Source organism: uncultured Aquimarina sp. (genome assembly GCF_947495315.1).
GTDB lineage: Bacteria > Bacteroidota > Bacteroidia > Flavobacteriales > Flavobacteriaceae > Aquimarina.
Map to the genome: position 1 here is coordinate 1 of NZ_CANLYD010000020.1, position 57671 is coordinate 57671.

General features: G+C 32.7%; 46 protein-coding genes (1 of these 46 running past the window's edge). 28 read left to right on the forward strand and 18 right to left on the reverse strand.

The genetic code is table 11. From position 1 onward, the window contains the following. Nucleotides 1-506: 506 nt before the first annotated feature. Nucleotides 507-1211, reverse strand: a complete 705-nt coding sequence (locus Q0910_RS25170) for a DUF4294 domain-containing protein (protein ID WP_299222838.1) — start codon at nt 1209-1211, stop codon at nt 507-509. A 107-nt stretch (nt 1212-1318) separates the two neighbouring features. Here Q0910_RS25170 and Q0910_RS25175 point away from each other — a divergent pair, with 107 nt between their 5' ends. From Q0910_RS25175 to Q0910_RS25185, 3 genes are all read left to right on the forward strand, one after another. After that, nucleotides 1319-2467 carry a M42 family metallopeptidase gene (locus Q0910_RS25175; RefSeq protein WP_299222840.1) on the forward strand — a complete coding sequence of 383 codons (1149 nt, stop codon included), beginning with the start codon at nt 1319-1321 and terminating at the stop codon, nt 2465-2467. 208 nt (nt 2468-2675) lie between these two features. Next, the gene (locus tag Q0910_RS25180; RefSeq protein ID WP_299222842.1) at nt 2676-4598 is read left to right on the forward strand and encodes a transglutaminase domain-containing protein; all 1923 of its coding nucleotides are present in this window, start codon (nt 2676-2678) and stop codon (nt 4596-4598) included. Nucleotides 4599-4655: 57 nt separating this feature from the next. Continuing rightward, complete coding sequence (locus Q0910_RS25185; protein WP_299222844.1) at nt 4656-6845, forward strand: DUF3857 domain-containing protein; 2190 nt, start codon at nt 4656-4658, stop codon at nt 6843-6845. Between the two features lie 67 nt (nt 6846-6912). Here the strand turns inward: Q0910_RS25185 and acs are convergent, their stop codons facing one another. The 7 genes from acs to Q0910_RS25220 all read right to left on the reverse strand — a co-directional run bounded on the left by acs (nt 6913) and on the right by Q0910_RS25220 (nt 16322). Beyond that, complete coding sequence (gene acs / locus Q0910_RS25190) at nt 6913-8820, reverse strand: acetate--CoA ligase (RefSeq protein WP_299222846.1); 1908 nt, start codon at nt 8818-8820, stop codon at nt 6913-6915. A 143-nt stretch (nt 8821-8963) separates the two neighbouring features. Beyond that, the gene (locus Q0910_RS25195) at nt 8964-9329 is read right to left on the reverse strand and encodes a response regulator (protein ID WP_299222848.1); all 366 of its coding nucleotides are present in this window, start codon (nt 9327-9329) and stop codon (nt 8964-8966) included. Nucleotides 9330-9397: 68 nt separating this feature from the next. Further along, on the reverse strand, nt 9398-12103 hold the full coding sequence (locus Q0910_RS25200) for a sensor histidine kinase (protein ID WP_299222850.1): 2706 nt from the start codon (nt 12101-12103) through the stop codon (nt 9398-9400). 249 nt (nt 12104-12352) lie between these two features. Beyond that, a complete protein-coding gene (locus Q0910_RS25205; protein ID WP_299222851.1) occupies nt 12353-14143 on the reverse strand; it encodes a sodium:solute symporter family protein in 1791 nt (596 codons plus the stop codon). 140 nt (nt 14144-14283) lie between these two features. Continuing rightward, nucleotides 14284-14547, reverse strand: a complete 264-nt coding sequence (locus Q0910_RS25210) for a DUF4212 domain-containing protein (RefSeq protein ID WP_299222853.1) — start codon at nt 14545-14547, stop codon at nt 14284-14286. Nucleotides 14548-14559: 12 nt separating this feature from the next. Then, nucleotides 14560-15792, reverse strand: coding sequence for a hypothetical protein (locus Q0910_RS25215; RefSeq protein ID WP_299222855.1), 1233 nt, complete (start codon nt 15790-15792; stop codon nt 14560-14562). A 110-nt stretch (nt 15793-15902) separates the two neighbouring features. Beyond that, nucleotides 15903-16322 (reverse strand): helix-turn-helix domain-containing protein, encoded by a 420-nt coding sequence (locus Q0910_RS25220; RefSeq protein ID WP_299222857.1) that lies wholly within the window; start codon nt 16320-16322, stop codon nt 15903-15905. A gap of 161 nt (nt 16323-16483) precedes the next feature. On the opposite strand from Q0910_RS25220, the gene Q0910_RS25225 reads away from it, so the two are divergent. The 3 genes from Q0910_RS25225 to Q0910_RS25235 all read left to right on the forward strand — a co-directional run bounded on the left by Q0910_RS25225 (nt 16484) and on the right by Q0910_RS25235 (nt 18453). After that, complete coding sequence (locus Q0910_RS25225) at nt 16484-17038, forward strand: NUDIX domain-containing protein (RefSeq protein WP_299222859.1); 555 nt, start codon at nt 16484-16486, stop codon at nt 17036-17038. A 93-nt stretch (nt 17039-17131) separates the two neighbouring features. Continuing rightward, nucleotides 17132-17584: a DNA starvation/stationary phase protection protein gene (locus Q0910_RS25230; RefSeq protein WP_299222861.1), complete on the forward strand. Its 453-nt coding sequence runs from the start codon at nt 17132-17134 to the stop codon at nt 17582-17584. Nucleotides 17585-17595: 11 nt separating this feature from the next. Continuing rightward, entirely contained in the window at nt 17596-18453 is an 858-nt protein-coding gene (locus tag Q0910_RS25235; RefSeq protein ID WP_299222862.1) for a hypothetical protein, read from the forward strand. 9 nt (nt 18454-18462) lie between these two features. On the opposite strand, the gene Q0910_RS25240 is transcribed toward Q0910_RS25235, so the two are convergent. Then, on the reverse strand, nt 18463-19005 hold the full coding sequence (locus Q0910_RS25240) for a GNAT family N-acetyltransferase (protein ID WP_299222864.1): 543 nt from the start codon (nt 19003-19005) through the stop codon (nt 18463-18465). 323 nt (nt 19006-19328) lie between these two features. Between Q0910_RS25240 and Q0910_RS25245 the strand changes: the two genes are divergently transcribed. Continuing rightward, a complete protein-coding gene (locus tag Q0910_RS25245) occupies nt 19329-19616 on the forward strand; it encodes a hypothetical protein (protein ID WP_299222866.1) in 288 nt (95 codons plus the stop codon). Nucleotides 19617-19706: 90 nt separating this feature from the next. Here Q0910_RS25245 and Q0910_RS25250 read toward each other — a convergent pair whose 3' ends face one another. Beyond that, entirely contained in the window at nt 19707-23411 is a 3705-nt protein-coding gene (locus Q0910_RS25250; protein WP_299222868.1) for a metallophosphoesterase, read from the reverse strand. A 53-nt stretch (nt 23412-23464) separates the two neighbouring features. On the opposite strand from Q0910_RS25250, the gene Q0910_RS25255 reads away from it, so the two are divergent. Then, nucleotides 23465-24640, forward strand: coding sequence for a Pycsar system effector family protein (locus tag Q0910_RS25255; protein ID WP_299222870.1), 1176 nt, complete (start codon nt 23465-23467; stop codon nt 24638-24640). A 6-nt stretch (nt 24641-24646) separates the two neighbouring features. Here the strand turns inward: Q0910_RS25255 and Q0910_RS25260 are convergent, their stop codons facing one another. After that, nucleotides 24647-27013 carry a GAF domain-containing protein gene (locus tag Q0910_RS25260; protein ID WP_299222872.1) on the reverse strand — a complete coding sequence of 789 codons (2367 nt, stop codon included), beginning with the start codon at nt 27011-27013 and terminating at the stop codon, nt 24647-24649. A 381-nt stretch (nt 27014-27394) separates the two neighbouring features. Between Q0910_RS25260 and Q0910_RS25265 the strand changes: the two genes are divergently transcribed. Further along, nucleotides 27395-28516, forward strand: a complete 1122-nt coding sequence (locus Q0910_RS25265; protein ID WP_299222874.1) for a TlpA disulfide reductase family protein — start codon at nt 27395-27397, stop codon at nt 28514-28516. 56 nt (nt 28517-28572) lie between these two features. On the opposite strand, the gene Q0910_RS25270 is transcribed toward Q0910_RS25265, so the two are convergent. Continuing rightward, entirely contained in the window at nt 28573-29223 is a 651-nt protein-coding gene (locus Q0910_RS25270; RefSeq protein WP_299222876.1) for a rhomboid family intramembrane serine protease, read from the reverse strand. A 136-nt stretch (nt 29224-29359) separates the two neighbouring features. Here Q0910_RS25270 and Q0910_RS25275 point away from each other — a divergent pair, with 136 nt between their 5' ends. Together Q0910_RS25275 and Q0910_RS25280 are read left to right on the forward strand one after the other, a co-directional pair. Next, nucleotides 29360-30265, forward strand: a complete 906-nt coding sequence (locus tag Q0910_RS25275; RefSeq protein WP_299222878.1) for a lysophospholipid acyltransferase family protein — start codon at nt 29360-29362, stop codon at nt 30263-30265. A 77-nt stretch (nt 30266-30342) separates the two neighbouring features. Beyond that, the gene (locus Q0910_RS25280; RefSeq protein WP_299222880.1) at nt 30343-31242 is read left to right on the forward strand and encodes a lysophospholipid acyltransferase family protein; all 900 of its coding nucleotides are present in this window, start codon (nt 30343-30345) and stop codon (nt 31240-31242) included. A 48-nt stretch (nt 31243-31290) separates the two neighbouring features. Here Q0910_RS25280 and glmM read toward each other — a convergent pair whose 3' ends face one another. After that, nucleotides 31291-32679, reverse strand: coding sequence for a phosphoglucosamine mutase (gene glmM / locus Q0910_RS25285; RefSeq protein ID WP_299222882.1), 1389 nt, complete (start codon nt 32677-32679; stop codon nt 31291-31293). 121 nt (nt 32680-32800) lie between these two features. Between glmM and Q0910_RS25290 the strand changes: the two genes are divergently transcribed. The 4 genes from Q0910_RS25290 to Q0910_RS25305 all read left to right on the forward strand — a co-directional run bounded on the left by Q0910_RS25290 (nt 32801) and on the right by Q0910_RS25305 (nt 36837). After that, nucleotides 32801-33385, forward strand: a complete 585-nt coding sequence (locus Q0910_RS25290) for an acyl carrier protein phosphodiesterase (protein ID WP_299222884.1) — start codon at nt 32801-32803, stop codon at nt 33383-33385. Beyond that, nucleotides 33382-33774 (forward strand): hypothetical protein, encoded by a 393-nt coding sequence (locus Q0910_RS25295; protein WP_299222885.1) that lies wholly within the window; start codon nt 33382-33384, stop codon nt 33772-33774. Before Q0910_RS25290 ends, Q0910_RS25295 begins: the two co-directional genes overlap by 4 nt. Before the next feature lie 16 nt (nt 33775-33790). Next, nucleotides 33791-35494, forward strand: coding sequence for a gamma-glutamyltransferase (gene ggt / locus Q0910_RS25300; protein ID WP_299222887.1), 1704 nt, complete (start codon nt 33791-33793; stop codon nt 35492-35494). A gap of 284 nt (nt 35495-35778) precedes the next feature. Next, a complete protein-coding gene (locus tag Q0910_RS25305) occupies nt 35779-36837 on the forward strand; it encodes a T9SS type A sorting domain-containing protein (protein ID WP_299222889.1) in 1059 nt (352 codons plus the stop codon). A gap of 133 nt (nt 36838-36970) precedes the next feature. On the opposite strand, the gene Q0910_RS25310 is transcribed toward Q0910_RS25305, so the two are convergent. Continuing rightward, nucleotides 36971-38275, reverse strand: a complete 1305-nt coding sequence (locus Q0910_RS25310; RefSeq protein WP_299222890.1) for a CoF synthetase — start codon at nt 38273-38275, stop codon at nt 36971-36973. A 204-nt stretch (nt 38276-38479) separates the two neighbouring features. Further along, on the reverse strand, nt 38480-40387 hold the full coding sequence (gene dnaK / locus Q0910_RS25315; RefSeq protein WP_299222892.1) for a molecular chaperone DnaK: 1908 nt from the start codon (nt 40385-40387) through the stop codon (nt 38480-38482). A gap of 236 nt (nt 40388-40623) precedes the next feature. On the opposite strand from dnaK, the gene Q0910_RS25320 reads away from it, so the two are divergent. Together Q0910_RS25320 and Q0910_RS25325 are read left to right on the forward strand one after the other, a co-directional pair. Continuing rightward, nucleotides 40624-42048, forward strand: coding sequence for an L-serine ammonia-lyase (locus tag Q0910_RS25320; RefSeq protein WP_299222894.1), 1425 nt, complete (start codon nt 40624-40626; stop codon nt 42046-42048). Nucleotides 42049-42057: 9 nt separating this feature from the next. Continuing rightward, entirely contained in the window at nt 42058-42732 is a 675-nt protein-coding gene (locus Q0910_RS25325) for a CPBP family glutamic-type intramembrane protease (protein WP_299222896.1), read from the forward strand. Nucleotide 42733: 1 nt separating this feature from the next. On the opposite strand, the gene Q0910_RS25330 is transcribed toward Q0910_RS25325, so the two are convergent. After that, nucleotides 42734-43138 carry a nuclear transport factor 2 family protein gene (locus Q0910_RS25330; protein WP_299222898.1) on the reverse strand — a complete coding sequence of 135 codons (405 nt, stop codon included), beginning with the start codon at nt 43136-43138 and terminating at the stop codon, nt 42734-42736. 222 nt (nt 43139-43360) lie between these two features. On the opposite strand from Q0910_RS25330, the gene panB reads away from it, so the two are divergent. The 4 genes from panB to Q0910_RS25350 all read left to right on the forward strand — a co-directional run bounded on the left by panB (nt 43361) and on the right by Q0910_RS25350 (nt 46336). Continuing rightward, nucleotides 43361-44179, forward strand: coding sequence for a 3-methyl-2-oxobutanoate hydroxymethyltransferase (gene panB / locus Q0910_RS25335; RefSeq protein WP_299222900.1), 819 nt, complete (start codon nt 43361-43363; stop codon nt 44177-44179). Between the two features lie 76 nt (nt 44180-44255). Further along, a complete protein-coding gene (locus tag Q0910_RS25340) occupies nt 44256-44606 on the forward strand; it encodes a four helix bundle protein (protein WP_299222902.1) in 351 nt (116 codons plus the stop codon). A gap of 31 nt (nt 44607-44637) precedes the next feature. Next, nucleotides 44638-45336 (forward strand): RluA family pseudouridine synthase, encoded by a 699-nt coding sequence (locus Q0910_RS25345; RefSeq protein ID WP_299222905.1) that lies wholly within the window; start codon nt 44638-44640, stop codon nt 45334-45336. Nucleotides 45337-45475: 139 nt separating this feature from the next. Next, the gene (locus Q0910_RS25350; RefSeq protein WP_299222907.1) at nt 45476-46336 is read left to right on the forward strand and encodes a hypothetical protein; all 861 of its coding nucleotides are present in this window, start codon (nt 45476-45478) and stop codon (nt 46334-46336) included. A gap of 63 nt (nt 46337-46399) precedes the next feature. On the opposite strand, the gene Q0910_RS25355 is transcribed toward Q0910_RS25350, so the two are convergent. Then, complete coding sequence (locus Q0910_RS25355) at nt 46400-47260, reverse strand: EamA family transporter (RefSeq protein WP_299222909.1); 861 nt, start codon at nt 47258-47260, stop codon at nt 46400-46402. Nucleotides 47261-47272: 12 nt separating this feature from the next. Further along, on the reverse strand, nt 47273-48817 hold the full coding sequence (locus Q0910_RS25360; RefSeq protein ID WP_299222911.1) for a hypothetical protein: 1545 nt from the start codon (nt 48815-48817) through the stop codon (nt 47273-47275). A 207-nt stretch (nt 48818-49024) separates the two neighbouring features. On the opposite strand from Q0910_RS25360, the gene Q0910_RS25365 reads away from it, so the two are divergent. From Q0910_RS25365 to Q0910_RS25395, 7 genes are all read left to right on the forward strand, one after another. After that, on the forward strand, nt 49025-50197 hold the full coding sequence (locus tag Q0910_RS25365) for a 2-isopropylmalate synthase (protein WP_299222913.1): 1173 nt from the start codon (nt 49025-49027) through the stop codon (nt 50195-50197). Nucleotides 50198-50253: 56 nt separating this feature from the next. Continuing rightward, nucleotides 50254-51636 (forward strand): 3-isopropylmalate dehydratase large subunit, encoded by a 1383-nt coding sequence (leuC, locus tag Q0910_RS25370; RefSeq protein WP_299222914.1) that lies wholly within the window; start codon nt 50254-50256, stop codon nt 51634-51636. Nucleotides 51637-51642: 6 nt separating this feature from the next. Next, nucleotides 51643-52230 (forward strand): 3-isopropylmalate dehydratase small subunit, encoded by a 588-nt coding sequence (leuD, locus tag Q0910_RS25375; RefSeq protein WP_299222917.1) that lies wholly within the window; start codon nt 51643-51645, stop codon nt 52228-52230. A gap of 70 nt (nt 52231-52300) precedes the next feature. Next, nucleotides 52301-53416, forward strand: coding sequence for a 3-isopropylmalate dehydrogenase (leuB, locus tag Q0910_RS25380; RefSeq protein WP_299222919.1), 1116 nt, complete (start codon nt 52301-52303; stop codon nt 53414-53416). Between the two features lie 636 nt (nt 53417-54052). After that, nucleotides 54053-55228, forward strand: coding sequence for a hypothetical protein (locus tag Q0910_RS25385; RefSeq protein WP_299222921.1), 1176 nt, complete (start codon nt 54053-54055; stop codon nt 55226-55228). A 7-nt stretch (nt 55229-55235) separates the two neighbouring features. Beyond that, nucleotides 55236-56243 (forward strand): hypothetical protein, encoded by a 1008-nt coding sequence (locus tag Q0910_RS25390; RefSeq protein ID WP_299222923.1) that lies wholly within the window; start codon nt 55236-55238, stop codon nt 56241-56243. 14 nt (nt 56244-56257) lie between these two features. Further along, on the forward strand, nt 56258-57671 hold the 5' end (the start) of the coding sequence (locus Q0910_RS25395; protein ID WP_299222924.1) for a DUF6443 domain-containing protein. 2867 nt of this gene lie beyond the right edge of the window; the window shows 1414 of its 4281 coding nt (coding positions 1-1414); its start codon is at nt 56258-56260; the stop codon falls past the right edge of the window.

Genomic DNA, 57671 nt, shown 5'->3' on the forward strand with positions numbered 1-57671 from the left:
AAGCGGGTGCAAATATACAACCCCTTTTTAAACTACCAAAACTTTTTGAAAATAATTTAAAATAATTTTTCAAGCCTCGAACAATAACTAAACAGAATCCCTAAAAACTCTCTTAACTACCGTAAACAAACAAAATCCTAATCAATGAACTAAACAAAACAATATCCCGTTTTGCGGGTGCAAACATACAACCCTTTTTCATTACAACAACAAAAAATAATAAGTATTTTTAAAGAAAATTATAAACCTACTGATTTTTAAAAAGTTGGATAGCGAATATAATAAAATTAATCAAAATAAACGGTAATTTTTTTTAAGAAAATGTATCACAAACCTATAAAATCACTTCAAGTTATATTTTACAAATTGATTTTTGCAGTAGAGATAACAATCCATCGACAAACTTAGGACAAGCCTCATCCTTTTATCTCTTTTTAAAAATATAAACACGGTAAAAGATATAATAGATAGCCAACCCTTAATTTATGAAGATTAACACCTATATCTTAATTTTTTGTTGCTGTAGTCCTAATAGTGTCCGTCCACTTATTTCTTAGATTATAAAAACTAAAATCAAGAGCTGTTTTTTGTTCTTCTAGAATATTTGACTGAAAACTTCTTTGCAATATATCTTCGATCCAATAATCTTCTTCTATGTTAATAGGGTCATATTGTTCTTTCAAAGAAATACTAAAAAGTTTAGCGGTACTATTATACCAAAATGCTTTCCACCCACTCCTATACTCTTTTACTAAATCAAACATTGTTTGACCTGTTTGCCTGTGTATCAACTTTACTAAAATCTGACCTTCAGTGCGGGTCATCTTTTTTAATTCGGCTGTAAACTCCTCCTCCATATATTTTTGAAGTATTTTAATATATTTCTTACGAGCTTTTTTTGATTTGATGTTTTTTAATCTTTCGTTTAATTCTGTCAATCTATCCGATGCAAGTTTTGCATAGGGATATACTTTTCTTGTTTTACGTCTTAATATAAGATACTTCCTTCTTGCTAATCTATCTTTGAACTTAAGCTTACCTAATATTACAACTTCATCCAGATCTATAGCTTCATGTGGAATAGTATCTCCTTCTATAATATAATACTGTACGTATCCCGATGTATCTATTTTTGTCGAGTCAACTTCTTTCTGACAAATTCCAATACAAGGAAACAATAATATCAATATGTATAGCAAATGTTTCTGCATAGTAGGTAATGATCTTCTAAAATCGTTCCAAAATTAGTAATAAACACTTTGTAAACTGTAAAATCTTTGTGAATATTATTAACTTCGTACAAAACAAAAATATATAAATGGCTAAAAAAAGTATATTAAACAAAAAGTCTTTGACTTTTCTCGAGAAATATTTGAATAATGCTGCACCAACAGGTTACGAATGGGAAGGGCAAAAAATATGGATGGATTACCTAAAGCCATATGTAGATGAATTTATTACTGATACATACGGAACTGCCGTTGGCGTTATTAATCCTAAAGCTACATATAAGGTAGTTATAGAAGGTCACGCTGATGAAATTTCATGGTATGTAAACTATATTACGGACAATGGTCTTATATATGTAATTAGAAATGGAGGCAGTGATCATCAAATAGCGACTTCGAAACGTGTAAATATCCATACTAAAAAAGGAATTGTACAAGGCGTGTTTGGTTGGCCGGCAATACATACTCGTAAGGGCTCTAAAGAACAAGCTCCAACATTAGAAAATATTTGTATTGATGTAGGATGCAATACGAAAGATGAAGTTTTAAAACTTGGAGTCCACGTAGGATGTGTAATTACCTACCCTGATGAGTTTTTTATCCTTAACAAAGACAAGTTTGTTTGTCGTGCTTTGGATAATAGAATGGGTGGTTTTATGATCGCAGAAGTTGCTCGTTTATTAAAGGAAAACAAAGATAAGTTAGACTTTGGACTGTATATTACCAATTCTGTTCAGGAAGAAATAGGTCTTAGAGGTGCCGAAATGATTACGCACACTATCAAACCAGATGTGGCTATTGTTACTGATGTTTGTCACGATACGACGACACCTATGATAGAAAAGAAAACTCAAGGTGAAACAAAAATCGGTGACGGTCCTGTGATTTCTTATGCTCCTGCTGTTCAGAATAGATTAAGAGAATTGTTAATTGATACTGCAGAAAAGAAAAAAATACCATTCCAGCGAATGGCATCAAGTAGAATGACAGGTACAGATACTGATGCTTTTGCTTACAGTAATGGTGGGGTTGCCTCTGCTTTAATCTCTTTACCTCTTCGTTATATGCATACTACCGTAGAAATGGTTCACAGAGATGATGTAGAAAATGTGATCAATTTAATCTACGAAAGCTTACTTGCTATTAAATCCGGTGAAACTTTTAGTTATTTTGAAAAACCAAAACCAGCTACAAAGACGAAACCAAGACCAAAGAGTAAACCAAAACCTAAGAAATAAATAAAGTAACATCTATTTTTTGATAACTTAGACTGCATCTTATAAAAAAGATGCAGTTTTTTTATAAAAAAAGATACAAAAACTCTAATAAATTCATCTAAACAAAGATAGTAAAACTACCAAAGACAACTCTTTATCGATTTTTACATACTTTTTATCGGTCATTATTAATATATTTGCCTCTTTAATTTTGTACTAAAATATCCCTATGATATCAAAATACTATTTTTTATTACTTTTATTGTTTACCTCATTTATTGTTACTTCTCAAAAGAAATTTGAACCTACCGAAGAAGATATATCACTAGCTAAAGAACTAAGTAATTCATATCCTGATGAAGATATTGCTTTATTAAAACACTCCGAGATTATTGATTTTGATTATGACAAAAAAGCAGATAAGGTCATCGTTAAAAACAAGTTTGAACAAGAATTCATTAACTTAAAATCCAGAACAGAAATCCCTCTATTCATAGGATATGATGATCAATCCAAAATTCATGATGTTTACGTAAATCATAGAAATAGTCAATCTGCAGGTATACGATTTAAGGATGAATACTACAATCAGGAAGAATTATTCCATTCTGATGCCAGAATTAAATGGGCCGGTTTAAACTTTCCCTTATTAGGATATAAATACACTTTCGGATATAAAAAGAAATACAAGGATGTTAAATACTTTGTAAACACTTTTTTAGATAGTTATTTCCCAATCGTGCAAAAAACAATCACTGTAAATATTCCAAATTGGTTGGATGTAGAAATCAGAGAAATCAATATGGACAGTATTTCCGTAAAAAGAGAAAAAAAGCAAATTGAAAACAAAGGTATTACACAATATACCTATACTATAGAAAATGTAGAAGCCGTTATTAAGGAAGAAAACAGTATTGGGCCCACACATTACAGACCACACTTACTCTTTCTAGCTAAATCCCATACTAAAAATGATACTAAACAAGTACTACTTAACAATACCAAAGATCTTTACAAATGGTATCACTCCTTGGTGCTTCAATTAAACAATGATACTGAATCTCTAAAAGAAAAAACGCTATCCATCATTGAAAACCAGAGTACTGATGAAGAAAAAATAAAAGCGATATACTATTGGGTTCAGGATAATATAAGATATATAGCATTTGAGGATGGAATCGCAGGTTTTAAACCAGAAGAAGCTGCTAATGTCTATCGCAAAAAATATGGTGACTGTAAAGGAATGGCTAATCTTACCAAACAAATGATGAAAATAGCAGGGTTTGATGCTAGATTATCATGGATTGGTACAAGACGAATTGCTTATGATTACTCGCTACCTACAATTGCCGTGGACAATCATATGATTTGTACTGTGATTGTTAATGATGAAAAATATTTTTTAGACGCTACAGAGAAGTATAATCCTTTAGGAACTTATGCTGAAAGAATTCAGAAAAAACAGGTGTTGATAGAAAATGAGGAGAATTATATTTTGGATACAATTCCTTCAAATATATCTAAAAACAATATAGAGACAGTAGTATCTAGTTTAAAAATTGAAGAAGAAAAGCTTACAGGCACTATTAAAAGGAAATATGAAGGGGAAAGCAAAACAGATTTTTTATATAACATCAATAATTTAAAAAAAGATCGAAAAACTGAAGTATTAGAATACTATATTGGACGAGGAGATAAAAATTTGGTCTTGGATGACATTACTATTACCGATATAAGTAATCGAGACCAAGATCTACATTTATCTTATCATATTACTCAAAATAATGCAATCAGTAGTTTTGAAAATGAACTTTACATTGATATTGATTACTACAAAAGCTATCAACAATTAGATTTTGACAAAAGAAAAACTGCATTTGTTTTACCATATAAAACTTTAGAAAACACCTCTACTACTATCGAAATTCCTGAAGGTTATATTGTGAAAGAGTTGCCCGAAAATCTTTCAGTAGACAATAAAGATTTTGAAATATCATTTAACTATAAATCTGATAACAATAAAATTATTTATGAGAAGAATATAAACTTTAAGAATGCGATTATCAGCAAAACCGAGTTGAGTGCCTGGAAGGAGTTTCATAAAAAATTAAAAAAGCAATATCAACAACAAATAATTTTGACCAAAGAATAACAAGAAGATTATTAAATACATCTTTGCGTCATGTTCACTTACATTCAATTAACAACAATGAAAAAAACAAGTAATCTAATTACAATAATCATATTTATAATCTCTTTTATCCATAGCATAGCGGTATACGGTCAGCTTCCTAAAATCGATAGTTTGGAGGAATACATCTGGAGTGAAAATGATCAATATGCAGAACTGCCTACCATTCCAGATAAGTGGAAAGATGAATCTGCGATCATTATTTTAAGTGATTATGATTATTATTACTTTAAAGGCAATAAAGCTTTAAACACATTTCTAATAACCAGAAAAATTATCAAGTTAAATGATCAAGCTTCTGTAAATGCTTTTTCTGAATTTGATAAACTGGGCCAAAACAAAGAATTAATCGTTAAGATTATCAAGCCTGATGGATCAGTAAACGTAATTGATGTAGACAAGGAAAAAGTAGAATCTTCAGAATCAGACGGAACTATTCCTATTGCTGGTGGTTTTATTAGAAAGTTCGCAAAAAAAAGTAAGCTTGCAATCCCTGATTTGGAAATTGGAGATATTATTGATTTCTGTATTTATTATAAAGAGCGAGAACCTATTATTGGAGTATTAGAAGCCCCATCGATTAGAGATGTAATTAGTGGAGAATATCCTATCATGAATTATGAATTAGATATTCATTCTAAAAAAGATTTTTTTATCAGTATCAAAACAGAAAATGGAGCACCACAACCTATGGACATAAGTCCGGAAAAAGGTAAAAACAAACGGTATTCTTTTAAAATGAAGGATATTGAGAAAATAGATCCAATTATGTGGGAGTATACACTGTTAGATGCGCCATATGTAAAATTTCAAATCGCTTTAGAAAAAGATAAAAGAACAGAAGCATTTGTTGGTGAAGAAAAATTTAAGATCAAAGATAATGTCACTGATGAAGAAGTTTTAAATTATTATAAAGGTATCACTGTGTTTGATCATGGTTACAAAGGGTCAGACAAATATCTAAAAGATAAAGACTTTTCTAAAAAACAAAGAATTGAAGAAGCGTATTATTATATGAGACAATACTACCTTAATCAATTTATTGAAGCTGCCGTAGCTTACCAAAACGACTTGACCGTAGATAATCCGTTTCAATTTTACGCTTTCCCGAAATATATAACCAAAGAATTAAAATTTATAAATTATTATGCTTCCTTTTTGAGGGAGGAGAAAATCCCTTTCGAGATGATTGCAGCAATACCTCGAAGTCAAGGAAAAATAGATGATCTTCTATTTCCTGATGACATAACCTTGTTTTTAAAGATTAATCTAAACCCTGAAAAACCTCTTTATGTAAGTCAATTTGGGAATCATACAAACTTCAATTATATCCCATATTATCTAGAAGGGAATGAAGCTTACAGTTTAGAAACAGGAAAAGGACATCGATTAGAGACTATAAAAAAAGTAATGATACCGGTATCTGATTATAAACGTAATAATTCTAATCAACAATATGACATTACTTTCGTAGATGGTTTCGAGAAGATAAAAGTTTTCAGAAAGTCTGAGCTTAAAGGACACAATAAGGTAAGAGAAATTAATGATAGATTAAATTCTTTGAATTTCACAGAAGAAGATCATGCTAAATACAATACTAAAAGACTATATGATCGTTTAAAAAAGAAAAGAAACAAGAAGAAATACGAAAAAGAATTTCCTGCATTTAAGGAAAAAATAGTGTCAGTCCAAAAAGAATCATATCAGGAGAGTCTTGAAGAAGAATTAGATTTTAAAATTGAAGATTTTTCATTCGAAGTCCTTGAAACAGGTAGATATAATATAGGAGACGTACTTAGTTATAAAGAAGAATTCCTAGCTACAAATGATCTCTTAAAAAGAGCCGGCCCCAACTATCTTTTCGAAATAGGAAAATTTATTGGTGGGCAAATTGCCATTGAAGAAAAGGATAAAGGAAGAGAAGAAGATATTCGCATGACATATCCAAGATCTTTTAACAACACCATTAACTTAACTATTCCCGAGGGATACGAAATAGCGGGATTGGATAAGCTAGATGTTGAAATAAAAAATGAAACCGGAGGCTTCACTAGCAATCATACCTTAGAAGGAAACAAATTGACCATTAATACTTTTAAATACTATACGCATAATTATGAGCCAAATACAAACTGGTCCAAAATGCTAGAATTTTTAGAAGCAGCGTATCAATTTTCTCAACAAAAAATATTGATTAAAAAACAATAATTATTATTAGTGATTCGTACTAAACAAAAAGCCTCGCAATTGCGAGGCTTTTTGTTTAACTATATTTTCAGAAAGCATTGTCTATAATTTCCTGTACAACTTCAGGATTTAACAAAGTACTTGTGTCTCCTAAGTTAGAAGTATCCTTAGAAGCTATTTTTCTTAAAATACGTCTCATAATTTTACCGCTTCTTGTTTTTGGAAGCCCAGATACGAACTGAATTTTATCCAGTTTTGCAATCGGACCAATACGTTCTGTTATCTGTTGATTTACTTCACGACTTAAATTATCGCGATCTCTAGATTCTCCGACTTCTTTTAGAATAACGAATCCATACAGAGCATTTCCTTTTATATCATGAGGAAAACCAACAATGGCCGATTCTGCAACAGCAGGATGCTCGTTAATCGCATCTTCGATCGGAGCAGTTCCCAGATTATGACCCGAAACAATAATTACATCATCTACTCTACCCGTTATTCTGTAATATCCAACTTCATCTCTTAAAGCTCCGTCACCTGTAAAATATTTATTCTTAAAAGCTGAAAAATACGTATCTCTATATCTTTGGTGATTCCCCCAAATAGTTCGAGCCATGGAAGGCCACGGGAATTTAATACATAATCGTCCTTCTACCTGATTTCCTTCAATCTCATTACCATTCTCATCCATTAAAGCTGGTTGTACTCCAGGCATTGGCAAGGTAGCGTACGTTGGTTTAGTCGGTGTAGCAAAAGGAATTGGTGAAATCAAAATTCCTCCAGTTTCTGTTTGCCACCAGGTATCTACAATAGGACATTTCTTTTCTCCCACATGGTCATTGTACCAATGCCAGGCCTCTTCATTAATCGGTTCTCCTACAGTACCTAATACCTTAAGGCTTGATAAATCATATTCTGTTACATAATCAAGATTTTCTTTTGCCAATGCTCTGATTGCAGTTGGTGCCGTATAGAATTGTGTGATTTTATGTTTTTGCACTATATCCCAAAAACGACCAAAATCCGGATATGATGGCACTCCTTCGAACATTACCGTAGTTGCCCCATTGGCTAATGGACCATATACAATATAAGAATGACCGGTAATCCAACCAATATCTGCTGTACACCAATAGATATCATCTTCTCTATATTGAAAAACATTTTTAAAACTATATGCCGTATATACCATATACCCTGCTGTGGTATGCATCATACCTTTTGGTTTTCCTGTAGAACCAGAAGTATAGAGAATAAATAACGGATCTTCTGCATCCATAATTTCTGGTATACATTCTTTATCTGCATTATCTAATAAAGGTTGCAGCCATTCATCTCGTTTAGCCTTCATCTGTATGTCTGAATTAATTCGTTTTGCGACCAACACAGATTCAATCCCTGGACATTGCTCCAGCGCATCATCCACAATACCTTTTAGGTCTATCTCTTTAGATCCGCGATACGATCCATCAGAAGTAATCACCATTTTAGCTTCACAATCATTAATTCTTGTGGCTAATGCAGTAGCAGAGAATCCTGCAAAAATCACTGAATGTATTGCTCCAATTCTAGCGCAAGCTAATACCGAAATTGCCAGTTCTGGAATCATAGGGAGATAAATACATACTCGATCTCCTTTCTTTATTCCTTTGCTCTTAAGAACATTTGCAAATTTACATACTCTTTCGTGTAACTGCCTATAAGTAATATGTTCTGCAGGCTCTTCTGGATCGTTAGGCTCAAACAAAATTGCAGTTTTATCTCCTCGAACATACAAATGCCTATCTATACAATTTTCTGTAATATTCAATTTTGCCCCTTCAAACCATTTTACTTCTGGCTTCGAGAAATCCCAATCCAGAACCTTATCCCACTTCTTTCTCCATAAAAAATGTTCTTCGGCTATTTCGCTCCAGAAAAGTTCTGGATTCCTAATAGATTTTCTATAAACCTGAAAATACTCTTCAAGATGTTTTATGTGATAGTTACTCATTATAATTGGTTTTATATATTTTTTACTAAATGTTAAATTTCTTAATAACCACTTTACCTTTCAAAATTATTTAGGCAAACAACACTTTATTGTAGCTAAAAAGCTATTAATTACATATTATTAAAATTAAATATCATGACATCTTATTCAATTAAAGCTTTTATCTCTGCGATAATTTTTTTAACCGAAAACGGTTTTGTAAGATATTTATCCACTCCCATTTCTAACCCTTTTTCTATATCTGATGATTTATTTTTAGCAGTTAAAAAAACCACTTTAATGTCTTTTGTTTTTGGGTTCGCTCTTATATGTTTCAATGTTTGATACCCATCTACATTTGGCATCATAATATCCAAAAGAATAACACTTGGTATATGTGTTTCTAGTATATGGATCGCTTCACTTCCATCTCTTGCTATATATACTTCAAAATCTTGTTTTTTAAATGAGTATTCTAAGGACATTACTATATTTGGCTCATCATCAACTATTAGAATTTTTTTCTCCATCACTTATATTTTTTTTTATCTCTTGTAAGATAAAAACTTCTTTGATTTTTCATCCTAAAACTCATTAACTACTCTACTATTTCTATACTATTTGGTAATTCAATTATAAATCTTGCTCCTTTATCATAAGAATCATCAATGCGTATGAGCCCGTTATGACCTTCTATAATCTTTTTACAGATAGCTAAACCTAATCCACTTCCTATAGGTTTTTTAATATTTTGGTTATGAGATTGATAGAATTTCTCAAAAATATGTTTCTTATCATTTTCAGGGATACCTTTACCATTATCCTGCACAGAAATTCGTATAAAATCCTCCTTATTAGAAACAGCTACTTCAATTATCCCTTTATTCTTTTCTACAAACTTAATCCCATTAGACAATAGATTAGTTAACACCTGTAATATTCTGTCCTCATCGTATAAAGCGATTATTTGATTAGAAGATTTAGTGGATAAAATTGAAATACATTTTTGCTGTGCTATCGTATAAACTCCAGAAATTGACTTTTCTACAGTCTCAATTATATTATTATTTTTTTTATCAAAAACCTCTCTTCCCGATCCCAGTTTTTCCAAATCTAGTATATTATGTATCAATGTAGAAAGTCTTTCTGAATCCTTAAGTATAGTGTCTAAAAATTGAATTCTCAATTCATTAGATATATCATGATCATTATCTAGTAGCACCTCTGAAGCTGCTCTTATTGAAGTAATCGGTGTTTTTAATTCATGCGCTACCGTATCCAAAAATTCATCCTTTACTTTATCCTGTTGTTTCAATTCTTCGTTTGCCTTTTTTAAATCATCCGTAAGCTTAATAAGTTCTTCTGATCTTTGTCTTAAAAATTTGTTCGTAGAAATTGTTTTTTTACTTTCTTCCAGAATTTTCAAAACTTCTACCAATGTTACTGGTTGTTCTTTTACTACACTAGCGATTAGAATTCGGGACGAAGCTCCTCCAATACTTCCAGTAAGTAGCTTTTCAGAAAAATTTATTAATCTAGAGTCCGCTTTCTTAATATTAATGGGGAGATCATGTTTTGTGTAAAAAAGGTTTAATGCTCGTTCTGTTCTTTGAATACCTAAAAATTTGATTAATAAATTTTTTATATCAGAAACATAGGCTTCTCCTTTCCATACATATGCACTCTCTTGTAAAGATTCATAACTGTTATTTACAAACATTTCGGCATAATTACGTTCTCTATAGTTCCCCTTACTAGAAACAGATATAAACAAATAAATGATGGTATTCAAAAACATACTCCAAAAAAATGCGTGAGTTACCGGAGTCATGAAATCAATACCAAATAACTGATAAGGCCTTAACAATTCTATCCCGAAAGCTCCATTTGTTATGAAATCTGTATTGCCTAAAATAATATCTAAAACAAAAGGGAGAATTAAGGTGTATATTGTTATTAACGTACCTGTAATGATTCCTGATTTAGCTGCAATAGCAGAACCTCTATTCCAAAATAAACCAATAAAAAATGCCGGTGCCAGTTGTGCAATGATCACAAAAGATATTTGCCCAATCGAAAACAAAGACAACTGAACATTAAAATTAATATAAAACAAATAGGCTCCTACAATCAATGAAAAAATTGCAATTCTTCTAATATTTTTTATATAGTTTGCATTTCTCTCTGGATGACTTCTACTAAACTTATCCAAAAAACCATATGGAATAATTAAATTATTACTCAGCATGACTGATAGTGCTAATGTAGAAACGACAACCATAGAAATTACAGCAGAAAAACCACCTAAAAATACTAGCGTTGCCAGAAATATATTATCATACTGCAATGGTAATAACAATGTATAATAATCAGGGTTTAAACTTTTGTCAAGACTTAATTTTCCTCCCCATGCTACAAATATTACAAATACATTAAACAATAATAGATACAGAGGAAAGAGCCAAATTGCTTTTTTTAAATGCTTTTCTGATGTATTTTCCACAACTGCTACCTGAAACTGTCTTGGCAATAAAAAAATAGCAAAAAACGATAATGCAATCATAAAATACCAATTAATGCCCGCTTCTAAACCATCAAGTGTAGTAAGGGATTCTAAGTTTTCTAAAGAAGAAAATTTATCATAAATATCTGCAGTCCCGTCAAATAAAAAATAGGTAACATAGATACCTATTATCAAAAAGAAAACTAGCTTCAATACTGATTCTACCGCAACAGAAAAAACAATTCCTTGCCTTCTTCGTGTAGCATCTGTGACTCGAGTGCCAAAAAAAGCCGCAAATATAGCTAACAAAAGAGCTACATAAAAGGTAGTATCTTGAAAAATTGAAGTTGAAAAAGGAATAGTATCCTTAGAAATAATCGAAAATGTTTCAGAAATAGCTTTTAACTGTAATGAGATATAAGGTACAATAGCTAAAACACAAATTATAGTAACTAATGCTCCTAAAAATCTATTGTTACCATAGCGTAAAGATATAAAATCAGCTATGCTAGATACTTTTTGCTGTTTAGAGATCCGTATTATTTTTTTTAAAACTACGATCCACAATGGAAATGCTATTACTGGCCCTAAATACGTAGTTAAAAAACTAATTCCAGAAGTTGCAGCAATTCCGACACTACCGTAATAGGTCCAGGCTGAACAATAAACAGCAAGCGATAACGTATAAACATATGCATTGTTCACCCAAGCACTCTTTGCCTTTTTTTCTGCCCAAAAAGCTACTCCAAATAAAAATGCTAAATACGCTACGATTATGAATATTAAGATATAATTACTCATAATACTTCTTTAAAATAATACTAGAAATAAAGATTGCAATTGCCCAAATCAAAAAAATAAAAAAATACATTGTCGGGAACCCTGATATATGTCCAGAATGATTAAATACTAAAATCAATGGAATATTAAACAATAACAGCAGTGCTAATGACAGTATAATTAATTTTTGTTGATGACGTTTTTTCATATATAAACGATCTAATTTAAAACCTATGCGATCATAAAGGTCACATAGGTTTTTGATTATTTTTAATGACCAGTTGCTTCTCCAGCATTATTAGGTAATCTAATGTTTTCTACAATTTCCTGAACATCCTCAGGAGGTGCAACGGTAAATTTACATACCACCAAGGATACTATAAAATTAATAACCATAGCTACAGCACCAAATCCTTCTGGCGAAATACCAAACCACCATTCACTTGAAGGAGGAAGCGTTTCATCAAACCAACCTAGTTTATATTTAATCATATATAACAACATGCATAATATACCCACAACCATTCCTGCAACTGCTCCTTCTTTATTCATTCTTTTATAAAAAATACCCAAAACAATTGCTGGAAAAAATGATGCTGCTGCTAAACCAAAAGCTAACGCTACAACGGCTGCAACAAATCCAGGAGGGTTAATTCCAAAATATCCAGCTACACACACTGCAGCTACAGCAGAAAGACGAGCAGCAATAAGTTCTCCTTTTTCAGAAATATCTGGCTTAATCATTTTCTTGATTAAATCATGTGATACAGAAGAAGAGATTACCAATAATAAACCAGCTGCAGTAGATAAAGCTGCTGCCAATCCTCCTGCAGCAACTAATGCTATTACCCAATTAGGAAGATTTGCAATTTCTGGATTTGCCAATACCATAATATCTCTATCCACAAATAATTCATTTTTTGTAGCAGCGTTAACATTCGTGATCAATCTTTCACCATTTTCTCCGCGATTTTTACCATCAAAAATTGGTTTGTTTTTATTTCCTTCTACAGAATGACCACTTAAATATTGTACCTGACCGTCTCCATTTTTATCTGTCCAGCCAAGTAATCCAGTATCTTCCCAGTTTTTAAACCAAGCAGGAAGCTCTTCATACTTCTTATTTTGAACAGATTCTATTAAATTAGTTTTTGCAAAAACCGCAACTGCCGGAGCAGTGGTGTATAAAATTGCGATTAATAGCAGTGCATACCCTGCAGATTTACGAGCATCTTTTACTCGTTTCACAGTAAAAAACCGAACAATCACGTGTGGTAAACCTGCTGTTCCTAACATTAATGCCAATGTGATTGCAAAAACATCTAATGTTGATTTTGATCCATCAGTATATGCAGCAAAACCAAGTTCTGTGCTAAGCCCGTCTAATTTATCTAATAAATACACCCCTGATCCATCTGTAACTGTTCCTCCAAATCCTAACTGAGGAATTGGATTACCAGTCATTTGTATAGAAATGAAAATTGCTGGTACCATAAAGGCAAATATCAATACACAATATTGTGCAACTTGCGTATACGTTATTCCTTTCATACCTCCTAATACAGCATAAAAAAGCACAATGATCATCCCTATGATTACTCCTGTATTGATATCTACTTCTAAGAATCGTGAAAATACAATTCCTACACCTCTCATTTGTCCAGCTACATATGTAAAAGAAACTAATAATGCACAAAATACAGCTACCGATCTCGCAGTTTTAGAATAGTATCGATCACCTATAAAATCAGGTACCGTAAATTTACCGAATTTCCGAAGGTACGGCGCTAGTAATAATGCCAATAACACATAACCTCCTGTCCATCCCATCAAATAAACAGCTCCGTCATATCCTGCAAAAGCTATTATTCCTGCCATTGATATGAAAGAAGCAGCACTCATCCAATCCGCAGCCGTCGCCATACCATTTGCCAAAGGAGAAACTCCTCCTCCAGCTACGTAAAACTCTTTTGTCGAACTGGCTCTTGACCAGATAGCAATACCTATATATAAAGCAAACGTTACCCCCACTAGAATATACGTCCATAATTGAACACTCATAATTTTATTTCTTAAATTGTTATACTAATTATTTCTAACATTGGGAGATTCAAATTCCCCAAGAGATTTCTTTTGAAAAGAATACGATTTTAAAACCTTATTCTATGGATTTATTGATAGTCAAAATATGGTTGTCTACCTCAATCTTTATCATAACCATACTTTTTATCGAGCTTATTCATCAAGCGCACATATACAAAGATTAAAATCACAAACACGTAAATAGAACCTTGTTGAGCAAACCAGAATCCTAGCCGGAAACCTCCAAGTCGAATATTATTTAAGGCATCCTTTAATAAAATACCCGCGCCATAGGATACGATAAACCAAATAGCGAGAAGAATAAAAAGATATTTTACATTCTCTTTCCAATAGGCTTTTGCCTTTTTTTGTTGTTCTGTCATATTTTTTAAATTTTATAAATAGATCATGGCTTGCAGGGTTACGACTCCTTGAGCGTCATTATCACCGTATTTTGTATTCTGATATTCTAATGTTAATTTAGAATTATGACCGCTGATATAAGCATTGGCTCCTAATCCAAAACTGGTAGCATTGTCATCTATAGCATCAATTGACCTTGTTTTAAACAATGCATACGGCTGAAACTTGATTTTTTTATCGGTATTAGGGATTACATAACCTACGTGACTATAAATCATTGATCCTGTTTCATAGGTTTGTCCTAATGTAAAATTTTCACCGTAATCATTATTCTGATACGTAGCATATGCCGTAATTACTGAACCGTTAGTTCCTAATGGAGCGTCATAAAAAGCATCAACAGCAAATATCGCAACATCCTGCCCCTCTAGAGTTCCATCTGTATTAGCAAGTACACTTCCTTCCGGATGATAAAAGAATCCTGCACCAACATTAAACATTTTTTTACCCCCAAGATAGGTTCCTACTTTGTAAGGTAAAAAATTTGATTCTTTGTCCATAAAATTATATTCAAAATATCCAGCAAAATTTTTACCGGCATCTTTGGATCCTAACAATCTGCGTCCTGCATATACCGCCGGACCGCTCGCAACAGGATCCACAGCAGCTTGAAGATTATTGGTTATGGATTCATTTACGGATACTTGATATAAAAAATTTCCAAAAGATCCTTTAGCATAAACACCAATATGACGAGCAAATTGATCAGATAAGCCTATAGTAGCCCATGACTGCCTATTGTTATCTAAAGTCATCATGTTTAGTGTACTTTGATTATTTAATCTGGAAATTCCATTCCAATAGTGTAGACCACCACCTATTGCATGATTTGCCCCAAGACTATATTGTACCCATACTCCATGAAAAAAAAGTTGAGAGCTCTCACCAAGACCTGTAGGACTTTGATTATTTGCATTTAAACTATTTAATCCAAAATGTGTAAGAATAAGAAAATCTTTGTTTATCTGAGCATACATTAAGATACGTGCCCGTCTGATACTAAAATTAGTTTTACTTACATCATCAGGAACATCATCATTGTATTGTGCCCAGAATTGCGCCCAAGAAATTACTCTAAAATATTTTGAGCCATCCTCATTAAGCTTCACTTTTAATCCTCCTGTATAATCAGGAGAACCTTGTGAATACGAATACTGAAGAGTACAAATAATTATACCTATCAGCAATATATATTTTTTAATCATTGAGTTCTAAAGATTAGATTAGTAATAAAATGATATTGTGCACACTACTAATCTCTTAAAAAGTAAGAGTTAATAAAAAAATACTATACTTTTTTGGTAATTTACTATACTCAATCTCTAAAACGTTCCCATTTAATAAGCATGAATTTATCGCCCAACTCAGTAACAATACATCCTGCACCAGATAAATTATCCATATCTTGAAAATACATAGACAATTCTGAACCGTTGAGAATTTTATAGGTAGGATGATAATTGTAATTGTAAGGTCTTTTTATGTTATATTTTTTAACCCAATTCATTATACTTACATGAGACACCCCTAAAACTCGTTCAATTTCTCGATATGTTAACCCTTCTAAGTATAACTGAAGTGCTTTATTTACATAATAGTCATCAATTTTCTTTCCTATCTTATTAACAGAAAAAAAATAATTACAAGACTTACATCTATATCGTTGTCTATTATTAACAATACCACTTTTTACATATCTATCAGATCCACAACTAGGACAAAGCTGAATTTTCATATATATCAAATTTGCATAAATATATCAATTTAGCAATAAATATTTAATAAATTATTATGACATTCTTTAAACATCCTTAACAATTACAATAGTTTTTATTATGATTCCATTAAATTTATAGATTACTGTAATTAATTAAACAATTTTACTTTTATAGAACTATGGCAGATGAACTTATAGACATATTAAATAAAGACGGAAAACTAACTGGTGAAGTTCGATTAAAATCTGAAGCACATCAACTAGGACTATACCATGCTAGTGTTCATATTTGGTTTTATACTTTGAATGGAAAAATATTATTGCAGAAACGAGCTAAAGATAAAGATACGTTTCCTAATCTGTGGGATATTTCGGTTGCAGGTCATATTGGAGCAGGAGAAACTTCAGAAAACTCAGCCTTACGTGAAATTGAAGAAGAAATTGGCTTATCTATAGGTGAAAAGGATTTGGATTTCATTGGAATGTATTTAGCAGAAAAACAACCAAGCCCGGATATATTTGACAATGAATTTCATTACATTTTCCTTTCGGAATTAGAAGTATCAATAGAAGAACTCACACTTCAAAAAGAAGAGGTATCAGAGATTAAACTAATGTCCGTACAGCTTTTAACAAATCACCTTCAGGATATAGATGCCCAGAAAAATTATGTCCCTCATGATCCTCAATATTACGATTTTGTTCTTAAAGAAATCACAAATAGATTGACATAATACCTAGATTGCGATTAACTATCGTAACTTTAATTTAACATGTTTAATTATAGTAATTTTGTATTGAAAAATTAAAATCAATAAATAAAAACTATGATATATTCAAATCAAGGAACCGTACAAGCACTTAATGTATTATTAGCAGATTACCATATGTATTATCAAAAGCTTAGAAATTTTCACTGGAATATTACCGGTCGCAATTTCTTTGAATTACATTTAAAATTTGAAGAGCTATATGAAGATGCTAAGTTAAAAATTGACGAAATTGCAGAAAGGATATTGACACTAAGAGCTAAACCAATTAGTAATTATAGTTCGTATCTTACGACTTCTTCTATAAAAGAGGCAGATACTAAATTGGTAGATCATGAAATGGTTTCTGCTATTCTTGAAGATCACGATGCTATTTTGAAACAATTAAAACTTGTAACAAAAGAGGCAGAAGAAGCAGGTGACGACGGAACATTAGATATCACCGGTACGTATATTGGTGAATTAGAAAAAACAAGCTGGATGCTAAATGCATGGAATCAAAAAAGTTAAAACTATAAATTTTGAAACTGATAACTTTCTTTCTCTTATTAATTATATCACTACCCTTAAGTTGTCAGAAAAAAGATAACACAGACCTAATTATAATTAATGGTTTATCTAAGAATGTTAAGGAAATATCAGGTATCACTAAATTTACTTCTGACACTCTTCTCTATGCTATTAATGATTCTGGTAATGATAATACCCTATTTTGTTTGAATCAAAAGGGGAAAATTATAAAAAAACTTAAAATCCCAAATAGTAAAAATATAGACTGGGAAGATCTTGCTTATGATCATCAAAACAACATATATATAGGTGATTTTGGAAATAATTATAATAATAGAAAAGATCTGGTTATATATAAGGTATCTGGTATTTCTTCAGACGATATAGAAGTTAGTAAAACAGAATTTATTTTAGAGGATCAAAAGAAGTTTCCACCAGGAAAGAAGAATAAAAATTTCGACATAGAAGCTTTCGTTTATAGAAACGGAAGCTTCTATTTATTTACAAAAAACAGAAGTTCTAAGTTTGACGGAGAGACAAAACTCTATAAAGTTTCTGATACTCCTGGAAAACAAATTGCTAAACTAATTGGAAGTTATAAAACCTGTGATGATCCTAATGACTGTTTTATAAGTGGAGCAACTATTAATTCTGCAGGAGATAAAATAGTACTTCTTACTTATAATAAAATATTTATCTTATCTAACTTTGAGGGTGACGACTTATTTAACGGTACAATCAAAAAGATAAAACTTAATCATTTTTCTCAAAAAGAAGGTATTTGTTTTAAAAATGACTCCACACTTTTAATTGTTGATGAAAAAAGAAAAAATATGAAAGGGCGATTGTATGAATATCATATCAATTAAAAAGCACTTTTAAGGTTTCCAATCTTCTTCCAGCATTGCAAATTCATAATTATCAGACCATCCAGTCTTAAGAGGTAATACCTTACGCTTATGACCTTCTCTAATCATTCCAACTTTTTCTAATACTTTAATAGAACCTACATTATCTACAGCGCATCCTGCTTCAATCCTATGCAGTCCAACTTCTTTAAAACCAAATTGCAAAATCGCTTTTGTTGCTTCTGTAGCATATCCTCTGCCCCAAAAATCCGGATGCAACTTATACCAAATAGAAGCAATATTATATTTTGGGTTTCCTATCCGCAGAGATATTAAACCAAGAAATTCATTATCGGACTGTGAATTGATAGTAAAAACAAATTCTTTTCTCATCCTGTAATTTTCCATCCATTCATCAAGGTACACAGTTGTAACTTCTTTATTAGTTGGTAAACCTAAAGCGTTATACTGATCTACTTCAGGAATCGAAAGTAGTTCATGAGTTTTAGACAAATCTGATAACGCTACAATTTTAAGCTGTAATCGATTTGTAAATAATACGGGAGTTTTCAATATGATTTTTATTAATAATTGATTTTACTTGCAGCATCTTACTAGTCATAGCTTATCTTAAAAACTATTCTCAAAAGTTATCAACATTTAAGCACTTAAACCAAAGGTTTAACCTTTTGTCGACAAAAACAATGATATCAATTCATTCTACATGAAAAAAAGTAGTACTAAACCTACTTTTCAACAATTAACTGTAACCACAATCTTGTTTTCAACTGATTCATAGTAATTTACAGGTTAATTTATTCTTAATTTAGACCTGAAATTTGTAGAAAAGCAAATACATTTTTCTGTTTACTAACCCCAAAATACATAATTTATATATGAGAGCCGCCCCAGCTTATCTAATGTTGATTACTTTTTTCTCTTGTAGTTTACTTTTTTGTCAAGAAAACGTTTCGAACGATAAAACAAGAATTACCAAAAACACTATACAGGAATCTATAACGCATAGTTCGAAGATTCCAGAAAAAAATAAAATTGCCTATCCCGATACATTAAAGCCATCAACTAACAAATCCAAAATAGCTGAAACTAATTCAAAAGTTACATTAGAAATTTCTGAAACAGTAACTACCTCCGTACCAAGAACTACTTTAGATTTTTTTTAAATAATATTTTGTTTTGTGAACAAATTGATTGTTCCTTAACCGAGAAGCTCCTGATATTTTCGCATCTTATATTGGGAGCTTCTTTTTTTTTTAAAAACTCAATCCCAATCCAAAGGTAAACCGCAGCCCATCGTCACTACTAAACAAATTGAATTGTCCAGCTATTGCATCTACGGCATTGATCCAAAATCCTCCTCCTATAGAATCGTGCCATACGTTAGCATCTTCTCCGTCAAACCATACCCTACCTACATCATATCCACCATAAACCCCTAATTGCAACGGTAATAAACCTGTTTTAAACTTATTAAAACTATACCTAAGATCTCCACTAAAGGCTAGTGCTTTATCACCGGTAAAACGTTCTTCTCTAAACCCTCTTAGACTTTTAATTCCACCTAATGTAGCTGCTTGGTAAAATTCAAAACCATCGCCAATTATAAACTCTGCTTGCACATCTGTTTTTAATACCAATTTTCTGTTTTTTGTAATTGCATTATAGAATCCAAGTTTTGGATTTATATAACCAAAAGTTCTGTCCGTATCATCCAAGTTCATTTTAGAACCACCTTGCAGCTTAAATAACATACCTCTGGTAGGATTTGCACTGACATCAAAGCTCTTATACTCATAATCCAAGTCTATTCCGGCAAAGAATTTTCTTTCAAAAAATTCAGGATCAGAAGTAACCAAACCAAGTCCAGAGGTAATAAATCTACCTTGTGAGTCCTGAACTTCTACTCCTTCATAAGATCCAGTTATCGAAAATCCATTACCATACCTGCCCTTTTTAGCTACACCAATATCTACTGACCAAATACCTGTTTTCACTCTATTGTAATCCAATCCAAGAGCATCATCAAGATTAACCGTATTGTTTCCAAAACCAAAAAAGTTCTGTGCAAAATTCTCACTTGTATATTTTCCTCCAACCAGCAGGTTCCAATTACCCACAGCATTTACAAACTCTCCTTTATAGGATATATCATAACCCTCTGTTGCAAAATAATAAGCTGCTTTTATAGTATGTCTACTTTGGTGCGGACTATTATTAAATCCTCTTACCGTATATACATCTGTAATATTAATATTAACCCCATCATCTGGATTAAATCCAACCAATGGTGTTAGTGTATTTGTTTTATCTATATACTTATTATAGTCATAAGTATTGTGATTATAGTTATTACTAAAGATAAACTTGGCTCCGCCCTTTTTCTTAATAGTATTCGGTTTTGATTTATGGTCATACACTCTTATTTGCCTTCCATTTTCTATAGTGTATATGTCGTTATTCTGTCCACCGACAATTCTTGTGCAAATTGGATTTTTTCCTTTTCCCGTAACTATAAATTGATCATCATCATCTAATCCATAAATCCATATTTCTTTAGTTTCCTTAGAAGACATAGTTCTTTCATAAAATGGTTTTTGAGGAGTACCATCTTTTATTCTTGAAATTTTTACCGTTGTTTGATTATCCTCCCTTATGATTTCAAAAAGATCATCTTTATCCGTTCCTCTTATTGTTACCTGTTTAGAAAGGTATTTATAATATCGTCCTGCGATATCTTCTACATCATCTCTTCTTTTTCTAAGATATTTCTTGATTCTTTCTGCTGTCCCATCTTGTAATTCTGATGGCAAATTCCTGAATGCTTTGTCAATAGATTCATCACTAAGATTTTCTTTAATATACTTAGCCTGCTCTAACCAGATCTGTTTGCCGGAACTTTGTGCAAATGTTCTGTCTAATCGTATTCCGGCTTCATTAATCCATCGAATATTTTTTAATTTCTCATCATACACCTGAAACTTTCTCGTTATCGGAACGATAAACTTTATAACATCAAGTAGTCCTCCATCATAATTAGAAAACACCTGATCACGATCCTTAGGTATTGGTCTGTACATCTTGCCTTGATCCGTATCAAAACGAGACCATCTCCACTGATCAGAATGCCTGTCCCAATCTCCTAAAATCATGTCAAATAGTCGAGTACGTATATAATGAGGTTCATCCATCTGATACTCTTCATCTTTTCTTAGGTTTTTAAGCAAATCATCTGTCCCTTCAATATCATCAGATTTTCCAAAAGAAGCAACATCTTTATGTTCTTTACCTGGACGCTCTTCTAGAAAATACATTTCATCACCAAAGTCTTTATTATACATTCCTAGAGCTGGATGCTTAGGTATATAATACACTTTTGAATTGGCATGATACACATCAATCGCATCTGCTAAACCACCTACAACTAAAAAAGCATATGGATAACTAGAAGTGTAGAAATCTGCAAGAAATTCTTCTGTAACTGTATCGTCGAAACCATTTTCTAAATAAGTATCTACAAATACACCCTTTTGTAAAAACTGTGTAACACTCTTTCTCATAGCCCTCAAGCTATAACGTTTCCCATCTTTATCTATCAACCGTAAAGACCTAGTTACCTGACCTCCTCCTCTTCTATCAATAGTGAATCCGCCCATTAAAGTATCTAATGTAGCGACAGGGATTTTGATATCAGTACTATATACATCTCTATAGTGATCTCCCCATAATGATTGGTAAAAATTAGATTTTGTAGTCTCTTCTCTACTATATATAGATGCTGAAACTTTAGCATCAAAAGAATTATCTAATTTACCACTATCATATGCTTCTGGTTGTTTATGAACATCTTTTTGATACACTAGTTTTACGCTTCCATTTTCATTACCATAGAAACGTACGTTAGATGATCCGTCTTTATATACATCTAATATTGCAAAACCTTGATTGGGATATGAGAACAATCCGTCTTTCCCTAAGGAAGCTGCAGAAACTTTGGAACCAGATCCTGATACTATTTGTTTTAAACCATCACTATCTATATATTGTAATGAGTGTTCATGTCCTGAAGCAAAGATCACTCTTTCGCTATCTCTTGCATACGTTGACAATCTTCTCATCAACTGATTATAACTTTCATTATATCGATCTTGTGGGGATACTCCACCTTGTGATCGAATTTGTGTAACTAGAGACCCTAAGACTGGTAAGGGTATGTTCTTTTTAGAAGGAAATATATGACTCTTAAAATTATACTTCCCGCCATGAGGTCCATTAGTAAACATCGGATGATGCATTACAACTAGAACGGTCTTACTATTATGTTTTTTAAGTTCTCCAGCTACCTCATTTAGGAATTTATCTCTAGTTTTAATCTCGCAATTATCATTAATTGTTGGGTTTTTATTCCAATCGGCGAGATACCATTGCGTGTCAAGAATAATCAATTGAATTTGATCACTTACTTCTATACTCTCAATAGGGCAACCCTTTGATGGCAAAAAGGCTTTTTTACTATCTATCTTTTTTCTTATATATTTTTCTTGCCTTTTTAGACCTTTTACTCCATCATTATACCAATCATGATTTCCAGGTATAAACACTACGTCTCCTTCAAACGAATCTGCTGCATTAACCTGCGCATCTATTCGATGTTCTGATAAGGCTCTTTCTTCAGATTCTTTATCAGGCATTCCTCTTTGATAAATATTATCTCCTAGATAGATCAAATAATCTTCCTTCGTATCTTCTTTGTCAATAATTTCTTTTAAAGCTTCAAGTCCTAATGTACTTTCATTTATATTAGCGTTACCTGCATCACCAATTAAGTAGAAACTTTTCTCTATCTCCTTATCTGGTAATGTTTGTGAAAAACTTTCGTCTAAATATCGAGGAGAGTATGTTGCGCAAGAGTTTAATAATAAAATGAAGATTATTAAGAAGGTCTGTATATTTTTATTCATAAAAGGGTGCATTCACTTTTTTTTAATTATTTTGGTTACTGAAAAATTATAATATGGAAACCCTAGTTGAAAAAACTGATAATTTCGTTTCTAATCTTTTTGCAAAAAAGCTTCCTGAAACCTGTATATATCATAATTATACTCATACCAAAAGAGTATTTAAAAGTACAAAAGAAATTATTGACAACACCAATATTTCTGAAGAAGATACACAAGCATTGTTATTAACCGCTTTGCTTCATGATACTGGTTACTCAGAAAGTCTTGATAATCACGAGGAACATAGTGTTCGTATTTCTACAGCTTTTTTAAAAGAACAAAATGTTTCTGAAGAGACTATTATTAAAATTTCTTCATTAATAATGGCTACCAAAATGGAACATCAGCCAACCAATTTATTAGAAGAAGTTATTAGAGATGCTGATGCTTCGCATTTAGCAAAGGAATATTTTAAAGAAACTAGTGAATTCTTACGACAGGAATTTGAACTAAATTGCAAAGAAAACTATAGTAATAGTGACTGGTTAAAAATTAATATTGATTTTCTACAGAATAAACATAAGTTCTATACCGAATATGCTCTAAAAAACTGGCAACCTAAAAAAGAAGAGCATCTTTTGAAAATTTTAAATGAACAAGCAGCTTTAAAGAAAAAAAAGAAGAAACAAAAACTTAAAAAATTAGTAAAAGAGGAAAGCCCAGAAAAAGGGATCCAGACTTTGTTTAGAGTTACTTTACGAAACCATTTAAAATTAAGTGACATTGCCGATACGAAGGCCAATATTCTTTTATCGGTAAATGCTATTATCATATCACTGGCATTATCTAATTTAATTCCTAAACTGGATAATCCTTCTAACCAATATCTTATTTACCCAACCTTGATATTTATTGTTTTTAGTATTATCTCTATGCTGTTATCTGTATTAGCTACAAGACCAAATGTAACAGGTGGTGAGTTTACCCGTAAGGAAATCGAGGAGAAAAAAGTGAACTTATTATTCTTTGGCAACTTTCATAAAATGCCCTTAGACGAGTATAAATGGGCTATGCATGAGCTTATGGATGATAAAGATTATATCTATGATACGATGATAAAAGATCTATATTTCTTAGGTAAAGTTCTTCATAGAAAATATAAAATACTTCGTATTACGTACACCGTTTTTATGATTGGTTTTATTACCTCTTCTATTTCTTTTGTGATAGCCTTCAATACCTTGCAGTAAGATAAATTATTTATTTATCTCCTTCATTAGGTCATCATAGGTATAATATTCTTGGTCTTCTTTATTTTTATTATAGAGAATATTCACTCTTAAAGCCCTAAGACCCGTAACACCTTGAAGGTCATCCAATTCCACGATCTCAATTTCATCTTCAAGATAATTTTTAGACTGTAAGAAGTTGATATATTTTATATATTCTATTTCATCAGAACGTTGAGAATACACAACTACTAACTTACCTTTCTCAGTAATACGCTGATCTGTTCCTTTTATTTTTGCTTTATCTACTCTTTTCTTTACTACCTCATATCGTGCATTATAAGTACCATCTACATCAAATCGTTTTTCATCCATCCTAAATCTAACTGATAAGGAAGCATTAAATACTAATACCATAGAAGCTACATCAAGCGCTACAGGAAGATCTTTTTTAAGTTGATAATACTCATTCTCCATTTCGCACATTACTTGCAATTGCCACAACCTTAGATTATATAAATATATTTTATTAAAACTATTCTGCTTGGTAATGGATTCACCTATATATAAATTATGCTCTACACCATCGGTCTTGAATCTTTCGAAATAGTGAGGATACATTTTCTGAGCTTCTTCTTGTTTTTTATCCAATAAAGCTGCCATCTTCTTATTAATCAACATCACAGATTCATCATAAGCTTTACGATGCTTATATAATGTTTTACTGCTTTTATCTAGCGAGTTATTATATTGATTAATTAAACCTTCTAATTCAACATTAGTACCTTTAAGATGTTTAAATAGTGGTTTGATTTCATTCTTAATAAAATCCAAAATCCTTTGTTCACTATCTACCTGAAGACGATCCGTTACTAAATTTATATAATTGTTAATTCTAAATTTAATTTCTTCATATATAGGTAAAGAATCTAATTCTATAACTTTATTAATAACTTTAGCAATTGCTTTAAGTTGCAACACCAAATCCTTCTGTACCGAGCTGTTTCGAGCATCAGAGGAGCCTTTGATATCTATTTGTCCAAACAAGGGGTATACATCTTCGAATACTACTTCTCTAAAGGAAACTGGATTTTCTTCCACCTTAGCACGTATAAAACGTTTCGCCTCTTGTCTAAATTTCCAATATACACTCGGATGTATGGACGTACATTCTTGCTGAATTACCAATTCTAATTCATCTTCAGCTTTCGCCTTAGATCTTAAGACAGAATCTACCAAATACGGCATGATATCCAGAAGCTTATTGGCGTTAATACTATTTAACTCCTGAATATTTGGTGAAACAATTTCTAATACACCTAACAACTTTCCATCATTCTCTATAGGAGCTATAATTGCACTTTTTATATTTTGCTTAACCAAATTAGTGTACATAGCCTCTTCAGGATAGGCCTTATGCATTTTGTCAATATTTGAAACTGCAAAAGGTTCAGATTTTTCGAACATTGAGTGATAAGCTCCTTTACATAAAGCCGTCTCACAACAATCCGAATATTCCTTATTTAAAATGTAACTATCAATAGTCTTAAACGGAACTCTTTCTAAAACACGTTCTTCTTCATTATAATTAGAAAAACCAACCTTAATTTCCGGAAGATTAAATACACCTCTGAATATATTCTGAAAACTACCTATAAAATCTCCTTGTTTTTTATCATATTTTAATAGACTCGTTTTAAATTCAGACAAAGCAAAGTCTGTTGTAACATCAAAAAGATTTGCAATTACTATTCCTTTGAACATCCAACTATTAGGAGGGAATTTTTCTTTCCAGATTTCTACATTATCAAAATTATCAATTAATATAGCAACATCTTCCTCAGTAATATCTCTCGCTTTATCAGTTTTAATCACCTCAATAAAATCGCCATTATATAAAATCCTATAATGTCTTATGATACCAGCCACATCTGGAATGTCATAAAAAAACGGTCTTCTGAAATCAATTTTATACCCATAATATTGATTCAAAATAATACTACATCCCATGATAAAATAATGATCCTCATCCAGATTTTTAATCTGAGGTTCAAAGTCATATCCAGCAGCTTTTATAATGTTTTTATATCGCTGGGTAGATTTTACAACTGTATTATTAAAAGGTATTGTAGCTATTTTTATTTCATTCTTCTGTAAAATCTGAGCAAAAGAATCTTCTAGAACTAACTCTATCTGTGGTAATAACTCCTGGACTCTTTCTTCTGTAGTAATTCCTTCTTCTAACTCAGGATACTCTGCCGCTATCTGTAAAATACTTTCCGCACGATCACGTAGCAATTTATTATCGCTATTCAAAAACTCTCTATATTGATCAAAGAATAAAGAGAAACTTATCCTTATATCTAACGGAAAATCATGCTCCAATACCTTCATAACGGTTTATTTATGGTAGTTAAACAAAAATAATACAAAACTTTGACACCTAATTATAGTATTAACAATTAATTAATCTATTACGTTATAGTACTATTTTTTAGGTCACTTATTGTTAAGTCGAATATTTCAAAGGAATTAGGACCGAAAAAAGCAAAAATATTGTTTCACTCACAATAAATTCAGATAAAACCCCCATTTTGTATTCATAACACTCTTTATTAGACTCAGAAAGTATGGGTTTTGTTACAATACATACAAGGTTTAATTCATTGCATTTTCTACAAACAGTAAAAAATTAACATTTACTTATATTTAAAAGTTAATTTTTAGTGTTTAAGGTTCTTATTATATATTTTTACGGATCAAAAAAAAATAAGAATGAAAAAAATAGTACTGCTCGCACTTATATTGTTATCAGTAGCATGTGAAAAAGAAGAGAAAGGATATTCAATTTCTGCGGAAGCAAAAGGATTTGAAGATGGAGTTACAGTATATGTCAATGCTATAAATCAGTCTAACCGACCTACTATTATTGATTCTACTACAATTAAAAATGGTACATTTAAAATATCATTACCCGCAGTAGAAAGCAATGACTTCAATTACTTAACCTTTAATGGGGTTCCTCAAAATGTTTTGTTTTTAGCCGAAAACAATCCCATCCAAATGACTATTTATAAAGATAGCCTAAGATCTTCTATTATTAAAGGCGGTTCTGAGAACCAATTATTCTTTACTTATTTAAAGAAGATGAATGCCTACGGAAAAGAAAGACAAGAACTTAGTAATCAATTTCAAATAGCTTCTAAATTAAAAGAAACAGATAAAGCTACACGACTATCTGCTCAATTACAGGAGTTACGTACAAACGAAAATGATTTCCGAAAAGAGATTGCCGAAAATAATCCTAATTCTTTAGTGGCTGTTATGGCACTTACGGATCTTTTAAATCTTAAGGCAACTCCTGCGAAACAAATAAAAAAAATATACGCAACTGTAGAGGACACTCTGAAAACATCGCGTTTAGGTAAAAATCTGGATCGACTGATTACCGCATCGATTGGTAAAATTGACATCGGTAGTGAAGCTGAAGATTTTTCTGCTCCTAATCCAGAAGGAAAAGTAGTTTCGCTAAAAGAATCAATGGGCAAAATTACAATTATCGATTTTTGGGCATCTTGGTGCAAACCATGTAGAGCAGAAAACCCAAATGTGGTGAGAGTATATAATAAATATCACGATAAAGGTCTAAATATAATAGGTGTTTCTTTAGATAGAAACAAGGATCACTGGACAAAAGCAATCAGTCAAGATAATTTAGAATGGAATCACGTATCGCACTTAAAATTCTGGCAAGATCCAATTGCTAAAGCATACGGTGTAAGATCGATTCCTGCTACCTTTATATTAGATGAAAAAGGAAATGTTATTGCAAAAAACTTAAGAGGGCCAGCCTTAGAAACTAAAATTTCAGAATTATTAGGAGAGAAATCTTTATAAATTTTACCTATAAAAAAATTAAAAACGACCTGATAATTGGGTCGTTTTTTTTATATCTAAAGTTTTCCTAATTGTTGCATCACAAATAAAATAATAATAGGAATTGCGAGTAAACCTATCATTAGTAAGTTTTCTTTAAACAAAAAAGGTGCAAGAATCAGTGTTACAATATACCCTCCAGCTGCTCCCCCAAAATGAGCATCGTGACCAATATTACCTGTTCTGCTTTTCATACCATAAATAGAATATAACAAATATCCAATACCAAAAATATAAGCAGGAATCGGAATTGGAATAAACATAAGATACAGTTTCATATTGGGTTGAAATAATATCGCTGAAAAGATAATACCGGATACTGCTCCACTAGCGCCTACAGCACTATAGTGATATTCATCTTTATGAAAAAATAGTGAAAATAAGTTCCCTACAAATAGACTGCCAAAATATACTACCAGAAACTTTACATTACCTAAAGAATTAAGTACTACTGGAGCAAAGAAATACAACGTAAACATGTTAAAAAACAAATGCATCATATCTACGTGCAAGAAACCAGAAGCAAGCATGCGCAACTGCTCTCCCCTTCTTATTCCACCTATATTAAACTTATAACGTTCAAAAAAAGAAAAATCATTCAACCCCTTTAACGAAACAAGAACATTTGCCAGTATAATAACAATGACAACAACATCAAGATTTAGCATATACAATTTTTTGTCGTTCAAATATAATACATATTTCAACCTAAAAAAGGACGATTTTAACCCGAAATAAGGTTACTCTATATTTTCTTAATACTATATGAAAAAATATTACCTTTAGCCGCTTAAATAGAATTCAATGCAATTAGTAATTTATAGCCTTGTATATCCTTTACTTTGGATGATATCTAAACTACCCTGGCGATTATTTTATATGTTCTCTACCTGTGTTTATATATTGGTATATTATATTATTAGATATAGAAGAAAAACAGTCACGGATAATCTAAATTTAGCGTTTCCTGATAAAGATGCAAAAGAGATAAACCGTATAAGAAAAGCGTCATATAAACATATGTGTGATATGTTTCTAGAAATGATTAGATCCTTATCAATTAGTGAAAAAGACATCATTGAGCGTTTTCACGTAACCAACCTAGATGCCTTGGTAGCACTAGAGAATAAAAACAAAAGCTTCATTACCATGATGGGGCATTACAATAGTTATGAATGGACTAATTCTATAGATTTAATTAGTAAATTTAGATGTGTAGGCATCTATAAACCTATCAAAAACAAATATTTTGATAAATTAGTTCACCGTATCCGAGGTAGATTTAATTCTAGACTGATCCCCAGTGCTAAAGTTTTTAGAGAAATGACTATGGATCAAAGAAAGGAAAATCCAGAACTTAGTTTATATGGTTTAATCTCGGATCAATCTCCTAAGCTTAACAACGCTACATTCTGGACTGATTTTATGGGAATAAAAGTACCAGCCTTTGTAGGAGGAGAAGTGCTTTCCAGAAGGTTAGGTCTTAGCATATTTTATCTTCATGTAGAGAAGATAAAAAGAGGTTATTATCAGGCTACTTTAGTTCCTATTTCTGAAGATCCGAAAAATGAAGAAGAATATACTATCACAAAAAAGTTTACACAATTATTAGAAGCGCAAATAAGACAAAAACCTGAAAACTATTTATGGACGCATAAACGTTGGAAACATCGTAATTCGCAACCTCCAAAGGATGCTGTAATCTCCTAATTTTATTACTTTTTTAAGACTACACTAAGATTTTAGACCATTAAATAATTTTATATTTGTAGGCTTAAATTAATAGAATGCAATTATTGATATATCGCTTGGTATATCCAATTTTGTGGATTATATCAAAGTTACCCTGGCGTTTATTTTATATGTTTTCTACCTGCGTGTATATTTTTATATACCACGTAGTTAGGTATCGAAGAAAATCCGTAACAGAAAACCTAGTTCTTGTTTTTCCGGAAAAGTCGCGACAAGATATCAATAGCATCCGGAAAGCTTTTTATAAACATATGTGTGATATGTTTTTAGAAATGATAAAATCTATTTCTATAAGTGATAAGGACCTTCTGGAACGTTTTAAAATTATTGATATTGAAACGCTTAAACAATTAGAAGCAAAAAATAAGAGTATTGTAGTTTTGATGACTCATTACGCGAGTTATGAATGGTCTACTGTAACACAATTGTTAATTGATTTTCCCACTGTCGGTATTTATAAACAAATTAAAAACAAATACTTTGATCAACTCGTACATCGAATTAGACAACGATATAATGCACGACTCATTCCTAGTTACAAAGCCATGAAAGAGATCACCAGAGATAAAGTTAATGGCAAGCTTTGTTCATATGCTTTTTTATCTGATCAATCACCAAGTTTAGACAAAGCTACATACTGGACTGATTTTATGGGTATAAAAGTTCCAACACATGTTGGAGGCGCTGTGTTGGCAAAAAGGTTAGATATGTCTGTTGCTTATTTGCATGTAGAAAAAGTAAAAAGAGGCTATTATCAAGCGAAGTTCATTCCCATTACAGAAAATGCAAAAAACTGCGAAGATTTCTATATTGTGAAAACATATTTACGTATGGTCGAAGAACAAATTCGTAAAGCACCAGAATATTATCTATGGACGCATAAACGTTGGAAGCATCGTCATGCAGAAATTCCTAAAGATGCGACTATTGATTAATAAAAATACTCCTGTCAAGAAAAATTGACAGGAGTATTTTTGTTTTTATTAGATTCTCGCTATTTCCTTTAAGGTTGCAATCGTATCATTCGCTAATTGATCCGCTTTTTCCTGACTTAATGCTTCTGTATAAATACGAATAATCGGTTCTGTATTACTTTTTCTAAGATGAACCCAGCTATCACTAAAATCAACTTTCACACCATCCACAGTACTGACTTTTTCATAGGCATGCTTGTTATGAAACCCTTCTAAAATCGCATCCACATCCAATCCCGGTGTCAACTGAACTTTATTCTTACTCATAAAATAAGATGGGTAACCATTACGTAATTCACTAACACTACATTTTTTTTCTGCTAAATGAGTTAAGAATAGTGCTACACCAACCAGAGAATCTCTTCCGTAATGTAACTCAGGATATATGATTCCTCCATTTCCTTCTCCTCCAATCACTGCTTTGTTAGCTTTCATCAAAGAGACTACATTCACCTCTCCTACTGCGCTGGCCGCATACGTACCATTATGTTTTTCTGTAACATCTCTTAATGCTCTACTAGATGATAAATTAGATACCGTATTACCAGGTGTTTTACCAAGCACATAATCTGCACAAGCAACCAATGTATATTCTTCTCCAAACATTTCTCCATCTTCGCTCATAAAAGCAAGACGATCCACATCAGGATCAACCGTTAGCCCTAAATCTGCTTTTTCCTTCACTACTAGTTCAGATAGATCCGTTAAATGTTCCTTTAGTGGTTCTGGATTATGAGGGAAATGACCATTTGGTTCACAATATAACTCTACTACCTCAACTCCCATTCTTTTAAGCAATTCAGGAATCGCAATTCCACCTGTCGAATTAACTGCATCTACAACCACTTTAAAACCGGCTTCTTTAACGATATTTGAGTTTACTAGAGAAAGATTTAACACCTCTTCGATATGTTTGTCTATATAAGTGTCATTCTCAGTAATTGAACCCAAATCGTCAACTTCTGCAAAATCATAATCGTCGTTTTCTGCGATGTCCAAAATCTTCTTACCATTTTCAGCATTCAGAAATTCTCCTTTACCATCTAATAATTTTAATGCATTCCATTGTTTTGGATTATGACTGGCTGTTAATATAATTCCGCCATCAGCTTTTTCCATAGGAACCGCAACTTCTACGGTAGGTGTTGTTGACAATCCCAAATCCACAACGTGTATTCCTAATCCTACTAACCCATTCATCACTAGCTGCTGAATCATAGCTCCAGAAATACGTGCATCTCTTCCGACCACGACCGTCGGGGCATTTTTACCGGTTTCTGCTTTTAACCAGCTTCCATAAGCAGATGCAAATTTTACAGCATCAATAGGAGTAAGATTGTCTCCTACTTTTCCGCCAATAGTTCCTCGAATACCCGAAATTGATTTGATTAATGTCATATACTGATTGATTATTTTTTTGTTTTGACAAATGTACATGCTACAGCTGATTACCACAACTATGTAATTAAAGTTTATATAAAAACAATAACTACTTTCTAAAAAATTGTAAATTCACCTAATGAATTTCTTAGCCCATATTTACCTTTCCGGAGATGACCAAGAGCTTAAAATAGGCAACTTCATTGCCGACTCAGTCAAAGGAAAAAAATTTAATCAATTTCCAGACAGAGTCCAAAAAGGAATCACGCTGCATCGCAAAATTGATTCGTATACCGATAGTCATCCTACGGTTAGAGAGAGCGTTTTAAGGTTGTTTCCTAAGTATGGACATTACAGTACGGTAATTGTGGACATATTATACGACCACTATCTTGCTGCTTACTGGAGTGAATACTCTAAAACTCCATTAGAAATTTATGTTTCGAATTTTTACGATTTACTTCAGGAGTATTATGAAGTGTTACCAAAGCGTGTTCAGGATTTTTTGCCATATATGTTGCGTGACAATTGGTTGTTAAGTTATGCTACTATTCCTGGTATTGGCAGAATACTCTACCAAATGAATCACAGAACCAAAAACAGATCGAAAATGAACTTTGCTGTGGTTGAACTAGAACAGTATTATAATGATTTTGAAAGAGAGTTTCGTTCTTTCTTTGAGGAACTTGAATTGTTTACAAAAAACGAAATGCGAAATCTATGAGAATTTTGTGCCTTTTTTTTATTTTGTATTTTGCTTTTTCCTGTAAGAAAATAGAGAATGACTATAGCGGAAAGAATATTTGTAAGGAACAAATTTTAACATCATCAAAAAATGGATATACTAAAAACTACTATCCTAATTCCATAAACTTAGAAAGTATTGGTCATTATGAGAAAGGAATCTTACAAGGTTTCTGGAAATACTATTATCGAAATGGAAACATAAAAGCTGAAGGACATTATGAAAAAGGAGAAAAACAAGGGTATTGGAAAGCGTATCATAAAAATGGAAAAATCAAATCCGAAGGTCATATTTACAATTGTAATCCTTCTGGTTATTGGAAATTTTATGATAAAAAGAACAACCTAATAAAAGAAAAAAATTACTAACAAAATCTTGAATACCATGAGATCATTTTTTCTCTTACTTTTTATTTTAGTTATCTCTTGTAAAACTACTCCCGAACCTGAAGTTAGTATCAAAGTCAAACCTGTTTTTGGAGTCATAGAAAAAAACGCAATGGTAGTTTCTGCAAGAGAAGAAGCTTCTAAAATTGGTAAAGAGATTCTCCAGAAAGGCGGAAATGTATTTGATGCTATGGTGGCCACAGAAATGGCATTAGCCGTTTCCTACCCCTATGCCGGTAATCTTGGCGGTGGTGGTTTTATGGTATACAGAAAGGCTAATGAAGAAACAGGAGCTATTGATTATCGAGAAAAAGCACCTGTGGCAGCATTTAAGGATATGTATTTGGATGAAAATGGAGATCCTATTCCAGAAAAAAGTCAGTTGGGAGCAATGGCCGTTGGAGTTCCAGGAACTATTGCAGGAATATTCGAAGTGCATAAAAAATTTGGAACATTATCCATAGAAGAATTATTAACTCCCGTTGTCGAACTAGCAAATAACGGATATATAATTACCGAAAAGCAACAAAAAAGATTAAATCATTATAGAGAGTTATTTATCGAAACCAATAAAGACACTATTCTATATGCTAAAACTTATAAAGCACTAGATACAGTAAAAAACCCAATGCTTGCAGCTACGCTTCAGAGAATTATAGAAAATGGAAGAGATGAATTTTATAAAGGAGAAACTGCTCAGAAAATGGTGAACTATCTCCAATCTCAAGGAGGTATCATTACTATGGAAGACCTGAGTAAATACCAAGCTAAATGGCGTGAACCGGTTAAGTTTACCTACAAAGATCTTAACGTAATATCTATGTCTCCACCTTCTAGTGGTGGAGTATGCCTGGCACAAATTATGAAAATGATCGAACCATATGAACTTAGCACCTATGGACATAATTCGTTAAAATCTATTCAAATAATAACCGAAGCAGAACGAAGAGCATATGCCGATAGGAGTTTTTATCTGGGAGACCCTGATTTTGTAAAAATCCCAATAGATACCTTAATAAGTGAATCCTATCTATCGGAAAGGATGAAAGATTTTAATCCTAAAAAAGCTACTTTATCTTCGGATTTGAATTATGGAAGTATTCCTGGATACGAAAGTAGCGAAACCACACACTACTCTATCATTGATCAATTTGGAAATGCGATTTCGGTTACGACCACTTTAAATGGCGCTTATGGCTCTAAACTTTATGTTCCTGAGTTAGGATTCTTTTTGAATAATGAAATGGACGATTTTAGTGCTAAACCTGGAACGCCTAATATGTTCGGATTACTTGGTGCTGAAGCGAACTCAATTGCTCCAGAAAAAAGAATGCTAAGTTCAATGACACCTACCCTTGTCGAGAAAGATGGAAAACTATGGATGTCGGTTGGAACCCCTGGTGGATCTACCATTATCACCTCTGTACTGCAAACTATTTTGAATGTAAAAGAATATGGTATGACTATGCAGGATGCAGTAAATGCTCCTCGTTTTCATCATCAATGGTTGCCCGATCTTGTCGTTTTTGAGCCTAATTCATTCGACAAAAAGATACTTGATAGTTTAAGGACTAAAGGCTACAAGACAAATGAAGAAGAAAGTAGGGTTATTGGCAAAGTGGACGGCATTTTGGTATTACCAGATGGTAGTTTAGAAGGAGGTGCTGATAAACGTGGAGATGATACGGCAGTTGGGTTTTAAAATAAAATCTTTAGGTAATAAAACAAAAAACCAACACTACAATATTCACAAGTTATTACCATATACACCACTATTCTTTCAATAAAAAACGTTAAAAACTTCACGTTTTCATAAAAAAAATAACGCAAAAGCTCTTTGTTTTAAGACAATGCAACATAATTATTATTAATTGCAACAATTCTTTCATTGTAGATTTATCCTTAAGAATACTTTAGTGGAAACTAATTAACATTGCCAAAACGTAAACATATTTAAAAAAAAGCAATGTTTAAAATTATGTAATTATGATCAAAACATTATTTTCATTTCTACTATGCTTCTTTGGTATTTATAGTATTTCTGCTCAATATTCTATAAGTTACGATTCTAATGATCCTGTTACCGTTGTCGCCGGTCAGTCAATAACACTAAACTATACGTATACCGCTTCAATGCAGGTGGGTGCCCAATTCCAAATTTTTGAAACTGATGTTTCAGGTATTTTTGGAGGAGCAACCGCCATAGGAACAGCAGTAGCGGAGTTTCCTACTCTTGATGCAGGAACTGATGTAATGGGCACAATCACTCTTAATATACCCGCAAATTTGCCATTAAGCTCATCTCTTTCTGGAACCGAGTATCGTATCTTCGGTAAATTAAGTTCTGCTATGAATTCTGATGCTACGGAAGATGCCACCTGGGATACTGCTGGAGCATACCCACTAATTACAGTTACGGCACCACCATATTCTATAACTTATGATTCAGGAAATCCTGTTTCCGTTGTTGCTGGAGAATCTATTACTCTAAACTATACATATTCCGCTTCTATGGACGTAGACACACAATTTCAAATTTTTGAAGCTGATGTACCAGGGATTTTTGGAGGCGCTACGGCAAATGGTACTGGAGTTATCGTTACTCCAACAGTTACTGCAGGAACAGATGTGTCGACTACAATAACACTGGATATACCTTTAGACTTCCCAACTAGCTCCTCTCTTTCGGGTACTAAATATTATATTTTTGGAAAACTATCTTCCGCTGCAAATCCAGACGCTAGTTCTGATGCAGATTGGAGTGTTGCTGGAGAATATCCAGAGATTACTATAAATGAAAACACGCTTAGCATCAATGATTTTACTGCTTTTGATAGAGATAAATTATATTTTAATAGTACTTCAACCTCTTTAGTAATTAACGACACAAACGAAATAAAATCTCTAAACATTTATAATGTAATGGGGAAAAAAGTATTCAAAATTGAGAATATCAAAAACACAACAAATGTGGATTTATCTACACTCCCAAAAGGATTATATATCGCCAGATCTGATTCGAAATTTTTAAAGTTTGTGAGATAAGACAGTAGTAATTTACAGATTAAAATTATATCAACTTATACTAAACAGAAAGCCAATACTCATATTGGCTTTCTGTTATATTATTGATGTAAGAATTTTGTATTTAATATCAAGATTTTATAAAAAAGATACATTACGATTTAGAATGATAGGTGTTCGTTACTTCTCTTCTTTTTCCTGAAGATAGTAAAGGAATTTCATCTACATATTGTATCTCTATATTAGCATCTTGCCCAAAATATTCTTTATACTCCTCCAACATTTTATTTTCATCCACCTTCTTATTAGTATTCAGTTTAATAAGATAATCTTTTTCTCCATACTGCACTAATTGGAATTGCTTATAATCTCCGTACTTACATAATTTATATGAAACATGAGAAGGTATAATCTCTCCTTTTGTATTATATATAAGATCTAACTTCCTTCCTCCTATGGATGATAAATAAGACACACCGTTTGGATCCATTTCTATTATGCCGACATCGCCCGTATCATATCGAATCATAGGCATGGCGTAATTATGCAAATCGGTTACTATAATTCTTCCTAATTTTCCTGGATGCACAGGAACATCTTTATCTATATCAAAAACCTCTATATAGTAGCTCGCAGTATTGATTATAAATTTAGAAGTAACACCTCTATCCTCCTGCGCTATAATCCCATTTTCATTATTAGAATATCGTGAGACTGGAACGACTCCAAAATATTTTTGCATACTAGTCCTTACATAATCATTAAGCCCCTCTGACATTGTGATTATAGAAACTATATTATCAATTGAGCCTGAATTGTTTTTATCTAAGTACTTACAAATCTTTTCGAATCCCGATGTATACCCAAGGAAACTCTTCTTACCAGGGTTTTCTTCTAGTCTTTTTATGAGATTAGCAATATTGTTATCTTCAAGCCTAAAAACGCTCTGAGGGACTATATTCTGCCACCAAAACTTCGAAAGTATAGTATGTTTATAGTTATCGGGCCAAATTTTTATGTATATTAGTTTTTGACCTATTTCATAACCGGATCTATTAGAGAAATATAAATTATCTCCAGTATTTCTGCATCGTTTGCTCTTGTTTTGCAAAACAGAAAAAGGTGCACCAGTAGAACCACTAGTGGATATTAAGGTACATTTATTTGCTTTATATTTTGAAGACTTGAATTCTTCAAAACTATCCCGGACCATATTTTTATTAATTACAGGAAAATCTGAGATAGAGTTATAACCAGTATATTTTTGATAGAACCAGGTAGTACTTACGGCATGTTGTAATATTTTTTCAAGATAGGTATCCTTTCTATCTTTAGTGAACTGAGAACCTGGCGTTTCAATCAACTCTTTAATATCTTCATAGTGCTTCCTAATATCGTTTCCATTTAAGATATCAAAAAACCAAAAGACTTTTCTCCGAAAAACTTGTAACAAACTCATTAGTATATTCCATTACTTAGACCAAACGTAGTTAGATCTGATAGTGGTTACCCATATTAAGAATAAAGATGTGTAAAATAAGGTACAATAACCAGGGGGTATTTTAAGCCAATATAAAAGTAAACTATTTTTATTTACGCTACATATAATAACAAAAAAAATGCACAGCTTTCACTGTGCATTTTTCATATAGAATAACAATTCTTATTTCACTTCTTCAAAATCTACATCTTCCACATCACTAGCTTCAGAATCTCCTCCTTCAGGTTGTGCTCCAGCTTCTGGTCCAGCTGCACCACCTTGTGCTTCTGCCTGTGCCTTATACATTTCCTCACTAGCTGCTTTCCAGGCTTCATTAATCTTATCAAGCGCTGGCTGTATAACAGCAAGATCTTTAGTTTCATAAGCTTTCTTTAATTCTTCTAAAGCTTCTTCTACTGGTTTCTTATTATCATCAGAAATTTTATCACCAAACTCTTTAAGCTGCTTTTCTGTCTGGAAAATCATTCCATCCGCTTCATTTAGCTTGTCTGCAGTTTCTTTTGCCGCTTTATCCGCTTCTGCATTTGCTTCAGCTTCTTGCTTCATTTTCTCGATTTCCTCTTCTGTTAATCCTGAAGAAGCTTCGATACGAATATCCTGAGACTTATTCGTAGCTTTATCTGTAGCAGAAACTTTGATTATACCATTAGCATCTATATCAAAAGTTACTTCGATCTGAGGTGTTCCTCTTTGTGCTGGTGGAATTCCATCCAAATGGAAACGACCAATAGTCTTATTATCCGCAGCCATAGGACGTTCTCCCTGTAACACGTGAATCTCTACAGAAGGTTGATTATCTGCCGCTGTAGAAAACACTTGTGATTTCTTAGTAGGAATCGTAGTATTTGCTTCAATCAGCTTAGTCATTACATTACCCATTGTCTCAATACCTAGAGAAAGTGGTGTAACATCTAATAACAATACATCTTTTACATCTCCTGTAAGTACTCCTCCTTGGATTGCAGCTCCAACAGCAACTACTTCATCCGGATTCACACCTTTACTTGGTGCTTTACCAAAGAACTTCTCTACTGCTTCCTGAACTGCAGGAATACGAGTAGATCCTCCTACTAGAATGATTTCATCTATATCACTTGTAGATAATCCCGCTGCTTTAAGAGCAGTACGACAAGGTTCAACAGTACGTTTTACTAAATCATCAATTAATTGATCAAATTTAGCTTTTGTTAATGATCTCACTAAGTGTTTAGGGCCACTTGCAGTAGCCGTCACATATGGTAAATTGATTTCTGTCTGTGAAGAAGACGACAACTCAATTTTTGCTTTTTCTGCAGCTTCTTTAAGACGTTGTAAAGCCATTGGATCTTTACGTAGATCCATATTCTCTTCACTCTTAAACTCTTCTGCTAACCAGTCAATAATTTTTTGATCTACATCATCTCCTCCTAAATGTGTATCTCCATCAGTTGATAATACTTCGAATACTCCATCACCTAATTCAAGAATGGAAACATCATGAGTACCTCCACCAAAATCAAATACTACAATCTTCTGATCAGTACCTTTTTTATCAAGACCATATGCCAATGCAGCCGCTGTAGGCTCATTGATAATTCTTTCTACTTTAAGACCTGCAATTTCTCCAGCTTCTTTAGTAGCTTGACGTTGTGCATCATTAAAATATGCCGGTACAGTAATTACCGCTCTTGTAACATCTTGTCCAAGATAGTCCTCTGCTGTTTTCTTCATTTTCTGAAGTGTCATAGCAGATAATTCTTGTGGTGTATATAAACGACCATCGATATCAACTCGAGGTGTATTGTTGTCTCCTTTTACTACTTTATAAGCAGCTCTTTCCGCTTCTTTTGCTGATTCAGAGAACTTATTCCCCATAAATCTTTTAATAGAAGAGATTGTTTTAGTTGGGTTCGTAACTGCCTGACGTTTTGCAGGGTCACCAACTTTAATTTCTCCTCCTTCTACAAATGCAATTACAGACGGAGTGGTTCTCTTACCCTCTGCATTAGGTATAACAACGGGCTCATTACCTTCCATCACAGAAACACAAGAGTTTGTTGTCCCTAAATCTATTCCTATTATCTTACTCATATTATTATATAAATGTTTTAGTGTTGTTCCTAATAATTTATTGCACATAAGTCAATGATTATGCCACGACAATTTATATGACAGGATGTCATTACTCCTTACTAATAAATAGAACATTATTAAAACAGAACGTAAAAGAAAAATATCACCGTACCTTAAGTATTCATTAAAAAAAAGTGTTCTTTTTTATCAATGCCCTATATTTACCCCTACAACTTTATACTCAATTAAGAATTATGGAATGTATCAGTATTTTTGATATGTTAAAGATAGGTGTAGGCCCATCTAGTTCTCACACTTTTGGTCCCTGGAGAGCAGGAAGACGATGGATTGCCGAATTGAAAGAAAACAACTTGTTTGACTCAGTAGAAACAATTACAGTAGACCTATTTGGATCCTTATCCCTAACAGGAAAAGGGCATGCTACAGATATAGCTTCTATTTTGGGTTTATGTGGATATGATCCTCAAACTATTGATGTAACATCCATTTCTACTATTGTGGAAAACATTAAATCAAACAAGATCTTATTATTCAATAAGGAGTCCCGGATTAATTTTAACCCAGAAACCCATATCATATTTAATAAAGAGTTTAAAGAATTTCACCCGAATGCTATTACTTTTACTGCTACACTAAATAACAAAGAAAGAATTGCTTCTACATTCTATTCTATAGGAGGCGGTTTTGTTGTGCAAGAAGAACGAAAAAGAGAAAGGAAAAAAATGGAAGCTTTCAGAGAATTTCCACTTCCCATTCAAAAAGCAACAGACCTTATAACATACTGCGAAAAAAAGAACAAGAAGATATCAGAAATTGTATTAGAAAATGAACGCTCTCTTCAAACTGATAACGAAATAGATGCAAGAATAGCAAACATATGGAATGTTATGTTAGAATCCATGTATCTTGGTTGTCATACAGAAGGCACACTTCCTGGAGGATTAAATGTAAGACGTCGCGCTTATGACACCCATAAAAAACTAATAGGGACTAAAGAATATGCTAATCCAACTGAGTGGATAGAATCCATAAGAGATACTGAAGTGAAATTTCGCCAAATACTAAAGTGGGTGTCTTGTTTTGCACTAGCTGTAAATGAGGTAAATGCTTCTTTAGGTAGAGTTGTTACGGCACCAACGAATGGAAGTGCTGGTGTTATACCAGCCGTTATGATGTATTATATGGTGATCGAAAATCACGATGCAAATTTTGATGACATAAAACAATTTATGCTGGTAGCTGGAGAAATTGGCAGTTTATTTAAAAAAGGTGCTACCATATCCGCTGCTATGGGTGGTTGTCAAGCAGAAATTGGAGTTTCTTCTGCTATGGCAGCTGGAGCATTAGCAGAATTGATGGGTGGCACACCTGAACAAGTAGTAATGGCAAGTGAAATTGCCATGGAACATCATTTAGGCTTAACCTGTGATCCTATTGGTGGTTTAGTACAGATTCCCTGTATAGAACGTAATGCTATGGGAGCCATAAAAGCAATCAATGCTTGCGAAATGGCTCTAGATTCTGATGTAGCTAATGCCAAAGTACCTTTAGATAAAGTAATAGAAACTATGTGGGAAACAGCAAAAGACATGAATACTAAGTACAAAGAAACTAGTGAAGGTGGATTAGCAGTTAAAGTAAGTTTAAGCGATTGTTAAAACACATGAATGTTTAGAGATATTTTATTTAGTAAAATCAAAAATCTACTTGTCTCTTACTTTCGATTATTCGGATTGTATATCCTCTTTTTCATTTGTGTAGCATTACTCCAGAGTATATTTCCATATCTAGACCTTCAAAAATATTCTCAGGATAGTATTTTAGAAATTTTGAAGGATAACAAGCTTAAAGCTTTTATAGCTATGGTAGTATTTGCCCCTGTCATAGAAGAACTCATGTTCAGAACCTTACTGAAACCAAAAGTAAAGGAGATTTTATTATTCTTAAGTTCATGGACACTTTTTATTATTGGGTTATTTATTACTTTAGAATTAGAATGGTATGTTCGTTACTTAATCTTGACAGTTTCCATTTGCGGTATATTCTTTATATATGAACAATTAATCTCAAAAAAACAACTTCAAAAACTTAAGGATTTTCTCGAGAATCGTCAATTAATAACGCTTCAGATTACCTCAATAGCCTTCGGTTTTCTTCATATTTTTAATTACGTAGATTCTTTTAAGATAGATAGTATTTTATTCCTTCTTATTGTTCCCAGAATCATTGCAGGACATATGTTTGGGAAGCTTAAAATAGAAAATAGCCATATCATTTGGCCAATCCTATTGCACGCGATCAATAATGGAGTTGTATTTTTAATAATTAGTAGCAGGCCCTAAATTATTTACAACCTTCTCTTTTTCGAGTATCAGCTATTGCAATAATTCTCCAAGTCTTACCATCATTAAATAGTTGAAAAATATTAACTCCACAATGGCTAAATTGATCATTCACATAAAACTCATAAGGAGTCCATATCTGGGCTATACGATCATCTGCATCAACCCTGAAATCCAATAATTTTTCTAACCATTTTTGATCCTTTGGTCTATTATGGATTGCTTCCAAAAACTTTTCAATTTTTGTTGTATTTGTTTTTACTTTCCCATCTTTGGTCTTAAATATAGTTTGCATAACCATATCCATGCTTAGTATTGTTTTCTTGATTTGCACAGTATCTCCACTATGAAATCCTTCAAAAAAATCTAATACCGCTTGTTTTGCATTTTTTTGGTTTGTATCCATTTCTTTTTGGGAAAAAACAGCATTGCATGAAATAAATAAAAAGAATGCTACCAGGAATTTACACATAATGTCTGAGCTTTAATTTACCTAAAATTAAGGTTTTAATTGTTTTATCAAAAATATAAGTATTACTTCTCTTAAATAAATTTAAATCAAAAATAATATCCTCTTGTTACGATCTTACTAATTGATTACTTTTACGACACTAAATTAACACACAAAATGTCTACAGCAAAAAAAGATTACAAGCGCGTTACGGTAAAATCTCTGATAGAGATGAAAGCCAACAAAGAGAAAATATCCATGCTTACAGCATATGATTATACAATGGCAAAAATTGTGGATGGCGCCGGAGTCGATGTTATTCTCGTTGGTGATTCTGCATCTAATGTGATGGCAGGTCATGAAACTACATTACCAATCACGTTAGACCAAATGATATACCACGCATCTTCTGTAATTAGAGCTATTGACAGAGCATTGATTGTTGTAGATTTACCTTTTGGTAGTTATCAAAGTGACCCTAAAGAAGCATTACGTTCTGCTATCCGAATCATGAAAGAATCAGGTGGACATGCCGTAAAACTCGAAGGAGGAAAAGAAGTTAAAGAATCTATTAAGAGAATTCTTAACGCAGGAATCCCAGTAATGGGACATTTAGGATTAACTCCACAATCCATTTATAAATTTGGAACCTATACTGTACGTGCTAAAGAAGAGGAGGAAGCGAAGCAACTTAAAGAAGATGCCTTGATGTTACAAAAAGCGGGATGTTTTGCAATCGTTCTAGAAAAAGTTCCTGCCAAACTAGCTAAAGAAGTAGCAGAAAGTTTAACAATCCCTATTATTGGAATTGGAGCTGGGAATGGTGTTGATGGACAGGTATTGGTAACTCACGATATGCTTGGTATGACACACGAATTTAATCCTCGTTTTTTAAGACGCTATTTAGATTTATATACTGAAATGACCAACGCATTCCAACAATATGTCTCTGATGTAAAATCGGTAGACTTCCCTAATGATAATGAACAGTATTAATGTTGTTTGGATTAGTTGGATTATTAGATTATTGGATAGTTAGATTCTTGAATAACTAGATTGTTTATTAAAAAATATGCATAGGTTTAAAGATTTAGAAATATGGAAAAAAAGTCGTGTTTTTTGTTCCAGCATTTATGACATCACATCTAGGTTTCCTGAAACTGAAAAGTTTGGGTTGACAAACCAATTAAGGAGAGTAGCAGTATCCATTCCTTCAAATATAGCTGAAGGATCTTCTAGACAATCAAATAAAGATTTTGCTAGATATCTTCAAATTACTTTAGGTTCTGCCTATGAAATTGAAACGCAACTCCTTATTTCTTTAGACCTAAAATTTATTAATCAAACTGAATTAGATATACTTTTAAGTGACTTGGAATCCATTGTTAAGATGACTTCAAAATTCAAATCTACATTAAAATAGTTCTAAAAATCTAGCAATCCAACGATCTAACATGTCAGAAAAAATAATTTCAAATAAATCCAACCTTCAGGTTCTTTATGAAGATAATCATCTGATTATCGTTAATAAGCGAGCTGGAGATATCGTGCAAGGTGATAAAACCGGAGACAAACCGCTTAGTGAAATAGTTAAGGAATATATTGCAGAAAAGTACGATAAACCAGGAGCTGTTTATCTAGGTGTCGTGCATCGGTTAGATCGCCCTACAAGCGGAATTGTTGTTTTTGCCAGGACAAGCAAAGCACTTCCTCGGCTTAATAAACTATTCGCTGATAAAGAAGCAAAAAAAACATATTGGGCTGTTGTAAAAAATGCTCCTCCAAAAGAAAATGATACGCTTATTCATTGGCTAAAGCGTAACCCAAAACAAAACAAATCATACGCCCATAAACATGAGGTAACGGATAGCAAAAAAGCTGTTTTGGATTATCAGATCATAAAAAAACTAGATAATTATTACGTTTTAGAAGTTGACCTCCATACAGGTAGACACCATCAAATAAGATCTCAACTGTCGAGTATTGGATCCGTAATTAAGGGGGATTTAAAATACGGAGCAAATCGAAGCAATAAAGACGGAAGTATACATCTTCATGCTAGAAAACTTACCTTTATACATCCTGTAAAAAAAGAACCCTTAATGATCATCGCTCCTCCTCCATCAGATTCAATCTGGGATGATTGTATGTAAGTTTTATTTAAAACTGTTATCTTTTATAGAATCAATGCTTCTTTTCTAATTATACTTTTCTGAGGTAACAATTTATTCTATTAGTACACTAATATATATAGGTAACTCATTTTTTTATCTCATAACAAATTAATAATAAATGGATTATATATCATATTCGTCAGAATTATTTAAAGATATTGATTGGAGTTTTATCTGGAGTATTCTTAGAGATATTGTACTTCCGAATTCAGGAACTCTAATTTTTAATATCATCCTATTTCTATTTTTAGGTATTATAATAGCTATTATATATTGCATTGTACTATGGCGTAAGGGTATTTTTAAAAGAACACCTAAATATTATAATTGGGCAGTAAAATTATACATTCCATTACTTATTGTAGGAATTCTTTATATTTTCGGTCAGTGGGGTTTTATAAGAGGTATCTATAAAATACTGGATAATGAAAAGACAATGATTGTTAAAGGTGTATATAATTCCTCTATACAGCAAATTTTTAAATCTGAAGATACCAAAAATAAATTTGTACTGTCAGCTCAAATGTTAGCAATGAAAGTCAAATCGGATTCTAAAGATTATGCTATTTTTTTTGAAAAATACTTTAAAAAGTACGACACGGGTAGTTCTTTTCTAAATAAAACCAAAAATAAACTAGCAGACTTTATTGTTTACAATTACACTGATGATCTGTACACATTAACGATGTATGCATTGATAACTTCTGCTGGTAGAGGGCATATCGATCTTTCTGAAGCATTACCGTATGATGAGTTTAGCGCTGCTATGGGTTTATTATTAGAAGTAGGATATCAGGATATTGAAAAAGTAGTTTTACACAAATTAAGTGAATGGTTTTCTATGGGTATTACATCTCAATATAATGGAATCGTAAAATCACTATTAATTCTATTATTTCTAATTCTAATTCTTCCCTTATTAGAATATTTTATATACAAAAAATGGATAGCTCCAAAATACATTGCCAAAACAACATAGTTCTAGATATTAAAAAATCATAGAATTCTTAAATACCTCATAGGTTGGGTTAAGAATATTAGATCACCTATAAGATCTCACACTTTCTATTACTACGGAAGTCAAGATTAATGTCCCCCCGATAATCGTAGTTAAAACCGGTATTTCTCCTAAAAAAATCATCCCGATAATAATTCCGTAAACCGGTTGTATACTACTTATGATACTAGCTGTAGTTGCAGAAAATCGTTTTAAACTAAACAAAAACAATGTATGACCAATTGCCGTAGTTAGTATTGCCAATACCAACGTCCAAGGCCATTGAGTAACAATTCCGGAACTATCCATAACAAAAAGTGTTGGCAACAGCATCATACTAATTATAACAAGTTGATACCACATTAACATTGAGCCATGATAATTGCTCACTTTAGTCTTCATAATTAAATTCCGAAGTGCATAACACAAAGCGGATATTACACCAAAGCCAACAGCTTTTGCATAAGAATTTTCCAGGCTAAAATCAGGTACCAAAAAATAAATTCCTAATAAAACCAAGGCTCCTAAAACCAAATGCATTTTCTGAAATTTTGTTTTCAGAAGTATGGGCTCTAAAAAAGAAGTGATTACCGGATACGTAAACAAAGACAACATCCCAATAGCCACATTAGACATCCTTAATGCATAGAAATAGGTAATCCAATGCAATCCCATAAGTACACCACCGATAATTATGGTAAAGCGATCTGCAGATGCGATTCCAAACGAGATTTTTTTCCATTTACAAAACAAGAACAATATGATTCCTGCTAAAATAGCTCTAAAAGCAATAGTTACAGGTACAGGCATATCAATATATCTACCTAGTGCTCCAGAAGTACTGATGAAAAGCATGGCTAGATTTAATTCCAGAATATTACGTAGGTGTTGAGTATTTTTTGGCATACAATAGAATGGTTATCGAACCAGTTTTTTTGATTTTTCTTTGATTATATCTGCCACTGGTCTGCCTTCTATATTACTTTCTAACCAAGAGAGAATATCGAGATATAAGAAAGCTCTTTTTTCATATGGATGATCCTCGTACTGTTTCAAGGTTTTATGAAGCTTCCTAAACTCATCTTTAATCTGATGAGGAAAAATATCTCCTAGGTTTTTAAGAAACTTAATCATTTCTTTCTGCACTGCATGTAAGTCATCCATTTTTATCAAAAATCGATACGTCTCCTTCAATTGAGTTTCTAAATGATAATCCATCCCTGCTTCATAATGCGCTACCAAACTAAGTACTCTGGCGAAACACATTAAATCTTCTCGCATTTTTAGAGATTTATTATTAATAATTTTACTTAAGTACTCTATACATTTACGGTGATTGGCCATCCCGAAATACAAACAACCGATCTTATAATATAACACCATGATATGATGATCATCCAAACGATTCTTATACTCGGTAATTCCCTTTAAAATTTCGGCCACCAAATATTCTCCTTCATCAAAGGTTCCTTCTAAAAAATGAACATTGAGTCTATTATTGTATATAAACTGAAACGAAAGCACCTCTATATTATCATCAACAGGAAAATCATCAGATTTAATAGTCTTTTCGAACTTACTCAGTGTTAGCTTAAGCTGCGTTTTGCCTTGGATCAAATATAACGACTCTAACAAATAATGATTTCCTCTTAGAAAAAACACTGGATTAAGAATGATCATTTTAGGGTTTTCATAAAACAGATCTACCCATTTTTTAGAATACTTATAGCAGGATAAAAAATCCTGCACCATAAAACTATACCATAAATGCGCTTTGTATAACCATAACTTCTCTCTAAATCCAAGGATGTTCCAATCGTACTTTGGTAGTTTACTTTCGAAATAGTTAGTGATTATCTTATGTTCTTTATCATTTCGTACATATCCACTTTTTATCATCAACCCATATAACTGAAGCGAAAGGTTAGACAATCGACTGGTCAACACATTTTTCATGCTTAGCATTTTAGCCTCAATCGTCAATTCATCTGCTCGGCTATTAATACTTCTTGTTATGTATTGGGTTTCAATAACTTTTTCTAATTCTACAATTTCATAAGCAATGTTATTCTCTTCATTCTCCTTTGCTACAGTTTTTGCTTTATCCAAAATTTTTAAGCTTTGCTTATAAAGTCCTTTATGATATAAAATTGTAGCAAAATCGAGTTGTTCTCTTATCTGCGATCTTACATTTTGGTGTAATGGGCTTAGTCTAAGGCTGATCAATATCTGTTTATACAAATGGGCTTTAAGATTAGAAAGCTGCTGTTTTTTGACAATTCCTTTAGATACGATAAGTTCTTCATCAAGAGATTCACTTTTATCCAAATGGTTAAAAAGTGCTAAGAACTTAGAATCAGTATTTACCCCTAATCTTCCAACGTACACCTTAAATTGTCGTTTTTCAGACTTAGAAAGTGACTTCACTAAGACAAACAAAGGATCTTTTTGATCATTAGTCATTGTAAGAAAATATATTGTAATTAATTGATTAAAAGAAAGTTAAGTCACAATCAAAACACTTCAACATTGTAAAAGACGTAGCTAAATCCCTTCTTTTTGAATAACCAAAATATAAATTCGTAAGAGAATACTAAAACATCTTAGAATAATATTTTAAAAAGATATCATTTAAAGAGATTATCAAAATTAATAATTCACATAATTCCTATGAGCGATAATAAAGTCCAAATTTTTGACACCACCTTAAGAGATGGAGAACAGGTCCCTGGTTGTAAGTTAAATACAAAACAAAAATTAGTGATTGCTGAGCGACTAGACCTTCTAGGAGTTGATGTAATAGAAGCCGGATTTCCGGTATCGAGTCCAGGAGATTTTACTTCGGTTACTGAAATTGCAAAAATCGTAAAAAACGCAACAGTTTGCGGATTAACCAGAGCTGTCGAAAATGATATTAAAGTTGCTGCAGAAGCACTTAAATATGCAAGAAAACCAAGAATTCATACCGGAATAGGAACATCAGAATCTCATATAAAATATAAATTTAATTCTACTCAAGATAAAGTAATCGAACGTGGAATTGCTGCTGTAAAATACGCTAAATCTTTCGTGGAAGATGTAGAGTTTTATGCCGAAGATGCTGGACGTACAGATAATGAGTTCTTAGCAAGAGTCTGTGAAGCTATGATCAAAGCAGGAGCAACCGTTCTAAATATACCTGATACTACCGGTTACTGTTTACCCGAAGAATATGGAGCCAAAATCAAATATCTAAAGGAAAATGTAAAAGGCATTGATAATGTTATTATCTCATGTCATTGTCATAATGATTTAGGATTAGCAACAGCCAATTCTATTGTAGGAGCCATAAACGGAGCAAGACAGATAGAATGTACTATTAACGGAATAGGAGAACGTGCAGGAAATACTGCTCTGGAAGAGGTAGTTATGATTATGAAACAACATCCGTATCTAAACCTAAATACAGATATCAATTCTAAGCTATTGTATGATACAAGCTTAATGGTTTCTGAAAGTATGGGTATGATGGTACAACCTAATAAAGCGATTGTCGGTGCTAATGCTTTTGCACATAGCTCAGGAATACACCAGGATGGAGTTATTAAAAATAGAGAGACCTATGAAATTATAGATCCAGCTGAAGTTGGAGTAACAGAATCAGCCATCGTACTCACAGCAAGAAGTGGTAGAGCTGCTCTGGCTTATAGAGCTAAAAAAATTGGGTATGAATTAACCAAACTTCAGCTGGATGAAGTATATAAAGAATTCCTAAACTACGCTGACAGAAAGAAAGAAGTAGTCAATGAAGATATCCATCAGATTATGAAAACTGTTGAGGTCGAAATGGCAGTAGTTGCTTAAGCAACTTATCGTATCATCTCTTTTTGCTAAAGAATACGTAGGAATTTAGAAAACATATGAAGAAGACATTATTTGATAAAGTTTGGGACGCACACGTCGTCAAAGAGGTAGAAAATGGTCCTCAGGTACTTTATATAGATCAACATTTAATCCACGAAGTGACAAGTCCGCAAGCATTTAATGAACTTGAACAACGTGGAATTCCTGTTTTTAGACCTAATCAAATAGTAGCCACAGCGGATCATAACACGCCAACCATTGATCAGCACCTACCCGTAAAAGATCTTTTATCCAGAAATCAATTAGCTCAGCTAACAGAGAACTGTAATAAAAATGACATCACTTTATATGGATTAGGTCACAAGTACAATGGTATTGTACATGTAATGGCTCCAGAATTAGGTATTACTCAACCAGGTATGACGATGGTTTGTGGTGATAGCCACACCTCTACTCACGGTGCATTTGGTTCTATTGCTTTTGGTATTGGAACCAGTCAGGTTGCACAAGTATTTGCAAGTCAGTGTTTATTACTTCAGAAACCTAAAAGTCTTCGTGTAAATGTAAACGGTAAATTAAAACCAGGTGTTTTACCCAAAGATGTGATCCTTTATGTGATTGCAAAACTAGGAACCAATGCAGGTACAGGATATTTCTGTGAATATGCAGGTAATGTATTCGAAGAAATGTCCATGGAGGGTCGGATGACCGTCTGTAATATGAGTATCGAAATGGGAGCTCGTGGAGGCATGATTGCTCCTGATGAAACTACTTTTGAATATGTAAAAGGACGAGAGTTCGCTCCAAAAGGAGAAGCATATGACAAAAAAGTAGCCTATTGGAAAACGCTACCAACTGATGAAGATGCTGTTTTTGATAAAGAATATCATTTTGATGCGGCAGATATAGCACCTATGATTACCTACGGAACCAATCCAGGAATGGGAATCAAAGTCACAGAAAACATTCCGACAGAAAGCAATGCTTCTTTTGAAAAATCACTAGCCTATATGAATTTCGAAAAAGGGCAATCCTTAATAAACCAAGAAGTTAATTATGTCTTTATTGGAAGTTGTACCAACAGTAGAATTGAAGATTTTAGAGTTGCAGCAAGTTATATAAAAGGTAAGAAAAAAGCGGATAGTGTTACAGCTTGGTTAGTACCTGGGTCACAGCAAGTAGCTTCGCAAATAGTTGATGAAGGACTGAATGAAATTTTTGAAGAAGCTGGGTTTCAACTCAGACAACCAGGATGCTCTGCTTGTCTGGCTATGAATGATGATAAAATTCCGGAAGGAGAATACTGCGTTTCTACTTCCAACAGAAATTTTGAAGGTCGACAAGGACAAGGTTCTAGAACTATTCTTGCCAGTCCACTTGTAGCTGCAGCTACTGCAATTGAAGGAAAAATTGTGGATATCACTAAACATTTGAATTAAAAAATTATGGATAAGTTTATCAAACTCACCTCCTCTGCTATACCCTTACCTATAGAAAATGTAGATACAGATCAGATTATTCCGGCTCGTTTTCTAAAAGCAACCGACCGTGAAGGTTTTGGAGAAAATTTGTTTAGAGATTGGCGTTTCCATAAAGATGGAAGCGCAAATGAGGATTTCTCTTTAAACAACGCTAATTATTCCGGAAGTATTTTAGTGGCTGGAGATAATTTTGGCTGTGGCTCCAGTAGAGAACACGCGGCTTGGGCGATTCACGATTACGGATTCAAAGTAGTGGTTTCTAGTTTTTTTGCGGATATCTTTAAAGGAAATTCACTGAATAATGGATTACTACCTGTTCAAGTTTCTCCAGAATATCTTCAAGAATTATTTACTGAAATCGAAAAAGATCCAACAACCCAAATAGAAGTAGATCTAGAGGTACAAAAAATCACAATTCAATCAACAGGATCTGAGGCTAATTTTGAAATAAATAATTACAAAAGGATGTGTATGATAAATGGATACGATGATATTGATTTCCTTCTAAGTAGTAAAGAAGAAATTGAAGCATATGAAAATGCAAGAGTATAAAAATAAGAAAAACAAAATACAGAGCTAAGAAAATACCTCGACAAGCTCAGTGTGACATAATATACTATTTATGAAACTAGAAATCGCTGTATTATCAGGAGACGGAATAGGACCAGAAGTAACTACTCAAGCCATAAAAGCGCTCGATGCAATTGCTCATGCATTTGATCATACTTTTATTTTCAAAGAAGCATTAGTAGGTGCTATCGCTATTGATAAAACCGGTAATCCACTACCAGATGATACTTTACAGCTTTGTGCAAATACAGATGCTGTTCTTTTTGGTGCCATCGGTGATCCCAAATATGATAATGACCCAAGTGCAAAAGTACGTCCGGAACAAGGATTACTGCGCTTACGTAAAGAGTTAGGATTATATGCTAATATCAGACCGGTAAAAGCTTATGAAACTTTGTTGGATAAATCTCCACTAAAAAGAGAAATCATAACAGGAACAGATATCTCGATATATCGAGAACTTACTGGTGGTATCTATTTTGGAAAAAAACACCTAAACGAAGAAGGAACCGTAGCCTCCGATTTATGTGAGTACTCTAAGGAAGAAATTGAGCGTATATCACATCTTGCTTTTAAAGCGGCACAAAACCGCAGAAAAAAGCTAACCTTGGTGGATAAAGCGAACGTTTTAGAATCTTCCCGTTTATGGAGAAAAGTGGTTACTGAAATTGCTACAGCGTATGAAGATGTAACGCTGGATTTCTTATTTGTAGATAATGCTGCCATGCAAATGATTCTTAATCCTAGCCAGTTTGATGTGATCCTCACAGAAAACATGTTTGGAGATATTATTTCTGATGAAGCCAGTGTTATTGGCGGATCTATAGGTTTATTAGCATCAGCATCTGTTGGTGACACCTGCTGTATGTTCGAACCTATTCATGGATCCTATCCACAAGCAACCGGAAAGGGAATTGCCAATCCGATTGCCGCTATTTTATCTGCAGCCATGTTATTAGAGCATTTTGATCTTATTGATGAAGCAAATTCGATCAAAAATGCTGTAGAAAAAGCATTAGAATTAAATCTTACCACTCCAGATCTTAATAGTACAAATCCATTAACTACAGAAAAAGTAGGAGATTTCATTTATGATTACATCCTTAATCCAGAAGATTCCAACATGAATTTCGAAAATATACACGTAGGACAATCTACAATCATATAGTATTAGTTATATGTTTTTATCAAAAAGCAATTAGGTTTTTATAATCTGGTTGCTTTTTTTGTTATCCAAAGTTTTAGGTTTTACGCCTAGAGCAATGCTATTTCTGTTTACCGAGCTTCGAGAACCTCAGCCCTCATTTATTTCCGAAGGTTTAGGGTGAGTTTACTAAGCTTCCGCTATGCGGGTATTGAGTTTGTCAAAATACAACCTTCCGAACCTAATTCATTTCGAACCTTGAGCGAAGCCGTAGGGTGAGTTCTCCAGGTTTCGGTTACGCTCAGCCCTCTTTCATGTTTTGACCAATGGATGCAGTCGAAGAGTGAATTCTTAAAATTATTTTAAAAAAAAATGAATTTTGATAGTAACATATTACAATCTCAGGACACTATCTAGTATAAAATAGAACTTAATAGGGGCATTAGAAGCTTTTAAAAAGATAGTGTACGGGAGAAATTACCTGCAAAAATCTGATTTTCAGAATAATGACAAGAATAGTGTTTTATCAAACAAATTTGTTAATAACAATCTAGTTTCAGTTTACCTTATTATCCCATTAATTTTATTTTTGCGCCCTTCTTCTGCGCTCGGAAAAGAAGATTTTACGAGATCAATTAATAATATCATTTTTTTATAAGTATGAGAAAGTCATTGTTTTTTTTATGTATTTTAATATCAAATATTAATGTTTTTGGGCAGGTCAACTTGAATTCTTCCACAGGAAGGGTAATAGATATTGATACCGATTTTTCTTTTAGTTTAACTGACAAGAAATACGATAGAGTCTTATTACAATCTGGATGGTTATCTGGAATAGGGGATTATTTATCTATTAAACATGGTGGAGGAAATACTGAAGCTGGAACATATGGTTTTCGTATTGGTGATCATTCCGGTTTTGATTTTGGTAAAAATGATTTTAGTTCCTCATTTCTAAAGATTATGACTAATGGTAAAGTTGGTATTGGAACAACAACTCCTAATGAAAAACTTCATATTCAGGACGGGAATTTATCAATAACAAACTCTCAAGGAAATTCTAGTGAATATTTTGGGGAAATAAAGTTTTATAATAGGTGGGCTTCTAATAATATAACTGCTGCGTCAATTGGAGTAAAAACTAAAAATGGTTCAAACCCATTTAATTATTCAAACATTGTCTTTAACACATGGAATGGATATAATTCATTATCTGAAAAGATGAGAATTAATCATAACGGTAATGTCGGTATTGGAACTACCAATCCAACAGAAAAACTACATATTCAGGAAGGTAATATAAATATATATGGTTTTAACACTTCCAGATATATTCGTTTTACAGAAACAAATCTTCAGGGAGGATTTATTAACTACGATGGTACATCTAATGTTTTGAATATCGGTGTTAATAATATCAATAATAGTGATTCCAATAATGATTATAATAGTATTAGTATTACAAGATCTAATGGTAATGTCGGCATCGGCACCACCACACCAGATGCTAAACTTGCTGTTAATGGTAATATTCATACCAAAGAAGTAAAAGTCGATTTAATCGGTTGGGCAGATTATGTATTTACAGAAGATTACAACCTCCCTACCCTACAACAAGTAGAAGATCATATTGCTAAAAAAGGTCACTTAATAAACATTCCATCGGCAACAGAAGTAGCAGAAAATGGTATCCAGTTAGGTGAAATGAATGCTAAGCTTCTTGAGAAGATCGAAGAGTTGACATTGTATACGATTGCACAGGAGAAGAAATTGATTGAGCAAAGAAGAGAAATTGAAGAATTTAGAAATGAACTTAACAAGCTTAAAATTAAATAATAAAACTATGAAAAATGTATTCTTTCTCATTGTTCTTTTTTGTATAAACTTTTGTTTTGCTCAAATAGACATTGATCAAAATGGTTTACGAACTACCGTAACTGATGATTTTGCTGCTTCTGCAACTCAGGCAAAACGATATGAAATAGCAAAAGTAGGGTATAATTCATATCATTGGCAACGCGGCGCTCTTATAATGGTTGAGCTATTTCAAACTCGTTATTCATCGGGCTATGAAAAGTATATAGTGCAAATTGGATATAATGAAGGTACAGGTACTACTGCGCCAAAAGTTTATCTTGTAGAATCTAGAGGAATAAATCACAATGCTAGAATTGTATTAGGAGAAAGTACAGACTTATCAACTTCCACCAGTGGACATATTAATAAAGTTATTTCCATCTACGCTGATGTACGATATTATACAACTTATAAAGCTAAAATCACGCACTTAAAAAATAAAGTCAATACGGTAACAACACTAGATCAAATACAAATTAACACAAGTCCTAATTCAATTGACATTCCTGATTTTACAGTTTCTTCTATAGTAAATAATACTATTCAATCAACTGGAAATTTACAGGTCTCTGGAGAAGGTCCACATTATATATCTGATGGTAACTTAGGAATCGGCACCACATCACCAGACGCTAAACTTGCTGTAAACGGAAATATTCATACTAAAGAAGTAAAAGTAGATCTTATCGGTTGGGCGGATTATGTATTTAAAGACGATTACAACCTTCCTACCCTAAAACAAGTAGAAGATCACATAGCTATAAAAGGACATTTAATCAATATCCCATCGGCAGCAGAAGTAGCAGAAAATGGTATACGGTTAGGTGAAATGAATGCTAAACTTCTAGAGAAAATTGAAGAATTGACTTTGTATACGATTGCACAGGAGAAGCAATTGAAAGAACAGGAAACAATCAATAATCAACTTAATGCAAATAACCAAAATCTGGAAGCTAGATTAGCTAAGATTGAGGCTTTGTTAGGTAAAGAATAAATACAATTCTATTTATGAAAAAGTACATATTCATATTAATTAGCATTTATGTATATAATGCAAATGCACAGTCATTAGATCAAAATTTCACAATGTCTGTAGTTCCTAAAGAGGAAATGAGTATTAGTGAGGTTAATGAACTTGCGGATATTTCATCTGGATCATCGAGTACAATAACTATAGATGATCCCAAAAGCAATGAAAATTTTACAGCTTCTCAATCTATACTATTGTTGGATGGCGCTCATCTAACTCCAAATGTGCACCTTAGAATTAGTGATCCAACACAAATAAATGAATCATTATATAGAAGTATTACGTATTATGACGGATTAGGCAGACCGATACAATCAAATGCTATTGGTCAGAGTCCCAATGGTAATGATATTGTACAGCATTATGATTATGATCAGTTTGGAAGAACTGAAAAGTCGTATTTACCATTACCATCTAATCAAAATACTGGTAATTTTATCGATAATCCCGTATCACAAATACAAACGTATTATCAAAATACTTATGGAGACACCAATCCATTTGCGCAACAACGATTTGATGATTCTCCATTAAGTAGAGTTTTAGAATCTGCAGCTCCTGGAAACGATTGGTTATTGTCTGAGACTAATGATACGGATCATACAACTAAATTTGATTATGGCACTAATAATGTTAAAGAAATAAGAAGATACGATATTGATGATGAGGGGAACCTCGTTTTAGGAATTGATTTTTATTATCAAAATGAGTTGATGAAAAGCATTTCTAAAAATGAAAACTGGCAACCAACCGATGGAAATTTGAATATTCAAGAGACTTTTACTGATAAGAATGGAAGAACCATTGCGACCATTAGTTATGTTGAGAAGAATGGAATAGTACAAGAATTAGTTTCGCAATATGTATACGACGATTTTGGTAGATTGGTATATATGATTCCTTCAAAAGCATATGAGAAAATTATAGACGCAATACCATATCAGGAGTTTACTACCATAATTCCTTTTGAAAATTTTGTACAAAACCCAACGCAAGTAATTGGGCAAGGTAATTCTAATTTTTCTTTACAAGAATATCACACAGAAAATAACACTATTACGGATTATGATTTTGGTGGTAACATTAATTTTCAATTAGACGACATTAATCCTGAACCCGGTGCATTTCTTAAATTAGGAGCTATTTTTACATTACCAAATAACGGAATCATCGTGCCCGATAGGCCATTATTTAATATCTATCGACCTGGAAGTAATAATACAATTTGGTATGAGTTCTCTTTAATCAATGGAACCATTCATAATGTGTTAAGAGCTAATAATGGTCCAGATAATGATCCTCAGGCTGCTTTTAGGGTTTCTATTTTGGATTTTGATTTTAGAGAAATACTCCCAGCAGAGTTTTCTTTAAATACTACAAATCTTAATGCGC

Coding starts and splice junctions, on each gene's coding strand:
- Q0910_RS25170 (WP_299222838.1), bottom strand. CDS start 1,211: ATGCAGAAACATTTGCTATACATATTGATATTATTGTTTCCTTGTATT.
- Q0910_RS25175 (WP_299222840.1), top strand. CDS start 1,319: ATGGCTAAAAAAAGTATATTAAACAAAAAGTCTTTGACTTTTCTCGAG.
- Q0910_RS25180 (WP_299222842.1), top strand. CDS start 2,676: ATGATATCAAAATACTATTTTTTATTACTTTTATTGTTTACCTCATTT.
- Q0910_RS25185 (WP_299222844.1), top strand. CDS start 4,656: ATGAAAAAAACAAGTAATCTAATTACAATAATCATATTTATAATCTCT.
- acs (WP_299222846.1), bottom strand. CDS start 8,820: ATGAGTAACTATCACATAAAACATCTTGAAGAGTATTTTCAGGTTTAT.
- Q0910_RS25195 (WP_299222848.1), bottom strand. CDS start 9,329: ATGGAGAAAAAAATTCTAATAGTTGATGATGAGCCAAATATAGTAATG.
- Q0910_RS25200 (WP_299222850.1), bottom strand. CDS start 12,103: ATGAGTAATTATATCTTAATATTCATAATCGTAGCGTATTTAGCATTT.
- Q0910_RS25205 (WP_299222851.1), bottom strand. CDS start 14,143: ATGAGTGTTCAATTATGGACGTATATTCTAGTGGGGGTAACGTTTGCT.
- Q0910_RS25210 (WP_299222853.1), bottom strand. CDS start 14,547: ATGACAGAACAACAAAAAAAGGCAAAAGCCTATTGGAAAGAGAATGTA.
- Q0910_RS25215 (WP_299222855.1), bottom strand. CDS start 15,792: ATGATTAAAAAATATATATTGCTGATAGGTATAATTATTTGTACTCTT.
- Q0910_RS25220 (WP_299222857.1), bottom strand. CDS start 16,322: ATGAAAATTCAGCTTTGTCCTAGTTGTGGATCTGATAGATATGTAAAA.
- Q0910_RS25225 (WP_299222859.1), top strand. CDS start 16,484: ATGGCAGATGAACTTATAGACATATTAAATAAAGACGGAAAACTAACT.
- Q0910_RS25230 (WP_299222861.1), top strand. CDS start 17,132: ATGATATATTCAAATCAAGGAACCGTACAAGCACTTAATGTATTATTA.
- Q0910_RS25245 (WP_299222866.1), top strand. CDS start 19,329: ATGAGAGCCGCCCCAGCTTATCTAATGTTGATTACTTTTTTCTCTTGT.
- Q0910_RS25250 (WP_299222868.1), bottom strand. CDS start 23,411: ATGAATAAAAATATACAGACCTTCTTAATAATCTTCATTTTATTATTA.
- Q0910_RS25255 (WP_299222870.1), top strand. CDS start 23,465: ATGGAAACCCTAGTTGAAAAAACTGATAATTTCGTTTCTAATCTTTTT.
- Q0910_RS25260 (WP_299222872.1), bottom strand. CDS start 27,013: ATGAAGGTATTGGAGCATGATTTTCCGTTAGATATAAGGATAAGTTTC.
- Q0910_RS25265 (WP_299222874.1), top strand. CDS start 27,395: ATGAAAAAAATAGTACTGCTCGCACTTATATTGTTATCAGTAGCATGT.
- Q0910_RS25270 (WP_299222876.1), bottom strand. CDS start 29,223: ATGCTAAATCTTGATGTTGTTGTCATTGTTATTATACTGGCAAATGTT.
- Q0910_RS25275 (WP_299222878.1), top strand. CDS start 29,360: ATGCAATTAGTAATTTATAGCCTTGTATATCCTTTACTTTGGATGATA.
- Q0910_RS25280 (WP_299222880.1), top strand. CDS start 30,343: ATGCAATTATTGATATATCGCTTGGTATATCCAATTTTGTGGATTATA.
- glmM (WP_299222882.1), bottom strand. CDS start 32,679: ATGACATTAATCAAATCAATTTCGGGTATTCGAGGAACTATTGGCGGA.
- Q0910_RS25290 (WP_299222884.1), top strand. CDS start 32,801: ATGAATTTCTTAGCCCATATTTACCTTTCCGGAGATGACCAAGAGCTT.
- Q0910_RS25295 (WP_299222885.1), top strand. CDS start 33,382: ATGAGAATTTTGTGCCTTTTTTTTATTTTGTATTTTGCTTTTTCCTGT.
- ggt (WP_299222887.1), top strand. CDS start 33,791: ATGAGATCATTTTTTCTCTTACTTTTTATTTTAGTTATCTCTTGTAAA.
- Q0910_RS25305 (WP_299222889.1), top strand. CDS start 35,779: ATGATCAAAACATTATTTTCATTTCTACTATGCTTCTTTGGTATTTAT.
- Q0910_RS25310 (WP_299222890.1), bottom strand. CDS start 38,275: ATGAGTTTGTTACAAGTTTTTCGGAGAAAAGTCTTTTGGTTTTTTGAT.
- dnaK (WP_299222892.1), bottom strand. CDS start 40,387: ATGAGTAAGATAATAGGAATAGATTTAGGGACAACAAACTCTTGTGTT.
- Q0910_RS25320 (WP_299222894.1), top strand. CDS start 40,624: ATGGAATGTATCAGTATTTTTGATATGTTAAAGATAGGTGTAGGCCCA.
- Q0910_RS25325 (WP_299222896.1), top strand. CDS start 42,058: ATGTTTAGAGATATTTTATTTAGTAAAATCAAAAATCTACTTGTCTCT.
- Q0910_RS25330 (WP_299222898.1), bottom strand. CDS start 43,138: ATGGATACAAACCAAAAAAATGCAAAACAAGCGGTATTAGATTTTTTT.
- panB (WP_299222900.1), top strand. CDS start 43,361: ATGTCTACAGCAAAAAAAGATTACAAGCGCGTTACGGTAAAATCTCTG.
- Q0910_RS25340 (WP_299222902.1), top strand. CDS start 44,256: ATGCATAGGTTTAAAGATTTAGAAATATGGAAAAAAAGTCGTGTTTTT.
- Q0910_RS25345 (WP_299222905.1), top strand. CDS start 44,638: ATGTCAGAAAAAATAATTTCAAATAAATCCAACCTTCAGGTTCTTTAT.
- Q0910_RS25350 (WP_299222907.1), top strand. CDS start 45,476: ATGGATTATATATCATATTCGTCAGAATTATTTAAAGATATTGATTGG.
- Q0910_RS25355 (WP_299222909.1), bottom strand. CDS start 47,260: ATGCCAAAAAATACTCAACACCTACGTAATATTCTGGAATTAAATCTA.
- Q0910_RS25360 (WP_299222911.1), bottom strand. CDS start 48,817: ATGACTAATGATCAAAAAGATCCTTTGTTTGTCTTAGTGAAGTCACTT.
- Q0910_RS25365 (WP_299222913.1), top strand. CDS start 49,025: ATGAGCGATAATAAAGTCCAAATTTTTGACACCACCTTAAGAGATGGA.
- leuC (WP_299222914.1), top strand. CDS start 50,254: ATGAAGAAGACATTATTTGATAAAGTTTGGGACGCACACGTCGTCAAA.
- leuD (WP_299222917.1), top strand. CDS start 51,643: ATGGATAAGTTTATCAAACTCACCTCCTCTGCTATACCCTTACCTATA.
- leuB (WP_299222919.1), top strand. CDS start 52,301: ATGAAACTAGAAATCGCTGTATTATCAGGAGACGGAATAGGACCAGAA.
- Q0910_RS25385 (WP_299222921.1), top strand. CDS start 54,053: ATGAGAAAGTCATTGTTTTTTTTATGTATTTTAATATCAAATATTAAT.
- Q0910_RS25390 (WP_299222923.1), top strand. CDS start 55,236: ATGAAAAATGTATTCTTTCTCATTGTTCTTTTTTGTATAAACTTTTGT.